Source organism: Dyadobacter frigoris, assembly GCF_005280585.1.
GTDB classification, from domain to species: domain Bacteria; phylum Bacteroidota; class Bacteroidia; order Cytophagales; family Spirosomataceae; genus Dyadobacter; species Dyadobacter frigoris.
In genome coordinates, this window is the sequence record NZ_SZVO01000017.1 from 115,343 (window position 1) to 173,013 (window position 57,671).

Annotated in this window: 53 protein-coding genes (2 of these 53 running past the window's edge); 26 read left to right on the top strand and 27 right to left on the bottom strand. The window is 41.8% G+C overall.

Annotation, left to right across the window (positions count from 1 at the left end):
- The 7 genes in view from FDK13_RS28320 to FDK13_RS28350 are tightly spaced (at most 47 nt apart) and all read left to right on the top strand, a layout consistent with a single transcriptional unit that may run on beyond the window.
- Positions 1-381: the 3' end of a SusC/RagA family TonB-linked outer membrane protein gene (locus FDK13_RS28320; RefSeq protein ID WP_137343394.1), read on the top strand. The gene continues 3,006 nt to the left of window position 1, outside the view; only the last 381 of its 3,387 coding nucleotides appear in the window; its start codon lies beyond the left edge, outside the window; the stop codon is at positions 379-381.
- Positions 382-1,962: a RagB/SusD family nutrient uptake outer membrane protein gene (locus tag FDK13_RS28325; RefSeq protein ID WP_137343395.1), complete on the top strand. Its 1,581-nt coding sequence runs from the start codon at positions 382-384 to the stop codon at positions 1,960-1,962.
- A gap of 30 nt (positions 1,963-1,992) precedes the next feature.
- The gene (locus FDK13_RS28330) at positions 1,993-2,934 is read left to right on the top strand and encodes a dihydrodipicolinate synthase family protein (RefSeq protein ID WP_137343396.1); all 942 of its coding nucleotides are present in this window, start codon (positions 1,993-1,995) and stop codon (positions 2,932-2,934) included.
- A gap of 47 nt (positions 2,935-2,981) precedes the next feature.
- A complete protein-coding gene (locus tag FDK13_RS28335) occupies positions 2,982-5,585 on the top strand; it encodes a sodium:solute symporter family protein (protein ID WP_229216247.1) in 2,604 nt (867 codons plus the stop codon).
- On the top strand, positions 5,585-7,078 hold the full coding sequence (locus FDK13_RS28340; protein ID WP_137343398.1) for a sialate O-acetylesterase: 1,494 nt from the start codon (positions 5,585-5,587) through the stop codon (positions 7,076-7,078). Before FDK13_RS28335 ends, FDK13_RS28340 begins: the two co-directional genes overlap by 1 nt.
- Positions 7,079-7,092: 14 nt before the next feature.
- Entirely contained in the window at positions 7,093-8,325 is a 1,233-nt protein-coding gene (locus FDK13_RS28345; protein WP_137343399.1) for an AGE family epimerase/isomerase, read from the top strand.
- Positions 8,322-9,485: a sialidase family protein gene (locus tag FDK13_RS28350; RefSeq protein ID WP_137343400.1), complete on the top strand. Its 1,164-nt coding sequence runs from the start codon at positions 8,322-8,324 to the stop codon at positions 9,483-9,485. Before FDK13_RS28345 ends, FDK13_RS28350 begins: the two co-directional genes overlap by 4 nt.
- A gap of 96 nt (positions 9,486-9,581) precedes the next feature.
- On the opposite strand, the gene FDK13_RS28355 is transcribed toward FDK13_RS28350, so the two are convergent.
- The 7 genes from FDK13_RS28355 to FDK13_RS28385 all read right to left on the bottom strand — a co-directional run bounded on the left by FDK13_RS28355 (position 9,582) and on the right by FDK13_RS28385 (position 18,868).
- Complete coding sequence (locus tag FDK13_RS28355; protein WP_137343401.1) at positions 9,582-10,028, bottom strand: chromate resistance protein ChrB domain-containing protein; 447 nt, start codon at positions 10,026-10,028, stop codon at positions 9,582-9,584.
- 4 nt (positions 10,029-10,032) lie between these two features.
- Positions 10,033-11,016: a DUF1259 domain-containing protein gene (locus FDK13_RS28360; protein ID WP_310588088.1), complete on the bottom strand. Its 984-nt coding sequence runs from the start codon at positions 11,014-11,016 to the stop codon at positions 10,033-10,035.
- A 208-nt stretch (positions 11,017-11,224) separates the two neighbouring features.
- Positions 11,225-12,364, bottom strand: coding sequence for an efflux RND transporter periplasmic adaptor subunit (locus FDK13_RS28365; protein ID WP_170982937.1), 1,140 nt, complete (start codon positions 12,362-12,364; stop codon positions 11,225-11,227).
- The gene (locus FDK13_RS28370) at positions 12,339-15,479 is read right to left on the bottom strand and encodes an efflux RND transporter permease subunit (protein WP_137343403.1); all 3,141 of its coding nucleotides are present in this window, start codon (positions 15,477-15,479) and stop codon (positions 12,339-12,341) included. The genes FDK13_RS28365 and FDK13_RS28370 overlap by 26 nt, the downstream gene beginning before the upstream one ends.
- 6 nt (positions 15,480-15,485) lie before the next feature.
- Positions 15,486-16,859: a TolC family protein gene (locus FDK13_RS28375; RefSeq protein WP_137343404.1), complete on the bottom strand. Its 1,374-nt coding sequence runs from the start codon at positions 16,857-16,859 to the stop codon at positions 15,486-15,488.
- A 72-nt stretch (positions 16,860-16,931) separates the two neighbouring features.
- Positions 16,932-18,197 carry a sensor histidine kinase gene (locus FDK13_RS28380; RefSeq protein ID WP_170982938.1) on the bottom strand — a complete coding sequence of 422 codons (1,266 nt, stop codon included), beginning with the start codon at positions 18,195-18,197 and terminating at the stop codon, positions 16,932-16,934.
- Positions 18,194-18,868 (bottom strand): response regulator transcription factor, encoded by a 675-nt coding sequence (locus FDK13_RS28385; protein WP_137343406.1) that lies wholly within the window; start codon positions 18,866-18,868, stop codon positions 18,194-18,196. The genes FDK13_RS28380 and FDK13_RS28385 overlap by 4 nt, the downstream gene beginning before the upstream one ends.
- Positions 18,869-19,502: 634 nt before the next feature.
- Between FDK13_RS28385 and FDK13_RS28390 the strand changes: the two genes are divergently transcribed.
- A complete protein-coding gene (locus FDK13_RS28390; protein WP_137343407.1) occupies positions 19,503-20,168 on the top strand; it encodes an NAD-dependent epimerase/dehydratase family protein in 666 nt (221 codons plus the stop codon).
- 96 nt (positions 20,169-20,264) lie between these two features.
- Here FDK13_RS28390 and FDK13_RS28395 read toward each other — a convergent pair whose 3' ends face one another.
- The 5 genes from FDK13_RS28395 to FDK13_RS28415 all read right to left on the bottom strand — a co-directional run bounded on the left by FDK13_RS28395 (position 20,265) and on the right by FDK13_RS28415 (position 25,231).
- A complete protein-coding gene (locus tag FDK13_RS28395) occupies positions 20,265-21,905 on the bottom strand; it encodes a M20/M25/M40 family metallo-hydrolase (protein ID WP_137343408.1) in 1,641 nt (546 codons plus the stop codon).
- 437 nt (positions 21,906-22,342) lie between these two features.
- Positions 22,343-22,909, bottom strand: a complete 567-nt coding sequence (locus tag FDK13_RS28400) for a cysteine hydrolase family protein (RefSeq protein ID WP_137343409.1) — start codon at positions 22,907-22,909, stop codon at positions 22,343-22,345.
- 23 nt (positions 22,910-22,932) lie between these two features.
- A complete protein-coding gene (locus tag FDK13_RS28405; RefSeq protein ID WP_137343410.1) occupies positions 22,933-23,241 on the bottom strand; it encodes a hypothetical protein in 309 nt (102 codons plus the stop codon).
- Between the two features lie 45 nt (positions 23,242-23,286).
- Positions 23,287-24,540: an MFS transporter gene (locus FDK13_RS28410; protein WP_137343411.1), complete on the bottom strand. Its 1,254-nt coding sequence runs from the start codon at positions 24,538-24,540 to the stop codon at positions 23,287-23,289.
- Between the two features lie 73 nt (positions 24,541-24,613).
- Positions 24,614-25,231 (bottom strand): TetR/AcrR family transcriptional regulator, encoded by a 618-nt coding sequence (locus tag FDK13_RS28415; RefSeq protein WP_137343412.1) that lies wholly within the window; start codon positions 25,229-25,231, stop codon positions 24,614-24,616.
- A gap of 336 nt (positions 25,232-25,567) precedes the next feature.
- Between FDK13_RS28415 and FDK13_RS28420 the strand changes: the two genes are divergently transcribed.
- Together FDK13_RS28420 and FDK13_RS28425 are read left to right on the top strand one after the other, a co-directional pair.
- On the top strand, positions 25,568-26,350 hold the full coding sequence (locus FDK13_RS28420) for an aminoglycoside 6-adenylyltransferase (RefSeq protein WP_137343413.1): 783 nt from the start codon (positions 25,568-25,570) through the stop codon (positions 26,348-26,350).
- A gap of 249 nt (positions 26,351-26,599) precedes the next feature.
- A complete protein-coding gene (locus FDK13_RS28425; protein WP_137343414.1) occupies positions 26,600-26,926 on the top strand; it encodes a nucleoside triphosphate pyrophosphohydrolase family protein in 327 nt (108 codons plus the stop codon).
- Positions 26,927-27,015: 89 nt separating this feature from the next.
- Here the strand turns inward: FDK13_RS28425 and FDK13_RS28430 are convergent, their stop codons facing one another.
- The 7 genes from FDK13_RS28430 to FDK13_RS28460 all read right to left on the bottom strand — a co-directional run bounded on the left by FDK13_RS28430 (position 27,016) and on the right by FDK13_RS28460 (position 33,966).
- Positions 27,016-28,134 (bottom strand): ABC transporter permease, encoded by a 1,119-nt coding sequence (locus FDK13_RS28430; protein WP_137343415.1) that lies wholly within the window; start codon positions 28,132-28,134, stop codon positions 27,016-27,018.
- Entirely contained in the window at positions 28,131-29,237 is a 1,107-nt protein-coding gene (locus FDK13_RS28435) for an ABC transporter permease (RefSeq protein ID WP_137343416.1), read from the bottom strand. The genes FDK13_RS28430 and FDK13_RS28435 overlap by 4 nt, the downstream gene beginning before the upstream one ends.
- 129 nt (positions 29,238-29,366) lie before the next feature.
- A complete protein-coding gene (locus FDK13_RS28440) occupies positions 29,367-30,113 on the bottom strand; it encodes an ABC transporter ATP-binding protein (protein WP_137343417.1) in 747 nt (248 codons plus the stop codon).
- 11 nt (positions 30,114-30,124) lie between these two features.
- Positions 30,125-31,063, bottom strand: a complete 939-nt coding sequence (locus FDK13_RS28445; protein ID WP_137343418.1) for an ABC transporter ATP-binding protein — start codon at positions 31,061-31,063, stop codon at positions 30,125-30,127.
- A 6-nt stretch (positions 31,064-31,069) separates the two neighbouring features.
- Positions 31,070-32,005: an HlyD family secretion protein gene (locus tag FDK13_RS28450; protein WP_137343419.1), complete on the bottom strand. Its 936-nt coding sequence runs from the start codon at positions 32,003-32,005 to the stop codon at positions 31,070-31,072.
- Positions 32,006-32,018: 13 nt separating this feature from the next.
- A complete protein-coding gene (locus FDK13_RS28455) occupies positions 32,019-33,308 on the bottom strand; it encodes a TolC family protein (RefSeq protein WP_137343420.1) in 1,290 nt (429 codons plus the stop codon).
- Positions 33,309-33,363: 55 nt separating this feature from the next.
- The gene (locus FDK13_RS28460) at positions 33,364-33,966 is read right to left on the bottom strand and encodes a TetR/AcrR family transcriptional regulator (protein WP_137343421.1); all 603 of its coding nucleotides are present in this window, start codon (positions 33,964-33,966) and stop codon (positions 33,364-33,366) included.
- A gap of 470 nt (positions 33,967-34,436) precedes the next feature.
- Between FDK13_RS28460 and FDK13_RS28465 the strand changes: the two genes are divergently transcribed.
- The 9 genes from FDK13_RS28465 to FDK13_RS28505 all read left to right on the top strand — a co-directional run bounded on the left by FDK13_RS28465 (position 34,437) and on the right by FDK13_RS28505 (position 44,565).
- A complete protein-coding gene (locus FDK13_RS28465) occupies positions 34,437-34,763 on the top strand; it encodes a hypothetical protein (RefSeq protein ID WP_137343422.1) in 327 nt (108 codons plus the stop codon).
- A gap of 251 nt (positions 34,764-35,014) precedes the next feature.
- Positions 35,015-35,437: a hypothetical protein gene (locus tag FDK13_RS28470; protein ID WP_137343423.1), complete on the top strand. Its 423-nt coding sequence runs from the start codon at positions 35,015-35,017 to the stop codon at positions 35,435-35,437.
- 108 nt (positions 35,438-35,545) lie between these two features.
- The gene (locus FDK13_RS28475) at positions 35,546-36,202 is read left to right on the top strand and encodes a hypothetical protein (protein WP_170982939.1); all 657 of its coding nucleotides are present in this window, start codon (positions 35,546-35,548) and stop codon (positions 36,200-36,202) included.
- Between the two features lie 130 nt (positions 36,203-36,332).
- Positions 36,333-36,575 (top strand): hypothetical protein, encoded by a 243-nt coding sequence (locus FDK13_RS28480; RefSeq protein ID WP_137343425.1) that lies wholly within the window; start codon positions 36,333-36,335, stop codon positions 36,573-36,575.
- Positions 36,576-37,110: 535 nt separating this feature from the next.
- A complete protein-coding gene (locus FDK13_RS28485; RefSeq protein ID WP_137343426.1) occupies positions 37,111-38,778 on the top strand; it encodes a tetratricopeptide repeat protein in 1,668 nt (555 codons plus the stop codon).
- A gap of 242 nt (positions 38,779-39,020) precedes the next feature.
- Positions 39,021-41,786: a TonB-dependent receptor gene (locus FDK13_RS28490; RefSeq protein WP_310588089.1), complete on the top strand. Its 2,766-nt coding sequence runs from the start codon at positions 39,021-39,023 to the stop codon at positions 41,784-41,786.
- Positions 41,787-41,823: 37 nt separating this feature from the next.
- Entirely contained in the window at positions 41,824-43,083 is a 1,260-nt protein-coding gene (locus FDK13_RS28495) for a right-handed parallel beta-helix repeat-containing protein (protein ID WP_137343427.1), read from the top strand.
- 54 nt (positions 43,084-43,137) lie between these two features.
- The gene (locus FDK13_RS28500) at positions 43,138-44,244 is read left to right on the top strand and encodes a phytase (RefSeq protein WP_374756115.1); all 1,107 of its coding nucleotides are present in this window, start codon (positions 43,138-43,140) and stop codon (positions 44,242-44,244) included.
- A 54-nt stretch (positions 44,245-44,298) separates the two neighbouring features.
- Positions 44,299-44,565, top strand: coding sequence for a hypothetical protein (locus FDK13_RS28505; RefSeq protein WP_137343428.1), 267 nt, complete (start codon positions 44,299-44,301; stop codon positions 44,563-44,565).
- A gap of 151 nt (positions 44,566-44,716) precedes the next feature.
- On the opposite strand, the gene FDK13_RS28510 is transcribed toward FDK13_RS28505, so the two are convergent.
- From FDK13_RS28510 to FDK13_RS28535, 7 genes are all read right to left on the bottom strand, one after another.
- Positions 44,717-45,052 (bottom strand): MoaF-related domain-containing protein, encoded by a 336-nt coding sequence (locus FDK13_RS28510; RefSeq protein WP_137343429.1) that lies wholly within the window; start codon positions 45,050-45,052, stop codon positions 44,717-44,719.
- 47 nt (positions 45,053-45,099) lie between these two features.
- Complete coding sequence (locus tag FDK13_RS35895; protein WP_220417443.1) at positions 45,100-45,261, bottom strand: SRPBCC family protein; 162 nt, start codon at positions 45,259-45,261, stop codon at positions 45,100-45,102.
- 3 nt (positions 45,262-45,264) lie between these two features.
- The gene (locus tag FDK13_RS35900) at positions 45,265-45,420 is read right to left on the bottom strand and encodes an SRPBCC family protein (protein ID WP_220417444.1); all 156 of its coding nucleotides are present in this window, start codon (positions 45,418-45,420) and stop codon (positions 45,265-45,267) included.
- A gap of 135 nt (positions 45,421-45,555) precedes the next feature.
- Complete coding sequence (locus FDK13_RS28520) at positions 45,556-47,307, bottom strand: ABC transporter ATP-binding protein (protein WP_137343430.1); 1,752 nt, start codon at positions 47,305-47,307, stop codon at positions 45,556-45,558.
- Between the two features lie 121 nt (positions 47,308-47,428).
- Positions 47,429-48,760, bottom strand: coding sequence for a ferredoxin reductase family protein (locus FDK13_RS28525; protein WP_137343431.1), 1,332 nt, complete (start codon positions 48,758-48,760; stop codon positions 47,429-47,431).
- Positions 48,761-48,856: 96 nt separating this feature from the next.
- The gene (locus FDK13_RS28530; protein WP_137343432.1) at positions 48,857-49,834 is read right to left on the bottom strand and encodes a quinone oxidoreductase family protein; all 978 of its coding nucleotides are present in this window, start codon (positions 49,832-49,834) and stop codon (positions 48,857-48,859) included.
- An 89-nt stretch (positions 49,835-49,923) separates the two neighbouring features.
- Positions 49,924-50,538, bottom strand: a complete 615-nt coding sequence (locus FDK13_RS28535) for a Crp/Fnr family transcriptional regulator (RefSeq protein ID WP_229216248.1) — start codon at positions 50,536-50,538, stop codon at positions 49,924-49,926.
- A gap of 249 nt (positions 50,539-50,787) precedes the next feature.
- Between FDK13_RS28535 and FDK13_RS28540 the strand changes: the two genes are divergently transcribed.
- The 4 genes from FDK13_RS28540 to FDK13_RS28555 all read left to right on the top strand — a co-directional run bounded on the left by FDK13_RS28540 (position 50,788) and on the right by FDK13_RS28555 (position 54,083).
- Positions 50,788-51,843, top strand: a complete 1,056-nt coding sequence (locus tag FDK13_RS28540) for an alpha/beta fold hydrolase (RefSeq protein ID WP_137343433.1) — start codon at positions 50,788-50,790, stop codon at positions 51,841-51,843.
- A 127-nt stretch (positions 51,844-51,970) separates the two neighbouring features.
- Positions 51,971-52,534: a Crp/Fnr family transcriptional regulator gene (locus FDK13_RS28545; protein ID WP_137343434.1), complete on the top strand. Its 564-nt coding sequence runs from the start codon at positions 51,971-51,973 to the stop codon at positions 52,532-52,534.
- Positions 52,535-52,658: 124 nt separating this feature from the next.
- Positions 52,659-53,048, top strand: coding sequence for a RidA family protein (locus FDK13_RS28550; RefSeq protein WP_137343435.1), 390 nt, complete (start codon positions 52,659-52,661; stop codon positions 53,046-53,048).
- Positions 53,049-53,213: 165 nt separating this feature from the next.
- Entirely contained in the window at positions 53,214-54,083 is an 870-nt protein-coding gene (locus FDK13_RS28555) for a sugar phosphate isomerase/epimerase family protein (RefSeq protein WP_137343436.1), read from the top strand.
- Between the two features lie 362 nt (positions 54,084-54,445).
- On the opposite strand, the gene FDK13_RS36730 is transcribed toward FDK13_RS28555, so the two are convergent.
- Positions 54,446-54,550, bottom strand: a complete 105-nt coding sequence (locus tag FDK13_RS36730) for a hypothetical protein (protein ID WP_374756117.1) — start codon at positions 54,548-54,550, stop codon at positions 54,446-54,448.
- On the opposite strand from FDK13_RS36730, the gene FDK13_RS36240 reads away from it, so the two are divergent.
- The 3 genes from FDK13_RS36240 to FDK13_RS28570 form a co-directional block, all read left to right on the top strand.
- Positions 54,504-56,048 carry a hypothetical protein gene (locus FDK13_RS36240; RefSeq protein ID WP_229216249.1) on the top strand — a complete coding sequence of 515 codons (1,545 nt, stop codon included), beginning with the start codon at positions 54,504-54,506 and terminating at the stop codon, positions 56,046-56,048. The two genes, FDK13_RS36730 and FDK13_RS36240, sit on opposite strands and share 47 nt — an antisense overlap.
- A complete protein-coding gene (locus tag FDK13_RS28565) occupies positions 56,024-57,427 on the top strand; it encodes a glycosyltransferase (protein ID WP_229216250.1) in 1,404 nt (467 codons plus the stop codon). The genes FDK13_RS36240 and FDK13_RS28565 overlap by 25 nt, the downstream gene beginning before the upstream one ends.
- Positions 57,428-57,557: 130 nt before the next feature.
- On the top strand, positions 57,558-57,671 hold the beginning of the coding sequence (locus FDK13_RS28570) for a sensor histidine kinase (protein WP_137343437.1). It continues 927 nt past the right edge of the window; only the first 114 of its 1,041 coding nucleotides appear in the window; it begins with the start codon at positions 57,558-57,560; its stop codon lies beyond the right edge, outside the window.

Here is a 57,671-nt window from a genome sequence, read left to right on the forward strand (position 1 = left end):
ATGTGGTCGCTGGGTAGTTTTCAGGGAGAATTTAATGCAACCCAGCTTGTTAAGGATACCTGGACACCGGAAAATCCCAATGCAAAATACCCGCGTTATACCTGGGCAGATCAGCTTAATACAAAGAATTTTGACCGGCCGAGCAGCATGTTCTGGGTGAATTCGTCTTACCTGGCTTTCCGTGAAGTCTCCCTGAGTTATACTGTTCCCTCTTCGCTGCTTCAAAAGGCGAAGATCGCCGGGCTGACTTTCACGGCTACCGCGCAAAACCTTGGTTACATTACCAATAAAATGCTGAGCCTTCCTGAGCGGACCGGCTCGCAAAACAGTGCCTATACTATTCCTACAACCCTTATTCTTGGAGCAAATTTTACTTTTTAAATGATGAAAAAGATCAGATTTTACCTCTGCTGGGCGCTGCTATCGGTGTTGGCGGCCAGCTGCCAGGACGCACTTGAACTAACTCCGCAGGATTATTTCGGAGACAGTAATTTCTGGCAAAACGAAGCGCAGGTCACTAATTTCATGGTAGGCCTTCACAAACAATTCCGTGACAACCAGTTTCAGTTCCTTCGTTTGGGAGAATTGCGCAGCGGAATTTACAGCAGCGTCGACAGGCAGGCAACCTCTCTGAACGAACTTCCAGTCATTGAGCAGCGTCTGGAAGAAACGTCTTCGGGTGTGAACAGCTGGGCAGGATTTTACGGTCCTATTTTACAGATCAATCTGTTTATCCAGAAAGTAGAGACAGTAAGTTTTCTTTCTGAAACCAGAAAAAGTTATATGCTGGGTCAGGCTTATGCGCTGCGGGCTTATTATTATTTCCATCTACTGCGTACATACGGCGGCGTTCCGCTCATTCTGGAAGCTGATGTTTTAAGTGGAACTACGGATGCGGTGCTTCTGCGTAAGGCGCGTACGGTGGAAGCCGAGGTTCTTGCAGCCATCAAAGCAGATGTAAATAAATCCATAACGCTGTTTGGTACGCAGGCTGCCGTGACCGATAAAAGTCAGTGGTCGCCCAATGCCTCACGGATGCTCAAAGGAGAGATTTTTCTTTGGTCGGCCAAAGTTTATAATACCACTGCTGATCTTGCAGAGGCTAAATCGGCACTCAATGCTGTTATCGGTACTTCATTGCTGCCCAATTTTGCCAATGTGTTTGCTTACAATCAGAAAAATAACAACGAGATCATTTTCGCGATCCGTTACCGGGTAGGAGAGGCCGAAATGACGGGTGTGGCGGCTTACACTTATTCTACATTTAACTTCAACGGACTGCATTATAAAGATTCTACGGCCAGCGCGGGCGTAGGGAATTTTTTGGTGGATCCACTGGTATTAGCCGCCAGCAATTCTCAGCAGGTCATTCAGCGGTATGGCTATACTTTTGAGCTTTTCCAGTCTTTTCATGTGGCCGACAGTCGAAGAAATGCTACTTTTTACGATTATTATAAGGTCAATACGGATGTAAAACCTTTCGTTGCAACCATTAAAAACACTGCGCTGGTTAAATTTCTTGGTACGATTGATGCCAACAAACGCTATTTCTCAGACGACTGGCCTGTATACCGTGAAGCGGACAGACTTTTAATGCTTGCCGAAATCGTGAATGCAGAAGGTGGTGATCCTGCTTCCTTTATTCAACCCGTACGTGACCGCGCCTTTGCACCAGGCAAGGATCCCAGACCCTTTGTCAGTGCAGGAAAAGATGCCAATGAACTGGCGATTTTTAATGAGCGTACCAAAGAATTCGTGCACGAAGGAAAACGCTGGTATGATCTTCGAAGAATGAAATATAGTGCTGAACCTCTTATATTTAAAAGTGCAAATCATCCTTATGGACTTTTAGATAAAACCACACAAGCCTACCGCATTTTGTGGCCGATCGAAGCTGCCATCTGGACTAATGATCCATTGGTGAAACAAACGCCAGGATACAATACCGCAAGACCAAATTAAGAATCAGATTTTAATAATAATAATACATTTATGAATTTACAATTAAAAGGCCTCATCGCCGCTCCGTTTACACCAATGAATCAAGGCGGTAGTCTTAACCTGGATTTGATACCGGAATACTATCAGTTTTTAAAACAAAATAACATCACTGGCGCATTCATATGTGGTTCTACGGGTGAAGGAGTTTCGCTCACGGTTTTCGAGAAAAAGCAGATTGGCGAAGCCTGGGCACAATGTGCAAAAAACGATAAAGAGTTCACCATAATGCCTTTGTTGGGCGGAACCTGCATTGCAGATAGTATTGAGCTGGCCAAACATGCCCAACAGATCGGATTACATGCGGTTTCATTTACGAGCCCGTTTTATTTCAAGCCCGCAAACGTTGAAATGCTGGCGGAATGTATTATTGCGATCGCGGAAACGGTGCCTGAAATGCCATTCTACTATTATCATATTCCGGTATTGACAGGCGTTGGTTTCGCCATGTTTGATCTTTTAAAAGCCATCGACGGAAGAATCCCGAATTTTGCAGGAATCAAGTATACCCACGAGGACTTTATGGATTTTCAAACCTGTCTTAATTACAAAAACGGAAAATATGATATGCTTTGGGGACGGGATGAAAACATGCTTTCAGCCCTGGCAGTTGGTGCAAAAGGTGCGGTCGGCAGTACATTCAATTATGCCGCACCACTTTATTATGATCTGATTGAAGCCTTTAACCAAAATGATATGGAAAGAGCTGGTAAGTTGCAGCAAAAATCCATTGATATGATCAGGCTTCTGGGTAAATATGGTGGCATTTCAGTTGGGAAAGCTTACATGAAACTCGTTGATTTAGATTGTGGCAAATTTCGTTTACCGGTAAAAAATATGAGCGAGACGCAGTTTGAAGCATTCCGGGCAGATGTCGCATCACTGGATTTTGATTCTTTTAAATCAGGGCACTACACAGCGAAAACCACATTGTAATGCAGCTCAAAATCCTTATTTTCTCTTTTCTATCTTGCTTACATTTTATGTGGTTACCAACTGCGCACGCTCAGGATCAAAAGGCTAATGAAATTGTGTGGACGGATCTGACCCACTTGCCTTCACCTGCGTCAGGGCAAAAACATCCTGGCGTGGCCGGGGCATTTACCGGCGTTCATAACGGTGTGATGATAGTGGCAGGTGGTGTTAATTTTCCAAAAGGAATGCCCTGGGAAGGTGGGAAGAAGGCGTATCAGGATGCTATTTATGTCTTAAAGAAAAATAGTGATTCTTATGAATGGATAGCTTCTAAAACAGCTCATTTGAAAGAAAAAACAGCCTATGGTGCCAGCGTTTCAGTAACGGACGGCATTGTTTGTCTGGGTGGAGAGCAGGAAGCAGGGATGAGCAAATGTGCATTTTTAATGCAATGGGATGCCGTAAAAAATGATGTTATTTTTAAGGCATTGCCCGATATGCCGGTTGCGCTTGCCAATGCAGGGGCAACCAGTATCGGCAATGTGGTTTATTTGGCCGGAGGAGAAAGTAACGGAAAAGCATCGAATGGTTTTTTTGCATTAAACCTGTCGGAAACTAGTCCCAAGTGGCAGATTTTACCATCACTTCAGGTTGCCATGTCCCATCCGGTGGTTGTAGCGCAAAATAATGGCAAGCATTTCAATATTTATGTGATTGGGGGCAGAAGCGCTACCGCAACCGGAATAAGTGATTTGCATAGCAGCAATTTTAGTTATGATCCGACAGAGAGGAAATGGCAGAAACTAAGTGATATCGGTGATGGGAAAACGGTTACTACCTGGTCCGCCGGAACGGGTGTTGCCAACGGTGCTTCTTACATTGTCCTGATCGGAGGCGACAAAGGCAATGTGTTCCATCAGATCGAAACCTATAATGCCCAAATTGCAAAGGCTGAAACAGTAGAATTAAAACAAAAACTGCAAGCTGAAAAAGTAAAGTTGCTGACTTCTCACCAGGGTTTTAACAAAGATGTTTATTTGTATAATACCATTACAGATGCCTGGGCGAAGATTGGCGAACTTGCCGGTCCTGCCCAGGTAACAACCACGGCGGTAAAATGGGGTAATGATATTTTTATTCCCAGTGGTGAAATCAGACCCGGTGTTCGCACACCAGTGATCACCAAAGGCAGCATTCAAAACAAACCGTTTTTCTCCTGGATTGATACCGCTGTTTTGGTGATTTGTTTTCTTTTAATGACGGCCGGCCGCTTTATTTTCACGGGTAAAACAAACAATACTGACGATTATTTTAAAGGTGGAGAAAGGATTCCGCAGTGGGCTGCCGGCATCAGTATATTCGGAGCCAAACTAAGCGCAATCACTTTCATGGGTATTCCGGCAAAAACCTATGGTACAGACTGGACGTATTTTTTTCTTCTCATGACGATTATCATGGTGATGCCGCTGGTCGCAAACTATTTCATTCCTTTTTACAGAAGGCTTCATGTGACATCCGCTTACGAATACCTGGGAAAACGTTTTAATTACGGCTCGCGCGTGATGGCTTCGGCTCTTTATGTATTGCTTCAAATTGGCCGGATGGGCATTGTGGTGTTGCTTCCAAGTATTGCGCTGACGCTGGTAACCGGCATTGATATTAATATTTGTATCATCATGATTGGTGCAATCAGTATTTTTTTTACTGTAAAAGGAGGAATCGAAGCGGTGATCTGGGTGGAGGTGATCCAGGTTTTAATCCTCGCATCCGGCGCATTGTTTTGTCTGTTTTACCTGCCTTTTCATATCAAAGACTGGAATTCTGGAATCACTGCGATAAATAATGCTGAAAAACTGAAAGTGTTTGACTTCCGTTTTGATTTTACCGAGCCAACTTTCTGGGTGGTGGTTATCGGTGGACTGGCCATTAACCTGCTCACGTACGGAACAGATCAGACGACCGTACAAAGGTACCTGACCACCAAGTCGGAAAAAGAATCGATTAAAAGTCTGAAACTTGGAGCCTGGCTGACGTTGCCTTCTACGCTCGTGTTTTTTTCGATCGGTACATTGCTGTTTTTATTTTTCCGGGAACATCCTCAGCAGGTGAATATGGCTTTGAATGATCAGGATAATATTTTTCCCTGGTACATTGTAAGTCAGCTCCCCGCCGGATTGTCGGGGCTATTGATTGCGGGAATTTTTGCCGCAGCCATGAGCAGTACCGAAGCCAGTATGAACTCGACTGCAACACTTCTAACAACGGATTTTTACCAGAAATTAAGACCGGAAGTAACGCCGAAGCAAACGTTGTTTTTCGCCAGAACGGCGACGCTTTTTCTGGGTATTTTCGTTACCTGCATTGCGCTCTATATGGCTCACAAGGGGGTTTCATCGCTTTGGGATAAGTTTAATACCATTCTTGGTTTGTTTACAGGGTGTATTGGAGGCGCATTTATTTTGGGAATTTTTACCAAGAAAGCGAGTGGAAATGGTGTCATGGCAGGTATGGCAATCAGCTGCGTGACACAGATAGTCATTCAGCAGTATACCGACATTCATTTGTTGATGTACGCTTTTACCGGACTTTTAAGCTGCGTTATTTTCGGCTACATTTTCAGCTTGTTCATGCCCGCAGAACGCGATCTCTCCGGGTTAACTATATATAAGTAATGGGAAAAGTCTTGCTTTATATCGCGATGTTCATTTTTTCTGCTGGTTTTGTCAGCGGACAAAATACAGGGAATAACGCGTTGAAACTAGGTTCTGTTTTCTCGGATCATATGGTTTTACAGCGTAACAAGCCCATCGTAATTTATGGGAAAGCCAACGCTGGCGGACAAGTTAAAGTGCGTTTTTTGAACAAAACATTGATAGTGAATGCAGGAGATTTGGGGCAATGGAAAGTTGTTTTTCCGGCTTTGAAACATGGCGGGCCTTATGAAATATTTGTTTGGGCAGAAGATCAGAAAATTGTTTTAAATGATGTTTTGATCGGTGATGTCTGGATTTGTTCGGGACAATCGAATATGGATTTTCAGCTGAAAGATTCACAAACCGGTCCGGAAGAATTGAAACAGGCAGATTTCAATTCTAACATTCGGTTGCTAAAAATGGGCGGTCTTGTTTCAACAGGTGACGTTTCCTGGGATTCGGCGACACTGACAAAAATTAATCGGTTTGAGTTTTTCTCGGGTAACTGGAAAACGCTGAATGCGGCTTCTGCGGCTACCTTTTCTGCTGTTGCTTATTATTTTGGTAAAAAGATCACAACGGAAGAAAATGTGCCGATTGGCCTTATTCAGGTCGCGTTGGGTGGCTCGCCGACCGAATCCTGGATCGATAGTAGCTTGCTCGAAGGTGATGATCAGTTTGCTGAAATGCTGAATAATTGGCAAAATTCACAGGAAGTAATGCAATGGTGCCGCGAGCGCGCCGCTGTGAATGTAGCTAAAGCAAAGTCAGTGGTACAAAAACATCCCTATCAGCCGGGTTACAACTTTCAGGCTGGCATCGCGCCGCTGATCGATTTCCCAATTGCTGGTGTGATCTGGTATCAGGGCGAAAGTAATGTGCACAATGTGTCTTTGCACGAACGCCTTTTTGAAATGCTGGTGAAAAACTGGCGAAAAAGATGGGGTTATGAATTTCCCTTCTATTATGTGCAACTGTCTGGTATTGACAGGCCTTCCTGGCCGGAATTCAGAGATTCTCAACGCCGCATGTTAGCGACAATTCCAAAGTCGGGTATGGCCGTAATTTATGATCTGGGAGATTCATTGAACGTGCACCCGATTCGCAAAAAGGAAGTAGGAGAGAGGCTTGCCGCTATTGCACTTCGGAACATTTACCATAAAAATATCGTAGCAAACGGGCCAATTCCAGAAATAGCATATCAGCAGATTAGTGAAATTATACTTGATTTTTCATCTGCCAAAAAGCTTTTAACGCCGCAAAATATGCCTTTGATCGGTTTTGAAATAATTAATCATGAAGGTAAGCGGCTTCCGGCGATGGCGGTAATTAACGGAAATAAGGTAAGCATTGGGATTCCGGTCAGCGAAAAGATCAAAACCGTTTTGTATGCCTGCCAGCCTTTTACACGGGCTAATCTTTACAATGAAGCAGGACTGCCGGCTTCTACTTTTTCAATTTCTGTACAATGAAAATTTCGAAATAAATGAGTTATACAAAAAATGATCTGGAAAAGCTGGGTGCTTTTTACAGTCAGCAGTTGCTGGAGGATACCGTTCCTTTTTGGTTCCCAAGGTCGTTGGATCCGGAGCATGGCGGGTATTTGTTGATGCGCGATCACGATGGGACGCTGCTCGATGATGATAAGGCCGTGTGGATCCAGGGCCGTGCCGCCTGGTTATTAGCAACTTTGTACAACACGGTTGAGCCTGGAAAAGAGTGGTTGGAAGGTGCCAAATCAGGTATCGACTTTCTGAACAAATATTGTTTCGATACAGACGGACGCATGTTTTTTCACGTTACAAGATTAGGGGAACCAATCCGTAAACGACGGTATTTTTTCTCGGAAACCTTTGCTGTGATCGCCAATGCAGCTTATGCAAAAGCAAGTGGTGATCAGGCAGCAGCTGAAAAAGCGCGTGAGCTGTTTGGGAAATGCATTGATTATGCGACCGTTCCGGGGTTGTTGGAACCCAAGTTTGCTTCAACGCGGCCAGCTAAGGGAATAGGCGTTCCGATGATCCTGATGAACACCGCTCAGCAGCTTCGCGAAACTATTGGCGATCCGCGTTGTGACGGGCTTATTGAACAGTTTATCCGGGAAATCGAAACTGATTTTGTTAAAGACGATATCCAATGTGTGATGGAGCAGGTAGCTCCAGACGGCAGCATTATTGATCATATTGATGGCCGCACGCTGAATCCAGGCCATGCCATTGAAGGTGCCTGGTTTATCTTGCATGAAGCAAAATACCGAAATAACGATCCGCATTTAATTGAGCTTGGGTGCAAAATGCTGGATTATATGTGGGAGCGTGGCTGGGACAAAGAGTTTGGCGGTATTTTCTATTTCAGAGATGTTTATGATAGGCCCGTGCAGGAATATTGGCAGGATATGAAATTCTGGTGGCCGCATAATGAAGTAATTATTGCTACCCTTCTGGCTTATACCCTTACCGGAAATGAAAAGTACGCGAAATGGCATCAAATGGTTCATGATTATGCCTATGACCATTTTCACGACAAAAAAAACGGAGAATGGTTCGGTTATCTGCATCGCGATGGCAGCGTAGCCCAAACTGCAAAAGGCAATTTATTTAAAGGTCCTTTTCATTTGCCAAGACAGGAGTGGTATTGCGCTCAGCTTATGAAAGAGGTTACCGGAACCGGTTTTGCCAGGGATATTTTTGAAATTGAAAACAAAAGCATTGAAATATGAAAATCAATAATTTAACTCTGATCACTTTTTTAATCTGCGGGGTAACACTTCATGCTCAGACGCCTGTTTTTATCTCCGGGACAGAAGGTTACAAATCGTTCCGTATACCTGCAATCGTTCGTGTGTCAAACGGAGATTTGCTGGCATTTGCAGAAGGAAGAGTAGCCGGGAGCGGTGACTTTGGAGACATTGATATTGTTATGAAGCGCAGCAAAGACAAGGGTAAATCATGGTCAGCTGCGAAAGTAGTAGCGGGCTATGACAATCTGCAGGCAGGTAACGCGGCACCCGTGATAGATCTGACAGATCCCGCATTTCCGAAAGGCAGGCTTTTTCTGTTTTTCAACACAGGAAACAACCACGAGGGAGAGGTCAGGAAGGGGAAAGGATTACGGGAAGTCTGGTATAAAACTTCGGTAGATGCAGGTATAAGCTGGTCTGATCCTGTAAACATTACAACCCAGGTCCACAAGCCTAAACAGTCAGAGGTCAACGCGGCTTATAATTATAGTGAAGACTGGCGGAGTTATGCAAACACGCCGGGGCACGGAATGCAACTGATGGAAGGCCCATACAAGGGCAGGATTTACATCGCTGCCAACCATTCTCAGGGAGAACCAAAACCCAAAGGGGCGGACTACCAGGCGCATGGGTTTTACAGTGATGATCATGGAAAGACATTTAAAATCAGTGAGACGATTTCCATTGAAGGTTCCAATGAATCCACAGCGGCGGAAATTTCGGGCGGGAGAATTATGTTCAATGCACGTAACCAAAAAGGTGATGTGAGAGCTAGAATTGTAGCTATTAGCAGCGACGGCGGAGTAAAATGGGATACTACTTACTTTGACCGTAATTTGCCGGATCCGGTTTGTGAGGGAAGCATCCTGACTATCGGAAAAAATAAAAAACAGAATATTCTCGCTTTTTCTAACGCTGCAGACACAAAAAGTCGTGATAATCTCACCTTGCGCATCAGTTTTGATGACGGCAAAACCTGGAAAAAACACTATGTAATCGATAAAAGCAGCAAAGGTGAAAAGGATTACACCGCTTATTCTGATATTGTCAAAACGGCTAAAAAAAGTGTCGGGATTTTATATGAATTTAATGATTACAAATCGATTGTTTTTAAGGAAATGACTTGGGGAAATAAATAAGTACTTATAAAAAAACTGTATCACTGCTTTCAAAAACCTCAAATAAAAAGTATTTTGTAAGATCTCTCAGACTGTATCTGCTTGTCGGGGTTTGCGTTACGGTTTCCATACGTGTTTTTCTTTTTGGAGGTATTTAGCCCGGGCATAAAGCGCATCGTAAACTTTAAGGCCAACTTCAAGCATTTGATGGTCATCTGATATGGTATGCGAAAGACCTGCTGAAATAGCCCACAGTCCGGCAGCCTGCGGGGCCATTTCAAAGCGGTCGGTGTCGGCCGCCCTGACAATTATTGCAAGTTGATGGATTGCCGGATCCGTGATCTTGTGCCTGGCAACGATGTAATCAAAACTGCACTGGTCACCATAATGGGAATACTCAGCGCCGTCTATATGATAGGGGATTGCATCCGGTTCTGATGCTTTATCAAAAACCTGGTCTTTGGGGACATAGTAAAATATCGCCTCCGGATCCACGAAATTCTTTACCAGCCAGGGGCAGGCGATCCTATCGATTTTCGGACGTTCGCGGGTGATGCATTTCATTTTGTCAGTGCGTTGAGTGTGTGCCTTTTCCTGATTTGCCAAGCACATCCAATGCTTCCCTGAAACCTTTGGCCAGTGTGGCGGCCGGTCCGCGCCCATAATAATGAAGGAAAATAATCCTTGGGTTTTCTCCGAACATGTGGTTATGGAGCGCTACCACTTCCAGATTATTGATGCGCAGTACTTTGATAACAGCGTTTACTTCTTCTTCCAGCATAGCGATATCGCCAGCCACATGCGCGCTATCTTTGTTGCCGGCAAAACTTGCCCAGGAGTTCAGACCTATGGCAGCCGTCATTTCTGCACCCATGGCCATTACCGTGAGGTCATCCCGTCCAACTGTATATTTATAGGTTGGTCCGTTCACCGTTCCAGTGTATTTGACAATGCCATCCAATGCGGGAATATCAAATAATTCTTTTCCGGTAGTGGTAGGTGGTGCGGAAGGTGCAGGCTGGTTTGCAGGTGAAATCTTGGCATCTTTAATGGTTGACGCAAATTTTTTGGCCAGCTCTTCCGGCGTGCCCATGCCATGCATGTGCATGTAGAATATGCGTGGCTGTTCATAGAAAAAGTGATTGTGGATAGCCCCTATTTCAAGGCCGTTGGCATGCGCCGCTGAAATCAAGGGATTCACTTCTTCTTCCAGCAAAACAGTATCACTCATCAAAACGGCTGATTTTCCATCCACTGTTTTTTTGATAGATGCCCATCCGCCAAAACCAAATGGGATTGGAACAGGTTCGCCTTTGATGGTAACCTTCAAATCGTTGCGCGGAAGTGGAGTGGTATGAACCGCCTGTCCTTCATTGTAGTTGCCTTTTTTACCCATGGCGGCTTCAATCGCTGCAATCTCTTCCTTGGTCAGTGCAGGTGTTTTGGCAATCGTCGAAGCTTTCACAGCTTTCATACTTGCCAATCCGGCAACGGTAAAATAGGTGCTGGTTTTAAGCCAGTTTCTTCGTGAAAAGGAGTTGCTGTTCATCATATGGTTATTAAAAGTGTGATTTAATTATTTTTTTGAAGCTAAAAAATGAGCTGATTGACTTTATCCACTATTTCTTTTCGGGCCAGACTATAATCCTTGGCGACAGATTAGATTCCAGTCCATGCCTGGGTTTGATGGAATTTTATGACTTCAAATCTCTAATTGAGAGAATAATTTCTTTCTTCGGACCATTTTGAAAATACTCCAACTAATTTTTGACAGGCTTTGCAATAACCGAAACATCTGCCTTTAATTCCTCATTGGCTTTTAGTACCAGCGTATCTCCGGGCATGATATTGCCAAATACTTCAATTTTGTCTCCCAGATTAAGTCCCTGGTTGATGTCAATCCACTCCGTCTTTCCCTGCTTTATTTTAATGGCAAACTTCTTTTCTAAAGTGGTTACAATAGCGGATGATGGTAAGGTAACGCCTGGTTGCGAACGCTGAACAACTAGCCTGGCATCAGCATACATGCCTGCTTTCAGTAATTTATCTGGGTTGAGTACTTCAAATTCCCAAATTTCACTCCGGGTGGCATTGTCAATATTTTCTGATTTACGGACCAGTTTGGCATCAAATACCTTTTCAGGCATCGCTTTGGTTGTGAATTTGATGCTTTGCTTTTTCAAGCTGGTGCCAGTATATACCTCCGGAACAGCTACCCGAAGTCTTAGCCGGGAATTATCTTCAATTTCCAAAAGTGGAAGCTCACCGGGGTTTCCCACAAAAGTACCCTCATGCGCATTGCGCCTGGTTACCACTCCGTTAAAAGGTGCTGTGATCGCCAGATAATTCCCCATTTGCTTGTAAGTAGCAGCAGTGAAGATAGCGGCTTTATAATCTGCACTGTCTGCCATAAAGAGATTTTTAACTTTATCCAGCTCACTGGCCGCAATGACACCGTCGGTTTGAGAAGCAGAATAAATACGCTCAAAATTGTCTTTACTGGCTAAATATTTAGCTTTGGCAGACTGGATTTTTTCGGTAACCTCGCTTAGACGCGAAGCAATTTCCGGTGCATCGATAAGAGCTAATAATTGCCCTTTACGCACCCTGCTTCCGATGTCAACGTTTATCTTTTTCAAATAGCCTTGAATCTTTGAACGGATTTCTACCCGTTCATAAGGCAGCAATTCACTAGGTAAAGTGATTTTTTTTTCGACCGAATCACTTTTTGCAATGTAAATCGCTACCGAATCTTTCCCGTCCGGTTTAGTGTCAGCGGTTTTGGCGCCTGATTCCTCTTTGCTATTGCAAGCATAGAAGAGCAACATGCAGACGGAACTGCAAAAGAAAATTCTAATCATATCATTCGTTGTTTTACTGGCCAAAGTTTTTGCTTTCATTGTCATCAGGATCAAGGGAAACGTCTACGTAATTTTTGTTGCCAATCCAGGCGTTATAGATCAGGGGCGTGATCAATAATGTACTTATCGTTGAAAAGATCAAGCCGCCGATAACAGCTACACCCAAAGGTGCCGTTTGCTGGCCGCCTTCACCGATGCCAATTGCCATCGGTATCATACCTGCTACCATGGCAATAGCGGTCATCAATATAGGACGAAGCCTGGTTTTTGCTGCCTGAATACCTATATTTTGTGAAGATAATTTCTCCTTTCGAATGGCTTCTGCATTGGTTACAAGCAGGATTGCGTTGGCTACAGAAACCCCGATGGCCATGATACAACCCATAAAAGACTGAATATTTAAACTATGTCCCGCCACAAAAAGTAGCAGCAACGAGCCGGTTACCACGGCAGGAATAACCGATAACACGATGAGCGGTATTCTTAGTGATTGAAAATAAGCCGATAACATCAGGAAAATTACCGTCACTGCCAGCAGCAGGCCAATGGACAGTTCGCTTAAAGTTTGGGTCAATAAATCAGACTGTCCACGCATATAGACTTTCATACCATGTGGCAGTTCACCAAGTTTGGTAATGGCCTGGTTCACCTGCTTTACAGCTGCGCCCAGATCCTGGTTGTAAATATTTGCTGTTACAGTGATAAACCGCTGTTGGTTCATCCGGTCGTACTCGCCCACTGAATTGGTTTTTTTCCAATCAGCAATATCACGTAGATACAGATTGTTTCCATTGGTACTACTGATAGGAATTTGTTCGATCTGCTCAGGGCTGTTCATCATATACTGCGGATATTCTACCTGCACCTGAAAAGAATTACCACCTGCCTTGTCAAGCCAGTAAACAGGCTGGGTATTACGGCTCGATGAAACGGCAGCAGTGACCGACTTTCCGGCCTGTTCGATCGAAAGACCCATTTGCCCCATTCGGACCCGGTCATAATTGATCTGAATGCTTGGATAATCCAGGGGGATGCCAATTTGTACGTCCCGTAAAAAACCAATTCTTTGCATTTCAGATTTTAGCCGTTCTGCGTAAATCCTCCCTTGGGTGAGATCCTTCCCCTGCACCAGTACTTCAACGGGCGTGTTAGATCCCTGGCTCATCACCTGGTCCACCAGATCGGCCGGTTCGAAAGAAATTGCAGCATTGGGGATCTCTTTGACTACCTTATCCCTGATCTGTTCTTTCAACGTTTCAATGTTTATGCCTGAACCTTTCATCAGGTTCACTTTTAGCAGGGCTTCATGGGGCCCGCTCGTCCAAAGAAAAATCGAATTGATCGCGTACGTAGATGGTTGCAGACCTACGAAGCAGGAAGTGATGGCAATATTCTCTTTTCCCGCCAGGCCGCTAATCAGTCCAAGCATTTTTTTTGTGGCATCCTCTGTTCTTTCGATCCGTGTCCCTGTCGGCATCCTTAAACGTAGCTGAAACTGGCCGCCATCGATTTTGGGAAAGATATCTCTGCCTGATACATTGTACAAAAGAACCGCAGCGCCAACGAAAAGGATGATAAACAACGGAGCGATGAATTTTATAACGCCAGAACGCATAACCGTTTTACCATATTTTTCACTAAACTGATCAAAGGAAGATTCTGATTTTGTTGTTATTTCATTCTTAAAAAGCCAGTTAGCTAAAATGGGGACCAATGTCTGCGACAACAGAAAGGATGCGATCATGGCAAATCCAACCGATAAGGACAAGGGGATAAACATCGCTTTGGGTACACCTGTCATAAACAAAGCGGGTAAAAACACAGCGAGTACACTAAGCAGGATCAGTAGTTTAGGCGCAGCAATTTCCAGGCATGCATCCAGGATCGCCCTTGATGTGGATTTGGACATTTGCTGATGCCGATGGATGTTTTCAATGGTTACGGTGGCTTCATCAACCAAAATTCCGACTGCCAGTGCCAGTCCACCCAGCGTCATCATATTGATGGTCTGCCCAGCCAGATAAAGTCCCACGACGGCTGCCAGCAATGCCAGCGGAATGGTGAGTACGACAATGAGCGCGCTTCTGGCATCACGTAGAAACAGCAGTACGACAAGTCCGGTTAGGATAGCCCCCAGACCACCTTCAAAAAGCAGACTTTTTAAGGAATTGATCACATACCCTGACTGGTCAAACTCGTAGGATACTTTGATGTCGTCGGGAACAGCAGCCTGCATTTGTGGAAGGTTTTCTTTAATATGCTGCACAACATCCCAGGTTGAAGCATCAGCCCGTTTGGTAACCGGAATATAAATGGAACGCTTACCGTTGATGAGCGCATAACCGGATGTAATGTCTGCCCCATTCTCTACAATGGCCACATCCCGAACAAAAACAGATGTCCCGTTTACCTCTTTTACGGCGATCTGTTCCAATTCCTTAAAATTATCAACCACACTGTTGGAGGGCGTGATCAGTGTTTGATCACCAATACGCACATTACCGGCGGGTAGGAGTACGTTGTTTTTGGCGATGGTTGCTACCAGTTCATCGGGTGAAATATTGTAGCTTCTTAGCCGCTCAGGGTTTGCTTTGATCAGGATCGTACGCTGATTTCCTCCCAAAGGTGGTGGTGCCGAAACACCTGGCAAGGCACCAAACATGGGCCGCACTTTGAACAATGCCAGATCCTGAATTTCATTCAGTGAACGGGTAGCACTGCTGAAAACCAGCTGGCCAACCGGAAGTGAGCCTGCATCGTAGCGCATTACAAAGGGCGGAAACGTCCCTGCGGGCATAAAGGAGCGCGCACGGTTAACATAGGAAATGGTTTCAGCCATGGCACCCGCCATATCGGTCCCTTCGTGAAATTGCAATTTAATGAGCGATACGCCCTGGACTGATTTGCTTTCAACGAATTTGATGCCGGTGATGTACAGGAAATGATACTCGTAATAGGAAGCAAGAAAACCTTCCATTTGTTGTGGCGATAATCCGCCATAGGTCTGTGCCACATAAATAGTGGGCGTTCCCATTTTTGGAAATATGTCAATGGGCAGTTTTCTGATGGCCAGAATGGAGAAGAATAACATTCCCACAATGGCAACCATGATAAGGACGGGTTTCCTTAATGCAAAACGTATGAGTTGAAGCATAACTTTCTATTTCAGTTCATTTAAGAATATGTTGATATCGCCCTGTGAGACAGCCTTGTTCAGCAGTGCTTTCCAGATATACCAATAAGACTGCCTGGAATCGGTTTCTGCTTTTAAAAGATTATACTGGGCTTGAATAAGGTCACTGAAATTCACCAGACCGGTATTATATCTGATTTGCATTGCTTTGAAAGCATACTGAGCAGATTGTAACTGTGTAGCTGTTTCGGTAGCGATCAGAAAGGCATTGTTGTAAGTCACCTGGCTGATCTGGTTTTTCTTGTCTAGAATAAGCAGGTTCTCTTCCAGTTTTTGATGAATGGACTGCGTCATCAGGCCCTGCTGCTGGATTTGCAGGTTTCTATCCGAAAATTTTAACAAGGGATAAACGATTTGGAAGCCCAGACCGTAATTGAAACGGCTAAAGCCCAGGCCGTCAACGGAATTCGCGGTACCATCATACTTAATTCCGGAACCACGGGCATAGGCAGTGCTCCATATGTTTATCTTAGGTAGATAGGAACGTTTGATTAACTTCTCTTTCGCCAGGCTGTAACCTTCCAGGCTTTTCGGATAGTTTATATAAGGGTGAATGCTAAAATCGGATGAGATTGTTGAACGCGTTTGTGGGAACTGTTCAAAGAATAGACTATCCTTTGTATCAACATCTTCAACTGTTGCCAAAAACTGAGAAAGTAATATTTTTTGGGTGTCAAATTTCTCCCTGGCATTCAGCAGGTCAATCCTGCTTTTGGAAAGCTCCGATTGAAACAATGCCGTATCAACACCCGGTCTGAGTCCTTTACTAGTTAGTGTGCGTGACTGGATCAAAGCAAATTCAACCCTTTTAATATTTTTTTGGTTTACGGCAATCAGCTGCTTTGCCAATGCAGCATCCAGATAAGTATTGGTCACATTGGCCAGATGTCTAAACAATTCCATTTTCAAGTCTGCTTCCTTTTGAGTGACCCCGGCGGCTGCATAGGCGGTTTGCGCTTCGCGCTGACCAAACGTGATGGCCTGCCAATTCATCGAAAACCCGGCAGCGCTGCCAAAAACGGGCTGATACTTATTCTCGGCGGAAGGTGGGCCGCTGATTGGAAAGATACCCGATGGATTAAGCATTCCCGTAATATTGTTATAAGTTGCCAGATTTGCCTGGTAGCTTAGATCCAGTGAAGGGATAATCGTATTTCTGCTGAGCGCAACGTCCTTTTTTGCCGCTTCTGTTTCATAATGCTTGGATTTAAGCAACGGATAATTCTTTTCAGCAAGCAGCAATGCTTCACGTAAGGTAACAATTGTATCTGCTTTTTGTCCATAGACTAAATAGGAAAATAACAACAAAATGAATGTGCTCGTTATTTTTAAGTATGGCATAAATGGTAAACTTTTTGTAAGACGAAGACGAAACTATTTATTGATTTTGGAGAAACTTTGTAGGCTTGGGTATTAATTGAAAAATACTGTGATGCGGTGTTCAGCTTTTTCATATTTATATTGAATTCTGAGCTGGTGTAACTGGGTAATTTGTTTGACCAATGCCAGCCCGAGTCCGGTGGTTTTAGATGCATCGTCACCTTTTTTGAATCTTTCAAAAAGTTGCTCAGGATCGCCTTTAACCTCATTTCCTGTGTTGGCAATCACCAGTTTTTGGGTATCCAACTCCACATGGATACTGCCGTTGGCAATATTATGGACCACCGCGTTAGCCACCAGGTTACTGAGCAGGATTTCAACCAGAGAAAGATTGGCAACGGTGGTGATCTGTGGCTGAATAGATTTTGTCAATGCCGGGAAATTCTCATAATGTTGCTGGTAATTTTCAAGTATTTTTTCCAGCACCAGTGAAATATTGACCTGTTCCACTTGTGGGAACTGATTGTTATCAATCTTGGCCAGTAACAGCAGGTTTTTATTTAACTGGCTCAATCTCTCATTCGCAGCTGTAATGTCGGCCAGTAAAGCTGCCGTTCTTTCGGTTAAAGCCGGATCATTGATAAGAAACTCAATTTTTGATCGGATAATGGCCACAGGTGTCTGCATCTCATGGGATGCATTTTCAACAAATTGTTTTTGATTCGTATACACTGTGTTCACTTTTTCGACCAGCTCATTCAGCTCATGGTTCAGTTGATTGAATTCGGTAATTCCGGTCCGGGAGTCCAGATGCATCGAAGGATTACGTACTACATCATACGCAGCTGCTTTTTCTAGTGTAAGAAAAAATGGCTTCCAAAGCCTTTGTGAGCTCCTTCGGTTGACAAGTACGATGGCCAGAAGTAGAAATAAAAGGATAACGATCTCCGCAAGGAAGACCTTAATAATTAAGTGTGAAACTTCTTTGGAAGAAACATAGGTGGTTAGCCCATAGGGTTTCCCCTTCCAATTCATTTGTCTTGTCAGTATTGCAAATTCAACGAATTGTTTTTTTTCGTGATCAAATAAACTGGTATCGCGCGGCTGATTAGGCAGATCGTTTCTAATACGCTTATCTGCATCGATATCATACTCGCCTGCAATATGCAGAACCATAGATTCAGGGTGTAGCGTGAAAGCTTTCCATATGTTGGCTTGTTTGAGGTCCAGCTGCTTTTCCTGCATATGGTGCGCATGGAAAACAAGCATAACGTAAAATAATATTGAGCCAACAAGCAGCACAAGAGGCAGCCATATCAAAAGATACCGGGTATTTTTTTGTTCCAGCGTTTTGGTCATATCGAAAGCTTGTAACCTAGTCCGTACACCGTTTGAATCAAATCGCCACATCCTTTTTCTTTCATTTTTTTCTTCAGGTTTTTTATATGTGAATACACAAAATCAAAGGAGGCGAGATTGTCGGTTTCTTCTCCGTATATATGTTCAGCAATGGCTTGTCGGCTGACTACGCGATTTTTATTGGTGAGCATAAAAAGCAGCAGGTCATATTCATTTTTGGTAAGAACCACTTGCTTTCCAGCCCATTCAACAGTTTTTAAAAGTAAATCCACTTTCATATGGTTGATTTCAAGTGTATCCGAACCGGACGCATATTTGCGCCTGATCAGTGATTTGACCCTGGCAAACAGTTCGGACAAATGAAAAGGTTTTGTGAGATAGTCATCAGCGCCCAGATCCAGGCCAGCAATTTTATCATCCAGTGAGCTTCGGGCAGAGATGATAATCACCCCTTCGCTTTTCTTATTTTTTCTCAAATATTTTAGGAGATCCAGCCCGCTACCGCCAGGAAGGTTAATGTCCAGAATAATACAATCGTATTGAAAGTCTTCCATCTTCTCAATTCCCTGCTGAAAAGAACCGGCTCCTTCACACAAAAAGTCTTCCAGCGTAAAGTATTCAACGATACTTTGCAGCAAGCTTTCTTCATCCTCAATAACCAGTAATTTCATCTCAAGAATTTTTGCTAAGGTACTGGACAATTTTGGAGAAATTTTGACGATATGAAGTTCTTGGTAATGTATGTCACTTACTTTTCAAAGTATTTATTTATTATTCTTCCTCTAATTTTGGATATATATCGTATCTATGATAACAACAGAATTTAGAGTTTTTCCTATAACCCGTAGTATTTTCGTATAATCCAAGCCAGGATTCACCTTCAATTCTATTTTTGAGTTGTAGCACAATCCAATGATTTTAAAGTACAGTTTAGTGCTACACAGAATCTAATTACAGAAAATTATAAAAATATATTTGTAGCTGTAATTGAGAATAATATCTGAACGCGTATTTTCCAGAAAAGTGGACTTAGCAAAACTCTAAACAAACCAATTTAATGGCATGTCAGAACATTTTTTGTATTTAACATTATAATTAGGGCAAGAGCTTAACCGGAATCTAACAAATAAATGCTTTTGAGCGCTTTAAAAGCACTTTTTATAAAGGATAAAAACAAAAAATGCCCCTCGCTCATTGGATTGGACACCTGTATTAAGAATAGGATTAGAGCACTTAAAATAAAACCTTACAACAAAGGTTCATGAGTTTTATTTGACGACTTTTGTACTGACAAATTGAGGGAAAATGAACGACAAAAGCTTAAAAATAATCCTGACGGGAGCAACTGGTTTTGTAGGAGAGGGTGTACTTCTTGAAACTTTAAACCATGCCAATGTTGAAGAAGTGTTGATGGTAAACCGAAGGCATTTTGACCTGCAACATCCCAAATTGAGGGAATTGATAGTGCCTGATTTTATGAATCCGGATGCGGTTGCAAAACATTTGTCGGGCTACGATGCCTGTTTTTTTTGCGCAGGAATTAGTTCTGCCGGCATGAATGAGCTCAAATATTCACATATCACATACGAGACGACTATGCAGTTTGCAAAGGTGCTGCTGGCATACAATCCGGATCTGGTTTTCAATTTTGTTTCCGGAAGCCATGCCGACAGTTCGGAAAAAGGAAAGGTAATGTGGGCGAGAGTGAAGGGGAAGACTGAGAATGGGTTAATGAAATTGCCGTTCAGAAAGGAATTCAATTACCGCCCGGGAGCCATGTTACCCTCGGAAGGTCAAAAGAATGTCAAACCTTTTTACGGTTTTATTGTCAGGACGATTGCTTTCTTATCACCAAAACGTGCGGTTACATTTAAAGAAATAGCATATTCTATGGTCAATGCTGTCGTAATTGGTTATTCTAAGCAGGTGTTGGAAATAGCGGATATAAAAGAATTGGCTAATATAAATTGAGCCAAACTGCTATTAGAAAACGGGCCAGATGACATGCTGCTAAAAGTGGATAAAGAACCCATGTTTCATTTTGTTAAGCTTGATTCGATGGATCTTTTACTCAACTACCGTTCCAAAAAAATCACCGGCATTCCATTTTGGTCTATTGGTTGTTTGCGCAATGGAGTAGCTGATCAGAAAATTGAGCTGCACATATTTTTTTGCGGCATTAAAATCAAAGCTGTTGGTGATTTCATCTGATGGCTTATGATAATTGGCGTCTCTCCATTGCTTCGTAAATTTTACAAGATCGAAAGACGGATCCATGGTTTTTGTGCCATACTTGATATGCAGTGCAGGTATACCTTCCAATACAAAGCTGTACTGGTCACTACGGACAAACCTGGCTTCTTCGGGCATAGGGTCTTTTTGTTTTTCAATACCCAGCTGAGCACATGCAAAATCTACACTTTTGTCCAGACCGGAATGCTCCGCACCTAATGGAGCAACCGATAAAAGCGGAGCAATGAGTGTAGGCATATCGGTATTTATGTCAGCAACGATTTGTGATTTCGGTACCGTAGGATATGCTGCAAAATACGCAGATCCCAGCAGTCCCATTTCCTCGGCGGTTGTCATTACAATCAAAATCGAGCGGCGGGGTTTCACACCCGTCTTTTTATAGGTTCTGGCAATTTCCAGCAGACAAGCCACACCGGATGCATTGTCGTGTGCCCCGTTATAAATGGAATCGCCCTTTATTGGCTGCGCAATACCTAAGTGGTCCAGATGTGCGGTGTGGATCACGTATTCGTTCTTTAGCTTTTTATCTGTTCCTTCAATTTTCGCAATGACATTATAGCTTTCCATATCTTTATACGCACTTGAATACTGTACAAGGATAGATAAGGGAAATTCAAAAGAGGATGATTTACCTTGCTCCAAAATTGCTAAAACCTGTTTAAGATTTTTTTTCGAATTCATAAAGATTCGTGCTAGTTCACTGTAAGGTACACGCGCGCTGAGTTGAAGTTTTCCTATCGAATTACGGCCTATTGCCGAAGTTCTGGCGGTATCCATTGCGAGCGTCACGCCGCTTCCCAAAGTGCTGGCCGGGCCGGGAGTATCTGTGCTCATGATGATACCAATTGCGCCTTTGGCTGCTGCGATGCGCATTTTGGCAGCAGGATTGCCGAAATGCGCCTGGATACTTGAAGGTAACTGCAGACTTTTAGGAGCACCAGACAAGACAACTACAATTTTTCCTTTTACATCTATTCCGTCATAATCCGAATATTTGCCCGGAACATCGATTCCATAGCCTGCAAATACCAGCGGGGCTTCTGCCAGCACTTTATTTTGCAGTGCATTTGGAAATAATGTAATTTCTTTGCCAATGACAAGTGTATCCTGATTGCCATTTTTGTCTTTGAGTATCGCTGATGATAGGCTGGTATTAACGGTCGCTTTGCGAAGAATCAGTTTTTGCAAAAAAGTCCCGTTGTCTCCTGATGGTATCAATCCTGTTTGTTTAAACTGCTCTACCACATAATCAACAGCCATTTGATAACCCTCTTTTCCGGGAAGTCTTCCTTTCAATTTATCATCTGACAGATATGTAATGTCTCTTTTTATTCTTGCCGTGTCCACTTTGCTTAAAGCGTATTTTGTGTTTTTATCCAGTTTGAGATCCTGAGACAAAGCCGGGATGAACGAAATGAAAAAAGCGGAAATCGAGAGAAAACAGGGGATTCGCATAGATTGTAGTCTGAGCTCAGTTTAAGAGTTTTAGTTCAGGTATTGTTGATAGTGCAAACCAAAAACCGAATGCTGTTAAAATTGGTAGTCGGCTTTTCATGCATTTGGTAATTATCTCAATATAGCGAATTTATAAATAAAGGAAATTTTTGGTAATGAGATCCTGCCAAAAGTAATTACACGTCCGGGGTTAGTGGTTGTTCATAATCATTTAATTTTAAACAGGTCTACGGCGTTATCATGCAGAATTCGCCTGGCTATATTAACCGACTCAGCTTCTGTTGTTCCTAACCGCTTGAATCATTGGACCAGTTTGCAGCCTCAAACGAGAAACAGAAATGGTATCAGAAATGATTAAGAATGTACGCCTGACCAGCTATACTGACTTTCAACCAGGCATTTCTGAGATCTCAAAGTTAACTTATTCCCAAATTGTTTTAAAACAGCCAGTTCCAGGCTTCAGCAGTAATTACTTCCGCCTGTCTTGGGAAAATTTTAGTTGTCAAAACGCGGTGGACTTCTTCGTCCGCGTCAGCACAGCAATCGGCGAGTACGGTCAGCCGATAGTCTTTATCAGTAGCTTCGCGAAGGGTGGACAATACAACTCCACTGGTAGAAATTCCGGTCAGTACAAGATGTTCGATCCGTTTTGCTCTTAAAACCACTTCCAGATCACTTCCTGTAAATGCGCTGATACGGCGTTTAGTGACGGTTATATCGCCTGGAAGAGGCGCCAAGTCCGGATAGACTTTCGTGAATTCTTCCATATTGACCTCTGATAACATCGGACTGGATGCAGTAAAGCCTTTGTTGTTCGTACTGATTTCAGGCAGTCCTGCTCTGAAACCCAGCGTTACGTAAATGACAGGAATTCCATGGCTGCGGGCGGTGGCAATAGCATCCGCCACATTGCCGATGAGTTTCTGCTTATCGGCCAGCATCGCCAGGATTCCTGTCTGTAAATCCATGACCAAAAGTGCAGTATTTTTTGTGTTTTGTTCCATTTTTATCATATAAATCTGAAAACTTAAACTTTGTCTTTACGGGTAAAATGTATTGAAGACCAAATGCTTATCAGTGCAAAGCCTGCGAAAAAAAGACCTGTTGAAAGATTGTCATCCGTTGAAACTTTCCCTAATTTGATAAGAAAACAGGCAGCGGTTAGATTAAAAAATGCCCAAAGAATATTGATCAACGGCGAAGATAAACCTTTTCCTGGCGGGTTTGAAAAAGGTGTTGGAAAAGTGTCTCCGGTTATTCCTTTGGTAAAATGAGGGACAAAATTTGCCAGGAACATACCGGCCCAAAAGCTGCTGAAATAGTGATACCATGCCATAAATAGGAGTGTTTTAGATGAAAGATGTGACTGGTTAGAATGGATTTATTTTTCTGCTTTTTTGTCATTCGGTCTGGTTTCGCCGAATTGTTTTAATATATATTTTGAAAAGATTGCAGCGATAATCAGGGCGAGTATTCCCTGGTAAAACATGGTTAGCGGAGCGGAGACTTTTTGAGAAACCATCCCGACAAGCAAACTCCCCAAAGGCAGCATTCCAAAATAAGCCATCGCGACATAACTCATCACGCGGCCGCGCATTTCGGGAGCAGACTGCATCTGTATTATCGTAATGCCGGCCGTCATCGGGGAAAGCGATCCAAATCCTATGACAATAGCAAAGGGTATCGCGGCCGGTAAATATTGAATGCGGGAAAAAAAGATCAATCCTGCCCCCAAAATGGCAACACTTACCAGCAGTACCAGTTTTAAGTGGCTTACCTCTTTAATGGATGCCATAAATAAACTGCCCATAATGGCACCCAAACCTATGAAACTGCTGATATAACCATAAGTAGCCGCGTCGCCTTTATAGATAATTTTGGCAAAAACGGGCATCATCGTATCATAAGGCAGGACAAAAAGGCTTAATAGGACGAGCATCAGCATGACCAGGCCAATCAGCGGTGTGTCTTTCAGGTAGGCAAATCCTTCGGCAAGCTCGGTGATGACTTTCTTTTTTATTAATGGCGGTTGAAATGCTGGTAGTTTCATCAGCAGAAGTGAGCCGATTACAGCAACAAAGCTTACCGCATTTACTGAAAAGCAGATGCCTGCTCCAAATTCATTTAGCACGATGCCTGATAATGCCGGGCCTACAAGCCTGGCAATATTGACCATGGCCGAATTGAGTGCCAGCGCATTAGGCAAATCTTCCTTGTTGTTGATCATGTCGTGCACCATGGGTTGTCTGGCCGGTACATCGAAGGCGTTGATGATACCAAGCACAACACTTAGCGTTAATATTTCCCAAATCACATAATGATTTTGAAGGATTAAAGTGGCCAGCATTACCGCCTGTATCATGGAGGCAGTTTGGGTAACGAGCAGTATTTTATAACGACTGTACCGATCGGAAACGATTCCGCCGAAAAGGGATAGCAAAAAGGAGGGGAACTGTTGGGCAAATACCGCCAGACCGAGCATAAAGACCGAGTGCGTCATCGAATATATGACCCAACTAACAGCAGTGCGCTGCATCCAGGTGCCAATCTGTGAAACCGATTGACCGCAAAAAAACAATGTATAATTGCGGTTTTCAAATGCGCGGAAGGTGCTTGTTATACGTTCTGTCCTCATGATTACCAAACATTATATATTTTTAAACTTTTCGACAAAATTTATCATTTTGTCGAAAAAAGAGCAAAATTTTTTATTTTTTTAATCCTTGTATCACCATTGTTATTAATACATCCATGGAAGAACCAATTCTACTAAAATCATTTTCAATGACCATCTCACGTTTAATTCCGTGGATCGTTGCCAGCAAAACAAATTGTATGGATTGCTGCTCGTTTTGGTCCATAACGCGCAGTTCCTGATTTTCAATTCCTTCCTTTAAAATCCGGCTGACCATATCATTTTCCTTATCCATGATCCGCTGGCGAATTGCTTGTTTGGCTTTGTTGTAATCCGAAAGTTCGGCAGCGTCCATGCCCTCATCGATCGTGCTGAAAAATGATCTTTTATTTTGCGCCGCAGTCAGTTTGGTCAGGCAAAATGCGCGCAATTTTTTTTCGGCAGTAGTTTCCCTTTCGACGGCCTGAGAAATGGTCATAAGCATATCGAGGATTTCGGCATCAACGACCGCTTCAAATATTTCTTCCTTGCTTTTGTAGTAATAATAAAGCGAACTTCTTCCTTTTCCGATAGCCTTGGCCACATCATCCATCGTAACCTTGCGCAGGCCATATTTCTGAAAAAGCTGCTTGGCCGCCAGAAGGATCTGCTGCTGAATGACTTCATCTTTGGCTGGACTACGGACGATCATTTGACGAGGAAATTAAATAGACAATTGTAAAATTAAAGAAAGTAAACATAATGTCAAATTTTGTCGAAATGTTTAATTAAATTTTAATTTCAAAAACTCACATATCATTACCACAGCTATTAAGCGCGTCCTAAGTTGCCGTACAGTCAAATCCGGAACGGCCTGTTTTTCTCTTTTTTAATGAGATCACGAGGTTCAGCATTATTTTTCAAACAAATTTATTGGGCGAAAGCTGTTATCTTTCACACCAATTTTCGATCTGTTTCTATGGACAACTTCGGAAGGAATAAGGTTTTAAAGGGGATTTTACTATAAATTTAAACTAACCCAATTTTTATGCGACCAGTGTATTTTCAGGAATTTGTCAATTCCTTTTCAGACATTCTTTCCTTTAACGAAGAATTCGTAGCACTTGCAGCGGGAGGCTCATGGATTGACGGGCGAATGGACCGGTATTCAGATATTGATCTGGTCATAGTGCATAAATCCGAAACACTTCCTTTGCCGCAAAAAAAGGCGCTGGCCGAATCAGCCGGTGAATTACTTGCATGTTTTACGGGAGAACATGTTGGCGAGCCGCGTTTATTGATTTGTCTGTTTAACAATCCTTTACTTCATGTCGATCTTAAATTTGTTCACCTCGGAGATATGGCTATGAGAGTTGAAGATCCGGTCGTGATTTGGGAGCGTAACAAGGTACTGACAACTTTACTTAGCAAATCCGATGCAGAATTTCCATATCCCGATTTACAATGGATCGAAGACCGGTTCTGGATCTGGATTCATTATGCGGCGACAAAGATTGGCCGTGGAGAATTTTTTGAGACTACGACATTTTTATCTTTTATCCAGCAAACTGTATTAGGACCTTTGGCTTTGATAAAAAATAAGGAACTTCCCAAAGGTGTAAGAAAACTTGAAACGCTTTTACCAGAACATGATTTGCAGTTCATGAGCAGTACCATGGCAGATCATAACCGGGAATCGTGTTTAACCGCTTTATATAACGCGGTTCACTATTATCGTATTTTAAGAGAATCGGTCAGTTCGTCATCACTTGAATGTAACAAGCCGGCTGAGAAGGCTGTGATGGACTATCTTTCCGAAATATCAGTCTGACTTATTTCTGGCAGTTTTAGTGCGGGTTTTATACTTATTGTGTTTTTCGAAATTTAAGGAAATAAGGCTCTGTCTGAAGATATTACAAGTTTATGAAATCCGCTTTGGCCATTTATTTTCCAAAAATGGGTTCGGCAAAAGCCGGGTATAAATATTCATTTTGTCGGGTTCTGGCGTGCGAATTGTATTACTTTTACACAGTTCAGTTTGTTTCTGCGCTGACAATAATTCAATATAAAAATAGCCATTATGAGTGAAGTGAATTTTAGTGAAGCCGTAATCAGGTCTGAAAAAATAAGGGAGCTATATCATCAGTTGGAAATGAAATACCACGGCAGTGAATGGAGCGTTCAGGAAGATGCCCTGGCTTTTCTTACCGATGCCGGACTTGTTGGCCGGTTGGCCATGGCCCGGCAAAACCGCTGGCCGAAAGGAGATAATACTGTCCCGGAATTAGAACATAAATTGGGAGAATGCATTTGGTGGCTAATTGTTTTGGCAGATCGAATGGATATAAATATTCACGATGCATTGGATGGCTTTCTGAGTAAAACGGAGAAGATGTTGGAGAAGTAGACGTTGAAATTGGAGATATTCAAATATTCCAATCGAAATATAAGAGAGCCCTTATTTTTTAATTTGATTAAAGAATGCTTGTGATCTTATTAATTGGTCTTCCTGTAATTCCATATCGCCCATCCATTCAGGACTGCCGCAAAGCCGACCAGATATAAAAACTCCATTTTTACATCGTCAAAACTGCTTCCTTTCAGAATGATCATCCGGTCTGTTTTGACAAAATGTGCCACGGGTGTCATATCGGAAATTACTTTTGCCCAACCCGGCATTCCGTCTGTCGATGTGAAAAAACCGCTCATTAAAATGAAGATCATTATGAAGAAAAAGGCGACAAACATCGCCTGAACCTGATTGTCGCTATAAGTCGAAATGAGAAGACCGAATCCCAGCAGCGCAATAAGATATACTGCTGCAAAGGCATAAAGGGTAAGAAAACTTCCACGCGGAACGATCCCGTAGACAAGCCAGCTGATGGTTAGCCCTAGTGTAAAAACAATCATCCCAATCACCCAAAAAGGAATCAGTTTGCCCAGGATGAATTCCCATTTTTTTATTGGTGTTACATTAATCTGCTCAATGGTTCCTACTTCTTTTTCCTTGACAATATTTAACGCTGTCACAAAGCCACCGATCATCGTCAGCAGTAAAACCAGAATCGCAGGAACGACATTGTATTTGTATTCGGCTCTTGGATTAAACCAGTTTGTATACCTAATATCGATCGCTCCCTGCTGCTCAGGTGCAATAGCTCCGCGAAGATTCATGTCAATATTGACATTAAAATCGGTGATAATCGAATTCAGATATTGTCCGCCGATTCCTGCTTTGGTGCCATTTATAGCGTCTACTGAAATTCCAATTTTCTGGACACCCTCACGTACCAGGTTCCGCTCGAAACCAGCCGGGATTTCCATTACAAGATCGGCTTGCCCTTTTTCAATATAGGCCAATGATTTTTTAAAGGAAGTTTCGGCGCTTACTACTTTGAAATAACCGGACGAGGCAATTTTTGAAATAAGTTTCTGGGAATAAGTACTGTGATCGTTATCGACAATTGAAATATTGATACTTTTTACATCAAAATCCATTGCAAGCGGAAAAATCACGAGCTGGATAATTGGGAGCATAAACATAATGCGCAGGATCGTCGTGTCGCGCCGGATCTGCCGGAATTCCTTCTGTAATATAAAACCAAGCACTTTCATTGTAATCTGATTTTAAAATTTTTCAAAGCAATACCCAGCAAAACGACAGTCATTCCGGTTAATATCAGCGTTTCTTTCCAGACGTATTTGAAACCAAGTCCTTTTAACATCACCGCTTTGACAATAATGAAATACCAACGAGCCGGAATGATGTGCGAAATAATCTGAAATGGCAGCGGCATGTTTTCAAGCGGAAAAAGAAAACCTGTAAATATCAGTGTCGGAAGCATCATTCCCATCATGGAAAGAAGCATTGCAGTTTGCTGGGAATTGGTAATATTGGAGATCATTAAACCCAGTGAAAGACAGGTAATAATAAAAAGTACGCTCTCAAAAAACAATAGAAAAACGTTGCCCTTGATCTGAACATCGAGTAAATAAACCGCCAGCAGCAAAATCATGATGACATTGATCATCGATAAAAGAAGGTAAGGGATGGCCTTGGCAATTAATACGAAAACAGGTTTGAATGGTGAAACAAGTAATACTTCCATGGTTCCCAATTCCTTTTCCTTCACCACTGCAACTGAGGTTAGGGTGGTACAAACGATCATCAAAACAAGCGCCATTACACCCGGAATGAAATTCAGCGAACCGTTTCCCTCTTCGTTGTAAAGCATTCTTGTTTCAGGAATAATCCGGTATGATAAAGCAGGGGAAGGAGCAATCAGTTGCTGATAGTCTACGATAATGGCTGTCAGATAATTGACGACGGTTTTTGCAATGTTTGGGTCAGAGCCATCTGCAATAATCTGGACCTGAGCCTTACCCAAATGCAGCAGATCATCACCGAAATGTGCCGGAAAGATAAGCGCACATTTGACGTTTCCTTTCTTAAAAGTCTTCTCTATATCGTTATAATTCAGAACCGATTCCTGGATCTGAAAGTAAGAGGAAGCCTTGATTTTATTGATAATCTGCCGGGAATTAATGTCTTTGGCATTATCCAAAATAATGATCTCAATGTTTTTCACCTCATTGGTCAAGGCAAAGCCGAAGAGGATTATTTGTACGACGGGCAGGCCGAACATGATTAATAGCGTTCTCCTGTCACGGAATACGTGAAAGAATTCTTTCCTTATAAAAACCAATAGCTGCTTCATAGTATCTTTTTTCAGGTTACACAGAGAACCACGGAGCGGAGGCCGCGCGGGTAAAAAGAGAGCCACGGAGTTGTCTGCAAATAAATCTCTGTGTCCCTCTTTTTTACTCTGTGAACCTCCGTGTAACCTTCATTCTCCGGAGCGTTTTGCCCCACGAGCCAGTTGATAAAAAACCTCATCCATCGAATTGACCCCAAACTCCTTTTTTAAATTTGCAGGAGAATCCAGTGCTTCTAACTTTCCGTCCACCATTACCGAAATCCGGTTACAGTATTCCGCTTCATCCATATAATGTGTGGTCACAAAAATGGTGATGCCCGAAGCGGCTGCCTGGTAAATCATATCCCAAAACTGCCGCCTTGTTACCGGATCCACTCCGCCGGTTGGTTCATCCAGAAAAACAATTTGCGGACGGTGAAAAATGGCTACTGAAAATGCGAGTTTTTGTTTCCAACCCAGCGGCAATTCTCCGACCAGTTTTTTCGCTTCGGACTGCAACCCCAGCGTCATGATTAATTCATCGCTTCGTTTTTTTATTTCTTTTCCGGGCACACCATACACACCGCCATAAAATTCAATGTTTTCAAGCACCGTCAGGTTTTCGTAAAGAGAAAACTTCTGGCTCATGTAGCCAATGTTTTTCTTGATACTTTCCTGCTGTTTGTAAACATCAAAACCAGCTACCGTCGCTGTTCCGGAAGTAGGGTAGGACAGTCCGCACAAAATCCTCATCGCTGTGGTTTTTCCAGCTCCATTGGCACCCAGAAATCCAAATATTTCCCCTTTTGCAACTTCAAATGAAATCTTATTGACAGCATAAAAATCGCCAAACTGCTTAGTTAGATCTTTGCAAATGATGGCTTTATTATCTTCCATAAGGTTAGAAATTAGTGCGTTGGCTTCTGTGTTTTCTCTTGCATCAGACGGATGAAACTGTCCTCAATTCCAGGTGTAATTTGCTGTATAAAAATATCGTTATGACCTTTTTGAGCAGCAAATTCTTTCAGATCTTCTATATCACTGCCGCCATTTTCTTTCAAAGTGATATGAAGAAATTCACCAAAAGCATAACAGCTATCCACCTTTGCGTCTGACCGGAAATCGTTCAGCAGTTTGTAAATGTTTTCCGATTTTGCAGCAAAAAGCGTAGTAGGGAATGACTTGATAATATTTTCTGGTGTGTCCACGCTCATGATTTCTCCATTCTGAATCAGGGCAATCCTTTCGCATAAATTCGCCTCGTCCATGTAAGGGGTTGACACCAGGATCGTGATTCCTTTCTCCTTCAAAGCTTTTAGCATAGCCCAGAATTCTTTACGTGAAACCACGTCAACGCCCGTTGTGGGTTCATCCAAAAGCAATACTTCCGGTTTGTGGATCAGCGCGCAGCAAAGTGCCAGTTTCTGTTTCATACCGCCGGAAAGTTTTCCGGCGCGACGGTCACTGAAAGGTTTGATCTGATCATATATATCCTTGATCAGCTCATAATTTTCATCAATGGTTGTGCCGAAAATGGCAGCGAAAAATTCAAGATTTTCCTTTATTGTTAAATCCTGATACAAAGAGAATTTTCCAGGCATATAACCAACCCGGTTACGGATCTGCTGATAATCTTTTACCACATCAAAACCGGCCACCGTTGCGCTGCCGCTATCAGCCAATAAAACAGTTGTCAGAATGCGGAACAGGGAGGTTTTTCCAGCTCCATCCGAACCAATCAATCCAAAAAGTTCTCCTTTTTTTACTTTAAAGGAAACTTCATGCACTGCCCGGAGCTTTCCCTTATCGTAGGTTTTGGAGATTTTATGAAGTTCTACTGCGTTCATTTTTAACTAAATAAAGATAACTTCCCCATACATACCAATTTTCAAAAAGCCATCATTCTTAACCCGGACCTTTATTGCATAAACCAGATTTGCTCTTTCGTTTTTGGTTTGAATTGTTTTTGGAGTGAATTCTGCCTTTGACGAGATCCAGTAAATCTGTCCGGCATAAGTTTTATAATCCTTTTCACCTTGGTCAATCCGAATTTTTACCGTTTGGCCGTTTTTAATCTGTGACAATTTATCGCCTGTGATGTATGCTTTTAAAGTCAGCGTATCAACGTTGGCTATTTTATAAAGCGGTTTGCCAATTGCCGTCATTTCGCCTTTCAGAGCATAACGGGTTAAAACTAATCCTGTTAACGGATTGATGATTTGTCCCCGGTTGATCTGCTCCTGATATTGTTTTGCAGTCACAGCCAGCGGTGATTGTTCACTTAAAATTCCACGATTCTGTGTAGCAGAATTGTAATTGTAAAGCTTGATTTGCTGACGTGTCACATTGATCTGCTTTTGCATCTGGTCAATAGCAGCGTCGATATCATCGAGTTGCTTTTGTGTTGCCGCGTCCGCTTTCACCAGGTTTTCCGTGCGTTTCCTTTCACGGATTTGCTGCGCCAGCTGTGATTCCTGCACGGCCAATTGTCTGGATGCGACTTTGGTCTGGTCTTTTGGGCTGCCGGTTTTTTGCTTTAAGGCGGCGATTGCAGCTTCAGCCTGCTGCTTTTGAAGTTCCGGGATTTTTACATCAATCTGTCCAATGTTTTCACCTTCTTTCAGCTGCGCTCCTTCCAGAACTGAAAATGAAAGCAACTGCCCCGTTTGCTGTGCAGAAACGACAACCTCATCCGCTTCAAAGTTTCCTGACGCGTCATAATCATCCTTGGTTTCACAAGCAGCCATCAGGAAAATGGAGGCGAGTCCGTATAAAATACTTTTTCTCATACTAAAATATTTTCTAGTTTTCATTTCCTGAAATGTGATTGTGTTTATATTCTGCCTGCAAAAGCTGGATGGTGTGCAGGATCATGCTTTGGCGGGAGGTATTTTCAGAATTAAGCTGCGAAATATATTCATGGACGGTAACCACGCCATTTTCCAACTGTGCCAACGATGATTTTTTTACAGATTCCCGAAGCTGAATCACCGCTTTATCCTGTTCAATTAAATTCCTGTATTTTTGAATGTCTCCGTTTTGCTGACTTAATGTTAGGTTGGTATTGTATAGAAAAATTTCTTTGTCAACATCGACACTTTGTCGGCTGATGTGAAGATTTTGCCTGTTGTTTTTAAGTGAATAAAGACTGCCAAGATTCCAGTTCAACCGCAGTCCGGTGACAAACCATGGGCCAAATTCATTTTTAATAATATTCAGTGTCGGGCGGCCATACGCTCCCTGGAAAAATGCACTGACTTTTGGTGTGAAAGCAGACTGCAATTTTCTTTCCTCCACATCGTAAAGGTGTTTTTGCAGATCATAAAATTTTATTTCCGGTCGGTTAATTTCGTTTGAAATAATTTTCTCGCCAGGCATTTGCAGTTTTGTTTCCGTATCAACTTTTTTATCGATAATAATAGACAACATTTCCAGATAAGCCGCCTTATTGGATCTGAATTCGATGCTGTTCATATCTACATTAATAAGTTCGGCTTTCAACTGATCCACATTGCTGCGAAAGGAGGTTCCGTTTGCAAGGGCGGCCTCGGTTTTGTTAAGCTGGCTTTGCAGTTCAGACTTTCTAATTTCGTTTTGTTTTAACTGTTCATCCATTAATATAACAGCGAAATAAATCTGGTTAACCCGGTCGTTTATTTCTCTGAGATTTACCTCAATATTTTGCTCTTGAACAGCCTGATTGGCTCTTATCGCAGCTTTTTGGTTATTGATATCACCCGCATCATAAATAATCTGGCTGATATCGGCCTGTATCTTGTACTGATCCTTGCTGAGTGATGGAAAATTTATACCCGGAATTGCCGGGATAACCTCAGAAAAATTAATCGTTTGGGATTGATAAGATGCCTGACCACTAACGGCCAGCTGGGGCAGGTATAATTTTGAAGCATTCTGCAATGAAAATCCGCTGCTCTTGCGGATCAGGTCATATTTTTTAATCAGCGGAAAATTTTCACGTGCCAGTGTATAACATTCTTCAATGCTCAGATTTGAAACCGGCTGTGCATGAAGCGCTGCTTGCAGAGAGAAAAAGCAAAGAAAAAATAGCCGTATTTTAGCCTTTTTAATCATCTTGTTTAGTCTTTTAATTTAATCGTTTGATTAATCGCTTTCAAAAAAAATGCCGTTAGTTTAGCATCGTTTTTATCCACATGGGTATCAGTTCTTTACGCTGTTTCATGAGCGTGTCATATTCTTCTTCATTTTTAATAAGTTTTGATAAAACAGGTCTCGCCACGAATGGAAAAACGGTGATTCCTAATAAATTGATCAGAATATGAAATGGACTGACGCTTAGTTTACGGCTCAGTAACTGTTTCATGAAAACGGATTTGGTAACACGTTCCTTTGCGTTAACAAGCTGGGCGAATTTTTCTGGCCTTCGGCGGATTTCACTCAAAACGAAAATCGGCAGATCCGGATTTACCAAAAGAAGATCGATATAAGATTCTGCAATCTTGTCCAGTTTTTCTTCCAGTTCGGTTGTTTCATCGCTTAAAATCGGGATGATCGTACCAAAAAGTTTGTTGACCTTTTCAAGCATTACAAGCTCAAAAAGCTTTTCCTTACTTCTGAAATAGTAATTTAACAAAGCAAGATTAATACCGGATTCTTCTGCTATATCTCTCGTACGGGCCGCTGCGTAACCTTTTTCGGTAAACACTTTACGAGCCGCTTCCATAATTTTCTCCTCAGTCGATAAATCCAGATCTTTCTTTCCCTTTGCCATACCTGTGTTTTAATGCAAGGCAAAGATTATTGATAAAATTATTAAATCAAAATATTTAATCAATTGATTAAATAAATATCACAATTCACACTTTACCTAACTCAATGTGCCTTTTTTATCCATGTTTTTAGGGTTGACTGAATTCAGATTTCAGCCATTTTAAATTCGGGAAAAATTCAGAATTGGCGGGTAGGTTTGCGTTTTTCACCCCAAAATATGAAAACGTTTACTGTACTTCGTTGATGTATGCCAACGAAGTAATTGGAAATATTCGGCAGTCTTATCCGGTGGAGGCCATTGTCACTGTACTGGCTACTATCGCAGTTGTTTTTCTTCTGAACCCGCTATCAGAAAAGCAGGCAGCTATGCAATCGTTAAATACAGATCACTTTGGATGCTTGGTTACTTGTTGATTATAGCGGCATTCTATTTTAGACAATCAAATAAAGCAGTTCTCAGACAATACCTATGTGAACGAGCTGGCTGGAAACGGTCTTCTTTTTATACTGGCTGCCAAAGAAATTGAAAAAACAGTGAAAATGGGGAAACCTATTTTTGCCCATATCATGATAACTTCCAACCACCGGCCGTTTACTTATCCAAACGGAAGGATCGATATACCTTCCCGGCGCGACAGTCTGGTGATTCTTAAACCCCAGCGTATTGTCAATACGTTTATTCCAGATTTCAAAGACGGTTCTGCAAAACCTGTTCAATCTGGTGAGATGTTAACCCAGGAAGCTATTTTCTGGCATCAGACAGCGAGTTATCAGTTTAAAAACAGGCTTATGAAGTGATTTGTTTCATTTTTTTTTGATAAAACGCTTCAGATATTTCTACCTGATATTCCATTTTAATCGGCTATCGCAAAATTGAAACTTTTCAATAAAAGCTAAAAGATTGAACGACGGTAAGTATCTGATTGCAACAAGAAACCACTCGTGCATATTATCATTTTGTTAACTGCTTCAAGCTGAGTTTTACATGTTTAACTTTGTGATGCTATTCAATAGAATAGTATAAATCGCTTAAAGTTTTACCGGTTTTGATGATGAAATGGATTAACAAAAAAGAGTGGTTTTATGTCGCTGCTACTTTGCTGCTGCTTTCAGGCGGACTCATTTATTTTCTTTTGCAGCCACAGTATGATGAACACTTTATTAATAAACTGGACAGACCAAAAAGTTTCAGGGTTTTATCGGAAAAAGAAAAAAAGGATTCCATTTTCATCCGTGTCGATGGTTTATCAACGGCAAATTATGGCCTGAGACTGGAACTGTACAGTCAGGATGAACACAGGAAAATTTACAGACGGTTTTATTCCGAACTTATCAAAATACCAGCAGGCGAGATTCATGCTGCTTTTAAAAGGAAGCTTTCGAGAGATTCTTCCGGCGCGCAGGTCACCTACATTCCGGAGCAAAGTAAAAATGCCGCAGGGCAGATTGTACTGAAAACGGGCTTTTTTTGATGCATTTACCTTTTAACTTAGACAAATATTTTTCATGTCACGTCTCTTTTACCTTACGCATTGATCTTATTTCCTGCTTTGGCTTTTTTACAAAGCGAAGTCCATCACATGGAAGGAAATCGGGATGGCTCAAAATCAAAAAAGTTTTATGTATATATTGCAGATATCACAACCGATATAAGCAGGACCCATTGCGCTTCGGTTGATAAAGGACATTTCAAATCAATATTATACATGCCAATAAAAATAGATAATACTTATCGCAAGCAGCAGTATGATAAGAAAGATTTATGGATACTATCAAATGAAAGGATACCAGGCTTCTTTTCATTTGATAGTAAAGTTCTCCCTTTTATTTTTGGTCTGATTTTAATTGGATTAATTAGTCCCATTCTTCCTCCAAGATATGGTTATAGTAATTGGGAACCGCCAGAATCTGGTTATCAATATTTGAGCAACATGAAAGAGGCGATAGTCATTGCTTTATTTTTGAGTTTTTACGTTTTCCTGAATTTTGTATTTAATAAAATTCGAAGCAAAATCGATCTTGATCTGGGTTTTAAACGCATTGGAAATTTTGAAATTTCGAGAGTTATTGTATTTCCTAAATTAAAAATTCTGATTTTAAGTAATCAAAGTTTATTTTTCCTGAAATCTAGAAATTTGCATTTCACTACGGTTAAGCGGAAACAAATTATAACACTAAATCGAACAGGAACTTATAAAGTTTTGGATTATAGCATTCATAATATCGAAAATTTATAAGCTTCTTTTACTGTAAATTGAATTTCGGATAATTGGCACATTTGGAAGATTAAGGGTCGAGGATTTAGCCTTGGAAGCTTTTAAAAATATTTAGTCAAATAGAAAATTTCTTAACTAACAAATTCCTGACATGAGCTTAGATAAACATTCTTTGGAAAGCGAAATTATTGAGGCGGTTGTATTGAAGCTCGGAGCTTCCCGTGAACTTTCGGAAAAAGCAAGGAACAGAATTGCTAAATCAGCTGGCAAACTCGCAGAAAAACTCATTATCATTTTCGAAAAGCAGCAACGGAAAGCTGAAAAGAAAGCGAATGAAGTGACAGAGGAGCAGCAAGATCCGAAAGAGGAAGATGACGAAAAGAATGAGGACTGAGATCAACTAAACCTGAAAGGAAAAGTCCGGAGGGAGTTTAGTGGCAAACAAAAAAAATGGCGACCGGTATATCGGCCGCCTGTAATCTGCAACAGGAACCGGGCGCTTATTAGCTGGTACGTTCCTGTGGTCGTGGACCAATCTATACAGGTAAACCTGTTATTTGCATAGCGCTCATTCTTTTAATTCATGGAAAACGGCAGTACTTTACGATCTGCGTGCTGGTCGGCCAGCGTTCCATCGAGATGGTTCCAATAAAAGAATGAAAGAGATTACAGCTGTAAGTTAGCATTAATTTGGATACAACGCAGCTCATAAATTGATTTAAAACTTCATTTATTGAGCTGTCCGTTTTTGTACAGGAAACGAAAACATAACAATAATTTAAAATTACAGTAACAATCAACAATTATCTTTGATAAACTTATTTGATGCTTTTTTTAATTTAGATAGCGATCTTGAATAAAGTCTCTTCTTAGGAAAACGAAGGTCCGGAGCTAACTTTCACCGAGATTCACTCAAGGCTGCTGCTAAAATGAACAATTTGAAAATCGAGAATAATATCCAAAAGTGCCTTTTGACCATTTTTCTATGCCTTCCTTTTTTTGTAGGTATTGCCTTCACGCAGACTCCCGAATTTTATGCTTCCATAGATTATAATGAGTCAAAGACAAGTTCAGGTTTAACAAGGCCTGATTCAATTCTTTTGGTACTTAAAGAAAATTATAATAAAGCAGTCGCAGCCAATAAAGAGCTTGAAGCCGCAGGTTATTTAAACCAAATGGGGAAACTGTTGTTCGTTTCCGGGCACTATCCGCAGGCTTTGGATTATCTCCTTCGTGCAGATAAAATCTACCGAAGCCATAAGAATTCCAAAAGACTGGCGGAAAATCTTGTTATTTTGGGCGAACTCTATTACAGGAGCAGACAGCCTGCCCTGGCCAGAAAACAGTTTAACGAAGCTTTACTTCATTACCAGCACTTGAATTTTGGATCAGGAAAAGGACTTGTATATGGCCATATCGGGCATTTGTATGAAAAGGAGCAGGATTATGACAGCGCATTTTATTTTCAGAATAAAGCATTGCTTGCTTATAAGACGGTCAAAGAGGAGCAAGGGATTGCGAAAATCTACGAAAATATTGGCAGTGTTTATGAAGATCAGGAAAAGTATGATTCTGCTTATGTCTATTTCAACAGGGCATATTTTATCAATAAACATAACGGGAACCAGAGCGCTCAGATTGAGATTCTGAACAACTTAGGAGATGTACTCCGCAAAACCGGCAAGTATCGCCAGGGTCTTGCGCTGAGTTTTCAGGCGCTTGATCTGGCGCGCAAAAAAGGGGAATATTATCAGCTTTCCGGAGCGAGTAATGATATAGCCAAAGCCTATAATTTCTTAAACAAAAACGACAGTGCTTTTTATTATCTCTCCCAAAGTCGTCAGTATCTGAACGATATCTATTCCCAGGAAAGCAACAAACAGCTGGCTTTGCTTCAAACATTATATGAAATTGAGAAAAAGGATAGCGAAATAGAAAGCCTGGTGCACGCACGGCAGACCGATCTGCTGGTCAATATATCAGCAGGTATTGTTGTTGTGCTGGTTCTTCTATTGACGGGTTTAATAATCAGCAGACAGCGTCTTAAAATTAAGAACGAACAGAAACTGCACGCCCGGAATAGCCAGGTTTTTCAAACCCAGGCTCAGCTGATGGAAGCGGAGCTTGAAAATAAAAGGCTTTTGCAGGAAAACCTTACCCAGCAGCTGGAAATAAAAACCAAGGAACTTACCAGTTATACCCTGCATGTAATCCGCAAAAACAAACTGCTGGAAGACTTGCAGTCGCAGTTGGAAACGATGGTAAAAGAAGAAAAAAGAGATCAGAAAAAACAAATCAAACAGCTGTCGCTTCAAATCAGCGAAGGGCTTAGCGATGATCAGCACTGGGAGGAATTCAGAGGGATTTTTGAGCAGGTGCATCAGTCCTTTTTTGACAGACTTCAACAGCAATGCGATTTGCTCACTTCAAACGATCTTCGGCTGATCGCTCTGATTAAAATGAATATGATGCCTTCGGATATTTCCACGTTACTGGGCGTTTCTCAGGATAGCCTAAGGGTGATGCGTCACCGTATTCGAAAGAAGCTCAATCTCACGCCAGGCGAAAATCTTTCTGCCTTTATTCAGACAATCTAGCTCCTTAACATTTGGTTAATAGTATCTTAACAGAAGCTTAATGGCTTTTTGTTACTTTGTAATCTGCTTTATATCAGTGTTTTAAATCAGTAAATCAATCTTTGTTTCTTTCTTGTAACGCTTCAAATCCGGCTGTTTCCTTTTTGTAACGCGCCGTATTTGCATCGCGGCTATTTGTTTGCCCAACTTCGTATCCGGATCGGAGAAAGCAGATAAATGCTTCGATTATTTAACGCTTGCGAATGGAAAACATGGTTTACAGATTTTATTTTTTAATGGTGGTTTTGCTGTTTCCGCTTTCGGTGTCCGCAGGATCTTTAAAAGGAAAACTGCTCGAAGCAGCTACCGGACAGCCTGCGCTTGGCGTCGTAGTTATGATTGAAGGGACAAACTTTCAGGATGTATCAGGACTGGACGGAAGTTTTGCTATTGAAAACATTGCCGGGGGGAATTACAAGCTTATTATACGACACATTTCCTATCAGACCATCACCAAAGATTTTGTAATCTCCCAGGCTCAGCAGATGCACCTGGATCTGTTTCTGGAACCGGCTGTGGATCTAATGCTTAATGAAGTGGCTGTTATCGGTAAAAAAGATAATACAACCGATCAGGCGGCACGATCGATGGAACGCAGCGCGAGTCAGGTTATGAATATTGTCTCAGCCAAAACGATTCAGATTTCACCGGATCTTACCGTGGCGAACGTCATTCAAAGAATGTCCGGGGTTTCTATTGAAAGAAACAGCAACGGAGACGGGCAATATGCGATTTTACGGGGTATGGATAAAAGGTATAATTACACGCTGGTAAACGGTGTGAAGATTCCAAGTCCCGACAATAAATACCGGTACGTTCCTTTGGATATTTTTCCTTCGGATTTGTTGGATCGCCTCGAAGTATACAAAGCCCTGACGCCGTCCATGGAGGCGGATGCTATTGGCGGAGCTGTAAATCTGGTTATGAAAGATGCTCCCGACCGTTTTATGTTATCGACCAATGTTTCAAGTGGTTACAATGAGCTTTTTATGCAGCGTGATTTCCAGCGTTATGACTACAAAAATATTCAATCCAAATCACCTTACGAAAAAAACGGAAGCCAATATAATGCGACTCCTTCGGATTTTTCCAAAGCACCGCTGCAATACAGCTCCAAGTCACCGCTGCCTAATTTGCTGGGAAGTCTGGCGATAGGAAACCGGTATTTTGACCGCAAACTGGGCGTGCTTCTGGCAGGAAGTTACCAAAATACCTACCGGGGGAGCAATAGTTTATTTTTTGATTCTGAAACGGTTGACACACTCAGAGGTGAGACACTTACCAAAAGAAATGAAAGACAATTTTCCGAGCAACAGACCCGGTATGGCCTTCATTCCAAGCTGGATTTTCGTATCAATGACCGCAATAAAATTCAGTTTTACAACGCTTTAATGAGCCTGACCAATGTTCAGATCAGGGATGTTAAGTCAACTCAGCTGACCATTGGAGGTTATGATCCGGTCCTTGGTAATGCGACTTTGGGCTATTCGACCCGTTCCCGCTTAACCCGTCAGAAAATTTTTAACAGCACGCTTCAGGGAAAACATCAACTCACCGGGCATTGGGGACTGGACTGGTCGGCTGTGTATTCGAAGGCAACAAATGAAGTTCCGGATAATGTAACAATTCCTCTTTTAGGAATAAGAAAGAATTTTGTTGATAAGCCTACGACGGTAGATGATGCGACTGTAAGATGGGAACATAATACAGATCGCGACCTGGCTGCTTACCTGAATATCAACTATAAACAAACTGTGGGAACAACAAATCTGGAATGGATGGCAGGAGGGCTTTTCAGAGATAAAAAGCGAACAAATTTTTATAATAATTATCAGTTAAGGCCTGCGAATCTGTTTGCTGAATACGGCGTTGATTTTACCGATTATGCTCAAATTGATTTTACGATTCAAAATCCGCGCGGCTCAGTTGCTACCGCACTGAATTATGATGCCACGGAACGGATTAAAGCAGGTTACTTACAATTGAAAGCAGAATCTGCCTTACTTGAGGTACTCGGCGGTGTGCGTGTGGAAGCAACTGATCAGGGTTATTCTATGCTGTTTCCAATCGGAGAGGAAAGACCTAAGGGCAGCCAGATTTATACAGATTTTTTGCCAAGTCTGCATTTGAAATATAAAACAGGCGGTAATGTGAATCTTCGCGCTTCCTATTTCCGCTCGTTGAACAGACCTGGTTTTTTTGAAATTGTCCCTTACCGGATTGTGAACGAAGAATATCAGGAACGAGGAAATGCTGATTTGAAAAGAGCAGTCGCTGATAATATTGACCTGCGGTACGAGCTTTTTTCCAAACCTTCCGAGCAGTTTATGGTGGGCCTTTTTTACAAACATATCAAAGACCCGATCGAATACACCTTGCAGAAAGACGCCATCCGAGGGCAGGATATATTTTATTCTCCGGGAAATTTCGGAAACGCCAATAACTACGGGCTTGAACTGGATTTTATCAAGTATTTCAAAATGTTTGGTGTCAAAGCAAATTATACCTACACACATTCAAAAATCACCACACCAAAATCCAAACGTATACGCAATGAAAGCGGTGATCTTGAAACGATCAGCGTGGAGCAGTCCAGGCCACTTTACGGACAATCAGCTCATGTGGCCAATCTTTCTTTTTTGTTTAAAAATGCCAAAAAAGGGATTGATGCCCAGTTGGCCGGTGGCTTTACAGGCGAGCGGATTAATACAGTCTCGCAGTTTTTGAATAATGATTTATGGCAAAAAGGCTTTGTACAGCTGGATGCATCTTTTGAAAAAACACTTAAAAATGGGCTTGGGCTTTTTGTGAAAGCTAATAACCTTCTTAATACGCCTATGGAGGTATTTATGAAAAATTTCAGTGCGGCCAATAAAGATATTCCCGATCAAAACAGTCAGAAAACCACCTTGATGCGGCGGGATTATTACCAGCGGTCTTACCTGATCGGAATACGTTACAAATTTTAAAACTTTTTATAAAATTAATTATCAATCTTCAATTCAAATGAAAAATCTATTTATCTATTGTACGCTGGCTATGTTGGCTTTGGCATCTTGCAAGGACGACAGTGATGATACTACGCCGATTGATGTTCCTGTTGTGCAGGAATCTGTGGCAGGTGAAGTTTCCGGTGTTTGGACCAAAGGCGGAACTTATAAAATCACAGGCCATATCCAGATCCCGAAAGGAAAATCGCTGACGATTGAAGAAGGAGTTACTGTTCTTTTTAGTGACTCGGTTATAAAGCCTGAGGTCGTTATTTTAGGGAGTTTGTATAGCTTGGGAACCGCTGCGGCTCCTGTGAAATTCACTGTGCCTGATAGCTGGAAAACGGCTAAAAATCTTTACGGAAACCTTTGGGGTGGTTTGATTGCGGGTCCTGAATCGGCAGAATTTGTTTTAAACAACACCATTCTTGAATACGGTGGCGCGGTGACAACCGAAGAATCACCGTCAGTGAAAGCTGGTTTGTACAAAGCAGTTGCGGGCGAGCATGTTCCTGTGCTTTATTATCCGAATGTTAAAGGCAAATTAGTGGTTACCGGCAGCACGATCCGTAATTTTAATGAAGATGGTTTTTATATTGAAGGTGGTCAGGTCATTATTGCCAACAATTATTTTTATACAACAGGTGTGTCTGGCGGTGATGCCATCAATATCAAATCGGGTGTACAGGCTGATGTCGCTTTCAATGTTGTGTACAGTCCTAATACGAATGCACTTAAACTTTCCAACACGGGTGACCGCACTCCGCAGGCTTATATCGTAGGATATAACAATACGATTATCAATGCAGGTTGGAGAAGACCAACGACCAAAGGCGGGTCGATCTGGCTTGAAAAAGCTGTTCGTGCAGATCTTTACAATAACCTTTTGGCTAATGACCGCTACGGCATTAAAAGAGATGCAGGAAATCCGGAAGATGTGAGATCGGTTATCAGCAATACTTTTTATTATGGTTATGACCAGACTACTGCAAATCAGTTCCAGCCTTCCACTGAAATTGTTAAAGGCGTAAATGACATTATTTCTGCCAAAGCGGGTGAAAATGATCCGAAATTTGTCGGCTATCCGCTAGTTACGTCTAATGCAAATGCTGCCTATGATAACACCTGGGATTTTCATTTGCAGACTGGCTCACCGGCACTTACAAAAGGAAAAACTGATTTTACCCGTCTTTTTGCCAATGGCATTATCGTAAACGGGATTACCTACAAATCTCCTGCTCCGGCTGATTACATCGGCGCGCTGGGTATCAAGTAATGTTTTGACTCCCGGGAGTGATACCATTTCCGGGAGCTTTTTAATGATTTATCAATGATTTCGGTGAAAAATCTGATCTGCCCGATTGCCATACTGACGCTGCTTGTTTGTGGCTGCCAGGAAAAAAAGCAGATGTCTGAGGCGACTCTTTCCGAAGAGAAGCTGGTATCTGTTATTGAACCTTTGTTTGAATCCGACACAGTCGCCCATGATTCGGATGATCCGGCAGTCTGGATTAATCCGCAAGATCCGGCCCAAAGCCTGATCCTTGGGACGGATAAAGATCAAAATGGAGGATTGTACGTTTTTGATCTGGAAGGAAAGGTCAAAAAGGATAAAGTTGTCCGGGGACTTCAACGTCCCAACAATGTTGATGTTGAATATGGGCTGATGCTGGGCGGTAAATTAACCGATATCGCCGTTGTCACGGAACGTTTTACACACAAACTCAGAATATTTTCCCTGCCAGATATGAAGCCTCTGGACGGGGGAGGTATTGATGTTTTTGTAGGTGAAACAAAAGAGGGAGAACGTGATTTGATGGGCATTGGTCTTTATAAAAACGAAGCTGGAAAAATCTATGCCATTGTGGGAAGAAAAACAGGTCCGACCAGCGGGAGCTACCTTTGGCAATATCTTTTGGATGACAACGGAAGCGGAATCGTTAAAGCGAGTTTGGTTCGTAAATTTGGATCTTACAGCGGTTTGAAAGAAATTGAATCCATTGCCGTGGACGATCAGCTTGGTTTTGTATATTATTCTGACGAAGGAAAAGGCGTCCGTAAATACTTTGCTGATCCCGAAAAAGGAAATAAAGAACTAGCTCTTTTTGCCACTACTGGTTTTACCGAAGACCATGAAGGAATATCGATTTATAAGCTGACCGACTCAACAGGATATATTCTGGTATCAGATCAGGGAGCGAATCAATTTAAAATTTTTGACCGCCTACCGGATCATGATAGTTCAGGAATGCAAAGGTTGTTAAAAACTGTGAAGGTAAAGGCAAACCATAGCGACGGTTCTGAGATGGTATCTATTTCTTTAAACCAAAATTTTAAAAGCGGACTTTTTGTGGCGATGAGTGATAACAAAACGTTTCACCTATACCGTTGGGAAGATATTGCGGGGAAAGAATTGTTGAAAATCAGGAGTAAATAAAGCCTGATCCCATGCGGAATTGGAACTTCCGGTTATCAGATACAGGTTGATGAAGTGAGCGACAAGCCCGTTACTGAATATGGAATCGTATACACGGCTTATGTCCGTGGGCAGGGAGATCATAATTTCCAGCCTACTATTGCGGATCATAAGATAGTATTTACTGACTCGATTGCAGCTGGTTTAAATACATTTATCGGAACGGTACCAAACAACGGACAAACATTTTATTATTACCGTGCTTATGGCATCGTAGATGGTATTCCTGTTTACGGTACTTATTTAGCTTATACTGTCGAAATTCCTTTATTAAATAAGTAGCTTAACAATCTCCAACACAAAATCTTAGGATGTCTGTGCTGGAGTTTTTTACGCTGGATATAAACTGAAATATCAAGATGGAACTGCCGGCTCCAAGCGCTTTTTTGACACCCACTTCTTTAATACGTCGAAATATTAGCTACTTTAAAATTTAATTAACCGGTTTAATCGTTCCTTTGGCATGGATAAAATCACCATTAGGCAATGTCCAGTTCATATAAACGATCTGGTTTTTGTGATCCTGAATCTGGGTTACCGTATTACCACTGATTTCTTTCCAGGTGAGTATAAAAAGTTTGGATCGGATTTGGGTAATAATAATTTCAACCGTTTCAGATTCATCAACTTTGATGCCGTTTTTTTCGGTGATATGAAAAGTTAACGCCGTTTGACTTTCAATGTCGAGCACAGCTTTGGCTCCAAAATCCACTTCAAACTTTTTTCCAATGATTTCCATATTTTGATATTCAAAATTAGTTTTCAACATAATCTGCTAACTTTTCGAGCGAAGAAAGTGTGCCCTTTTCATTATTTTCAGGTTTGATTCCGGCCGGAATATTTTTGGTCGGTTTCAAATTTTATCGCTTCGATGGTATGATGCGGCGGGCCAGGCTTTATAAATCTCGACGTAAAACGGTCTTCTGAGCCGGAAGTTTTTCCGTTTTTGTTTTCATTTTCAGGGTAGAAAAGTGTCATGCTCTAACCGCCGTTTTCTCTAAGATCGTAGTCACGTACTTTTCCAGTCATATCGCCCGGGACCCGCCATGTTTCAATTCCTTTCGGATCTGTCAGGGCTTTAAATATTTTCGCTGGCGATGCTTTGATTATTTTAGAATTTCGTGTTGTTTGTGCCATAATAATTAGTAGGAATGTCAGTCGGCAATAGTCATAAACAAAAGTAGAAAACGTTTCAGAAAATAATAATGTGCAACCCGGACAAACAGGAGGGTGTTTTAAGCCAAAAGATTTTACAACCTTCTTTCCTGGTCATTACTGGCCCGAGCGTCTTTCTCCGATCTGCTGTCTCCACATGGCGTAGTATAATCCTTTCTGTTCCAGCAAATTCTGATGCGAACCGGTTTCAACGATTTTTCCTTTTTCCAACACATAAATCACATCAGCATGAAGAATTGTCGACAGTCGGTGGGCAATTAAAATAGTCATCTGCTGTTTGTTAGTAGAAATATCCCGGATCGTTTTGGTAATATCCTGCTCCGTCAAAGAGTCCAGAGCGGAGGTCGCTTCGTCAAAGATCAGTAGCCGGGGTTTTCTTAAAAGTGCCCTTGCAATCGAAATTCTTTGTTTTTCACCGCCCGAAAGTTTCATGCCGTTTTCCCCAAGCATAGTTTGGACGCCATTTGAGGCCTTGGCAATTAGTGCGGATGCGGACGCTTTTTCAAGAGCCAGCGTAATTTCAGAATCCGTGGCTGAGGGTTTGGCATAAAGCAGATTCTCTCGTATCGTTCCCGCAAATAACTGAGTATCCTGCGTTACAAACCCGATTTGTCTTCTTAATGGATTGTAACGAATGGTTGACGAATCATCTTCATTAAAATAAATATGCCCTTCAACAGGCAAGTAAAGTCCGATCAGAAGTTTCACGAGCGTGGATTTTCCAGAACCCGAAGGCCCGACAAAGGCAATAGTCTGGCCAGATTTTACACTGAAAGAAATATTATCAATGGCATTGTAGCCTGCCGACTGATGCCGGAATATAACCTGATCAAATTTAAGACTTGTCAAAGGGCCAACCTCCACGGAATTTTCGGGTCTCTGCTCAATGGATTTATTCATCAGCTGATCAAAAACCTTCACCGAAGCGTCTACTTCCCTGAATTGTAATATCAAATTACCCAGATCCTGCAAGGGGCTGAATATCGCGGTAGAAATGAATTGCATAGCAATCAGCTCGCCCGTGGTAAGAATCTTCCTGAAAATCAGCCACAACAATATAAACAGGATCGATTGCTTTAAAAGATTCAGTGTTACACCTTGCAGAAAAGTAAGTATCCCGACTTTCCGCGCCTTAAACATCTCTAACTGAAAAATTTCCAGTGTTTGCTTGTTGAGTCTTCTGATTTCAGAAAAGGTCAGTCCCAGACTTTTTACAAGTTCAATATTGCGCAGACTTTCTGTAATGATACCCGCCTGGGCATTGGTTTGTTTATTGATATTTCGCTGGATACTTTTTATTTTCTTTGATAATAAACCTGTAAGTGAGCCCAATACAAGTACACCGATCAAAAAAACAGGGATGAGCAGCCAGTTCTTGTTGAAGCTGTACCAAAGCAAAAATCCTATGGAAATCAGTGAAGAAAATAGAATATTGATAAACGAATTGGTAAAACGTTCTGTGTCCGTTTTTACTTTTTGCAAAACCGATAAGGTCGTCCCGCTTCTGTTTTCTTCAAATTCCTGAAAAGAAAGACGGAGTGTTTGCTTCAATCCGTCATTAAAGATGTTCATGCCAAAATGAGCGACTGCTTTTCTGGTAAGATATTCCTGATACGATTTTGAAAGTTTGGCAGCGACCGCAATACCAACTGCTATCCCGAGCCAATACAAAACGCTGTTAATGAGTTCTTTTTCACTAAGGTTTTTAGGGTTGCCTGCATAATCATCAACAATCCTTCCAAAAATTAAAGGGTCTAACAGTGTTAACAATTGGGCAAGACCAGCCAGGAAAAGTGACAAAATAATAAGCCGCTTCTGTGGCCGCAGATATTTCCATAGAGTTTTCATATGAGATGTAACTGGACTTTTGCTGTTTTTAAGGCCTGTACAAGTTAATCACAAAATTCTAAGTTAGTCGAAGATTCTTTAAACGGTTTGTAACCTTCTAAAAAGTGAAGTTGCTCCGGATTTAACGCATAGCAAAGTCATCGTAATGAAAGTCGCGCTTATCGAAATCATAAGCAGAAAGTCCTGTGAGAAGGCAATCGGCAAAATCGGCAGGCCCGCAAAACCAGACGCTCACATGCTGAAAACTGCCGACGACTTCATGAAGCATCTGCGCGGTCAGGTATTGTTTTTGAGAGGAATTTAAATGATAAAGAGTAACACCGCTTTGCTGACATAAATCTTCCAGTGAATCAGGAAACATCGTTTGCTTGTCTGTGCGTGTTGAATACCAAAAATCAATGGGCTGTCGAGTTTCTTTCTGATTGGCCAGTTGTTCCAGTCTTGCTAAAAACGGCGTGATACCGATGCCACCGGCAATCCAGATTTGCCGCTTTGAAGAAGATTGAAAGACAAATTCTCCATAAGGCCCTTCGACCTGAACCTGTTGTCCTGCCTGTATTCGGTCTGTCAACGCGGCGGTGAAATCTCCAAGTGACTTAATGGCAAAACGAAGCGTATACGGATCATCGCCCGACGAGGCGATTGTGAAAGGGTGCAGCTCGTTGTCATGCTCAAATCGCAGGAATGCATACTGGCCTGGCCGATGAAAAAACGGCTTTTGGCCGGTTGATAGCCGTAAGTCCAGAATCCCATCTTGCGGATTTCCCAGTTGGCTTATAATTGCATTAATTTTACGGGAAGCACCGATCCTTTGAAAGAGAGAAATAAAGGCGGCGGCAACACCGATTGCGACTAATAAAAGTAATAAGTAGCCGCCGGGTGTGGTTAACCAATGTTCTTTCAACTGGGCTGTGGCGCCGTGATAAGCGGCCAGAAGAAATACTGCCGGAAAAATCTTGTGGGTTTTGCGGAAAATCCGGTACGGGATTTTCTTAAACAAGGCAATGATTACCAGGATAAGCACAACGTAAAATATCCATTCGACCAGAATCACTCCGCTTTGAAAAAGCCCGATTTCCATATCTGAGAAACTGCTCGAATCTGTTAATTCACCAGGATCCGCAATGAGCCCGGATTCAACCAGCCAGTGTGGCACTTTTTCGCCCAGCCAGTGAAAAACCATTAGGATGGTTGTGAAAATTCCTGTCCATTTGTGCACGACATAGGCTTTATCAAGACCCTTCATTTGATGGTTTACCCACGGAATTCGAACAGAAATAATCATGGATAAAACCATCAGAGACAAAGCGGATACGCCGGTCAGAAAAACAAATTGCTCCCGTAATTCCCAAGCGCCGGGATTATCAATAAGATGCCCGGGGCCAGGAGAAAGGGCAAATATTATCCCTGCGATCACCAGCGCGCCGGTGATCCATTTAATTGTGGATTTCATGAAATTATTGGATTGATTGGAGTCGTTCAGGTAGTTGAGGACCTTACCGAAACATAGTCCCCAACTGAATTTGTCAAAAATGTAACAATAAGAAGGTCAATTCATTTCAATAACCAGCCGTTTACCGCCGGGTATAACCATATCATATACGGATTCAATCTGATCCAGCGGGACATTGACTGTCTCAATGCTGAGCTGACCATCTGCCGCCAGCTTAAACATTTCCGGAAGAATTTCACTGAATAGTTTGCCTATATCCTGGCGGGTCAGGCTTCCAAGTCCCGAGCCTGTTAAATGCAGATCAACGCTTCGTAAAGTTGAAGCGGATAATTGCAGGATATCGCCCGCTATGCTTCCTACGGAAACAAACCTGGTTTTTGGAGTAAATGAACCTTGCTTTTTTAAGGAAGAGAGAGTCAGTTCCGCGGAATGTCCCCATAAATAATCCATGATAACATCGAAAGGAGTCTGGTTATGAATGGTTTGAAGTTGCTCTACAAAGGAATCATCCGATTGTTGCAGTGAAATTACTTTGTCCGCTCCCAATTCCAAAAGGGCTCTTAATGATTCAGGATTGCGTCCGGTAGCAATGATTTTTTTTGCTCCGTAATGCCGTGCAATCTGTACAGCTATGCGGCCTGTAAAACCTGTTGCTCCATTGATCAGCACCGTTTCGCCCGGTTGCAGATCTGCTTTAAAACGTAAGCCCATCGCAGCGCCGATCACCGCATTGGGCAGGGCGGCCGCAGTGACAAAGTCCAAATTATCAGGTATAATGACCATTCGGTTTTTCTCGATCACAGCCTGCTCGGCGACCATGCCATTCATACTGATCGCATAAACACGGGTGCCATCAACCAGCACGCCCGCGCCATCGCTTCCTATTATTCTGGCCTTTGGCACATGGCCGGTTTCACTTGAATAATGGCTTCCGCTGGCTATACTGCGGTCAACATTTTTAATCGCCGCGGCTTTAACCTGCATCAGTAATTCGTCCTGTCCGGTAGCGGCAGGTTCAGGCCATTCTGTATATTGTAATATTCGATCTTGCGGATTCATGACGGCTGCTTTCATCTTATTATTGTTTAAATGTTTGATGAAGCAAAAGTAGCAGGCGATCATGCCCTTAAACGATAACATTTGTTACCAAATTTCGAGTTTTGTCATTTTCCCCGGGCCAGCTTGTTTTTAATCCGGCTCAAATGCACACGGCTGATTCCCAGATATGAAGCGATGTAATGCTGGGGAATGCGCTGAACAATATAAGGCTGTTGATTCAGCAGGTTTTCATACCGTTCCTGCGGAGTATCGCGGACAAAAGACAGAAAATGCTTCATGTAGTGCAGGGTTCGCTCAAAAAGTGTGTTCATAATTTGATTTCGCATGGAAGCAATTTCACTGACTTCTTCCAGCATACTGTCAACATCGGTTTTATCAATCCACCACAAAGTGCAGGGTTCGATGGTTTCGAGTGAAAACAGGCTGGGAGTGCCTTTTTTAAAACTCTCAATAGAAGAAACTGTGCTGTTTTCAAAAAAGAATTGAAACGTCACTTCATCGCCTTTGTTGTCAAACCATACCCGCAGACAGCCTTTTTCGATCAGGTAAGCTTTTTTTGAAATCTCACCCTCGCGCAGTAAAATGGTCTTGGCAGGAACCTGTATGCGTTTAAAACGGCTTGTATAACCCTCCCATTTCTCAGGTGGGACCGGAAATTTATCCCTGAATTTTTCAAGTATTGTTGAAAGGCTAACTGAGAAAGCAGGTTTGGCAGACATATGAAAGGATAAAATACGGTGGGGTTTCGAGGTTAGATTTCAAACCGATAATACCTAAAAGTAAGTAACAAAGATAAAGTTAACAATTGTCTGCTCTTAGTTTTAATTGCTGTTATGTTACCTGAAAAATTCAATCTAATGCAAGGTTGAAAGCCAGCCTTTCATTTAAGAAATATTTGTTAGATAAACCCTGATATTTGTAATGAAATGCAGATGTAGCAAATTTCGACTTAAACCTCTGATAAATAAATGAAGATTATTTTTATTTCAATCCTTTTTTATCCCTTCCTTTTATGTGCCCAGACTCCAACCGTATCGGATGCAGACATCCATAAACGTTTTCTGGAAGCAAAAACAAAGTTTTCTTCTTTTGAAAAAGTCCACGGACATTTTATTGATACAAAAAATGTAAGGCTCCATTATCTTTCCTGGGGCAGCCCGTCGGATACACCACTAATTTGGTTACATGGAAGTTTTAGTACCGCATATGAATTTTTGCCCTTTGCTGATCAGCTGGTAAAAGCGGGTTATTATGTCATTGCCATAGATTATTATGGTCACGGGCAGACTAACATTCCCGATCAGGAAGTATCACTGTATCACTTAGCAGATGATGTTAAATTTTTAATGGATTATTTAAAGATTGATAAGTCTGTGATAGGAGGGTGGTCCAGAGGCGGCTTTGTCGCCACTGCTTTTTATGATGCTTATCCTGAAAAGGTACTTGGTTTAATTTTGGAGGATGGAGGATCGGTATCAACCAATACATATTATCATAAAATGGATTCTACGGCACTGCTGACCAGGCTCAAAGAATATGCTGAACAGGTCGTTGCGGATACGTCCTATGCATCAGAATTTGAAGCTTATAAAGCTTTTTTTGATAAAACTCAAAATGAAGACCAGTTTGAATTATTGAATTGGACAAAACAGGATAAATATGGGAAATGGCTATTTGGGCAGGGTTTGTGGAAGTTATTCAATATGAGCACTTTCCAGGAATCTATGGATAATATTTTCCGGCCAACACGTGCCCCGCTTTTTGCAGAATCCATGTCTGTCATTGAACCCAGAATTGTCTACCGGAATCTGCAAATTCCGATGATCATACTTGATCCGGTTGGTAAAGACGATTTGTTCCCTTTTGAAAAGGAAAACGAAGCCTTGAAAAGACAACATCCTGATTTGATCAGCCATGAAATATTTGAAGATACCGGCCATAATATCCATTATCAGCGTCCGGAAAAGTTCACTGAAAAAGTCGTCGGTTTTCTTCAAAGCATAAAATCAATGCACAAAAAATAAACATTTACCATACTGTTTTCTTTATCAGGATTAACTTTTTTATTAACTGATTTTGCCGGAAAATTAAATTAAAAGAAGATTATTCATTGAGACTTTGTCTTCAACAGCGTTTTGTAGAAATTAAAATATGCACGAAAAACTTAGAGTACATATAGAAAAAATAATACCGCTTAGTGATGAAGAGTTTGCATTTGTGCTGACTCATTTTATCTCTAAAAAGTTTAAGAAACATCAATTCCTTATTCAGGAAGGTGAGGCAGTAAAGTATCATTACTTTGTAGTGTCCGGACTTTTAAAGCTTGCTTATACCGATGATACCGAAAAGCAGCATATCGTTTCTTTTGCAATGGAAGACTGGTGGGAAAGTGATTTCTATGCTTTTTACACTCAAACCGAAGCGACCATGTCGCTGGAATGCCTGGAAGATACCCAGGTTTTATGCCTTTCGCTTGAAGACTATAAAAAGCTTTGCGATGGTCTGCAAAAGATGGAACGTTTCTTTCTGGAAAAGGCAAATTTTGGTTTTCTTGGATCACAGCGACGTATCATATCCTGGCTAACATCTAACGCAAAAGAGCGTTATGAACAGCTTCTTAAACAATACCCCTCACTTATTCAGCGTGTACCCAAAAGTCTGATTGCTGCCTATCTGGGTGTTTCCCGCGAAGCCCTAAGCAGATTATCTCCCTAGTGTGACAAACCTCACTTTATATTTGTGAGTTTTGTCAAGACTCCGTTCCGGGTGTTATTTAGAACTTTGCATTGTAAATTTTAAACACTGTGCCTGAATAGGCACACACGCAAAGCTCAATAAAATGGAAAAAACAATCATTAATCCCTGGCAATGGCAGGATAAGCGCAGTTATGTGCAAGCAGTTGAAGTAAAACATGTTGAAAGTACGCTCTATATTTCCGGGCAAACGGCTATAAATCCGGATGGAATATCAAGTAATGAAGACATGAAATCCCAATTAATTCAGGCGCTGCAAAATCTGGAACAGGTGATCAGCGAGGCTGGCTACGAATGCAAAGATATTGTGCGGTTAAATATCTACACAACTTCGACAGCAGAACTTTGGCCTCATTTTGATATTTTTCAGGATTGGATCGCTAAACATGACATTAAGCAATCGCTCACACTGCTGGAAGTGAAAAGTCTTTTTGAAACATTAAAAGTCGAACTAGAGGCCACCGTGGTGAAATAATCAGGTAAAAGAACTGTAATTGTTAACCTCAAATTTGTGATGGACTGAATATATCCATTGCCGGGTTTTATTATATTTATTTTCAGATACTATTGGAATTTAGAGAGTAGTGACCTGCCGGATTTGCCTTTTACTGTGCAATCATCCATATTTAATATAGACCTTATGCTTATCGATAGAAAAACATTTTTAAAAGAAGTTTCTTTGTTAGCCGGCGCGTCTATGATTTCCGCAGATGTTTTGGCAAACTTAGGTCAGCCAATAAAAAGTGATATTAAATTGGGATTTGTCACCTATCTGTGGGGCAAGGACTGGGATGTTGCTGCTCTTATCAAAAACTGCTCGCAAGCCAATATTCACGGGGCAGAACTGCGGGTTGACCATGCCCATAAAGTGATGCCGGAACTTAACGCTGCGCAGAGATCTGAGGTTAAAAAACAGTTTTCCGACAGTCCCGTACAAATTGTTGGACTTGGTACCAATCAGCAATATGACTATCCTGACCAGGCCCAGTTGAAAGCATCTATTGAGCGTACCAAAGCGTTTATCCGGTTAAGCGCGGATGTTGGTGGTTCGGGTGTCAAAGTAAAACCAAACGGGCTGCACAAAAAAGTCCCGGTTGAAAAAACACTGGCTCAGATCGGAGCATCACTCCATGAGCTGGCCAAATACGCGGCAGATCTCGGGCAGCAGTTAAGGCTGGAAGTGCATGGGGAAGAAACCCAGGAGCTTCCCAATATCAAAAAGATCATGGAATACGCAGATCACGGCAATGCGAAAATCTGCTGGAATTGTAATCCACAGGATTTAAACGGGAAAGGATTTCAGTACAATTTTGATCTTGTAAAACAGTATTTCGGAGACACTTGCCACGTCCGTGAATTGGACAGAACTGATTATCCCTACAAAGACCTTCTGGCCAATCTGAATAAAATGAGCTACAAAGGCTGGGTTCTTTTAGAATGTCACACCAATCCGGATGATAAATTAAAATCGATGATCGAACAGCGCAAAGTTTTTGATCGAATGATTTAGATGATCGTGAAAGTTTTTTTTTACCGATGAATAGCGGAAGAGATTTTTTGATGTGAGGCTCCATGAATTCTTTGCTACGGTATGGCACCTTACTTCATTAAATTTAATGTCTACCCATCTTTCTGCACTACCGCATAAAATCCTCTTTTTTGCATGAATAAAAAAATACAATGAGAAGCTTTTGTTGTATTTTTTATAGAATTATGTATTTTTTAATTAAGGCTACCTAGATTGGGCATTTTTAAAATGACTAATAAAATATCCGTAAAGTAAGTTTCTATTTTTTATAAAGGTAGAAACGGTTCTCTTTGTCATACTTTTTTATTTGCCTATATCTTTGATGGTCAGATTGCTGCCGGTAATTAAAAAGCAGTTGTAGCGCCATGGCTTTTTCCAAGTGCAGGCAGACTCCTAACAAATATGAATCCAGCACCTATGAGCGATAGTAACAAGCGAAGACTTAAAATACTGTTTTTGCTATTACTGCCTGTGCTGGGTAGTTTGTTCTGGTATGTTGTTAAGGTATTTCAGTTTCAGAGCAATCAGGAGGAATTTAGTGACGGTATGCTCGCTTTACAGCTTAGCAGAGGGTGGCTTGATGGCCGGCCGGTTTTGCATGATAATTTTTATGGAGACCATGCGCAGCAGCACAATTATTACTTCATTCTTTTTACTGGTTTATTTACCAAATTCACGGGTATTTATGGACTTTTCCTTGCTTATCTGACCCTTTTTTTAGTTTTTTTTTGGCAATGGTTTGGTGGTTTCAAGCGGTTTGACCGCTCACTGTGGACAACGAACTGGCTGGCTGTCGTCTTTTTTGTGTTCGGCCCGATGGCCTATTTTATTTACCTTGATTATTTTGGCTGGCATACTGAGCATTATTTTCTTCCGCTAATGGCGCTGCTTTCGCTAAGTCTGGCCAAGCGGAAATATGTTATGGCTGCGGTTTGGCTGGTGCTCACTTTTCTTGTAAAAGAAACTTCCAGTATTCTGATTTGTAGTCTGTTACTTTTTTGTTCCGTAGTTGATTTAGTGCTTGCTGATGCTTTTAAACCGTGGCTAAGTTATTTTATCAATAAAAGAAATCTGCTTATTATAGCGGTTTGCCTGGTACTTTTTTGTCTTAGCATGTGGTGGCTTTCGCACTTAAACGGACCGCATCCCAGCCGGTTGAGTACCGCACTTTCGCGCATCGGACAAAGCGCAACGCCGGACAAATTGGTTTTATATTCCTTGCTATACCTGGGCATTGGTGCAATCACGCTGCTTATGGGATTATTCCCCTTTAGTATCTGGCTGAAATCATCGCCAGGAATAGGGGTGCTTCTCTGGACACTGGCAGGTTGTTACAGTCTGTTATTTGTGGTGTACCTTTTCGAAACGCTCTATTACTTTCCAACCATTTATCTGAGTGTGTCTTACCCGGCAAGGATAGGTGGATTATGGGCGTTTCTTTTAAGTTCATATATATATTTAAGTTACCGGTTCACTCAGGCAGGTATGGTGGCTTCCGTCCATGCAAGGAGCCGGATTCTTACAGGCCTGATTCTTCAATTTATTTTGAGCTCTTTTATTGTTTCACATCGTTTCAAGATCGACTCGGATTCCCGTAGCCTGGGTATTGCTGCTGCGGATTTTATAAAAACCAAATTGGGGTTAAACCCTTATACCAGCGGTATAGCGCATGAGCTTTATGAGCTGGCAAAGAAGCTTCCGGAAGGTTCTGAGGTCATCGTTCCCAATCAATATATTTCCTATTTCCAAAACATTTATCCGGGCTCCTGGAATTATGATGAGAAGACTGCAAAGCTTTTGGGGAGACCTTTGCTTTATGTTTATGAGAAAAATCTGATTGGTAAAGTCAGCTACTACAAATTTCCACGCGAGGGATATCTTGTTATTCCAAATGATCAACTTCTAATTCTTGCAGATTCAAAATGGTACAATCAACGTTTCAAATGAATGGAGAGCAAAGGGAAAAATGGATCCAAAAAAATGATTATTACTATAAATGTCTGACCCGTTATTTGAAATTTATTGTTCCGGAAGGATCCTCGGTACTGGAAATAGGTTGCGGCACCGGCTTTCTTTTAGAAAAGCTTAAACCTTCCCGGGGCGTTGGAATCGATGTGTCGCCAGAAATGATCAGTTATGCAGCAACCCATCGTGGAGAATATACATTTCATCTCATGGATGCTGAGAACATTTCGCTGGATGAAACCTTTGATTACGTTATTATCAGCGATACGGTCGGCAGCTTTATCGACGTACAAAATGTCTTTGAACAGGTACAAAAGGTATGCAACGCACAGACGCGTCTGATTGTTACCTCTACCAATTTTATTTGGCGACCGGTGCTAAATCTGGCAGAAAATTTTGGTCTGAAAATGCCGCAGAAAAGACAGAACTGGCTGGATATCGGCGATACTACAAATCTTCTTGAGCTGGCAGGTTTTGATGTGATTGACAACTACAAAAAGACTATTTTTCCGAAATACATTCCTTTGGTTTCTACATTCCTGAATAAATATGTCGGCAATTTACCTTTGTTTAATGCCTTGGGACTCATTACCTGCCTGGTCGCCAGAAGCAAAAAGCACCAGCCAAAGCCGGCATTGGAGATCAGTGTCAGTGTTGTAATTCCTGCCCGTAACGAAAAGGGTAACATCGAAGCACTTATCCGAAGAACGCCTCAAATGGGAAAACACACTGAAATTATTTTTGTAGAAGGAAATTCAACCGATGACACCTGGGCCGAAATTCAGCGTTTGGGCACTTATTATAAGGAATTTTATGATATCAAATGGATTCAGCAGGATGGTAAGGGGAAAGGAGATGCGGTTAGAAAGGGATATAGCATTGCTACCGGCGATATTTTAATGATTCTGGATGCGGACATGACTGTGGCTCCCGAAGAGTTGCCCAAGTTTTTTAACGCAATTGCCTCTGGAAAAGGAGAGTACATCAATGGGACGCGGCTTGTATATCCGATGGAAGATCAGGCGATGCAGTTTTTAAATTTACTGGGAAATAAGTTTTTTAGTATAGCTTTTTCATGGCTGTTGGGTCAGGATTTGAAAGACACACTTTGCGGGACCAAGGTTATGAGCCGGGAAAATTACCTGAAGCTGGCCGCAAACCGCTCTTATTTTGGCGAATTTGATCCTTTCGGGGACTTTGACCTTATTTTTGGATCAGCAAAGCTCAATCTTAAATTTATTGAAGTCCCCATCAGGTATAAGGCCCGTACGTATGGTGAAACCAATATTTCACGCTTCAAACATGGCTGGTTGCTTTTGAAAATGACTTTTTTTGCGCTCAATAAAATCAAGTTTATTTGATCGGTTGTTGAAATCTGATAGAAAAAACTTAAACTGCCAAAACTAACGACATTATATTTCACCGTTACATTTGTCCGTTTCAATCAAAAAGCGTTGCCGATAATAGCTTTTGGTTTACTAATTTTAAAATATGAGACCATCGCTTCCAATTCAAAACCTTCACCGGCTGACGCTTTTGATGACTACTTTCATCAATTTATTTGTGTTTGTTATTTTGTTGATCAGTCATGTTGAAACGATTACT

Bases quoted from the DNA above. Each gene is read 5' to 3' on its own strand.
- FDK13_RS28325 (WP_137343395.1), top strand. From the start codon at position 382: ATGATGAAAAAGATCAGATTTTACCTCTGCTGGGCGCTGCTATCGGTG.
- FDK13_RS28330 (WP_137343396.1), top strand. From the start codon at position 1,993: ATGAATTTACAATTAAAAGGCCTCATCGCCGCTCCGTTTACACCAATG.
- FDK13_RS28335 (WP_229216247.1), top strand. From the start codon at position 2,982: ATGTGGTTACCAACTGCGCACGCTCAGGATCAAAAGGCTAATGAAATT.
- FDK13_RS28340 (WP_137343398.1), top strand. From the start codon at position 5,585: ATGGGAAAAGTCTTGCTTTATATCGCGATGTTCATTTTTTCTGCTGGT.
- FDK13_RS28345 (WP_137343399.1), top strand. From the start codon at position 7,093: ATGAGTTATACAAAAAATGATCTGGAAAAGCTGGGTGCTTTTTACAGT.
- FDK13_RS28350 (WP_137343400.1), top strand. From the start codon at position 8,322: ATGAAAATCAATAATTTAACTCTGATCACTTTTTTAATCTGCGGGGTA.
- FDK13_RS28355 (WP_137343401.1), bottom strand. From the start codon at position 10,028: ATGAAATGCATCACCCGCGAACGTCCGAAAATCGATAGGATCGCCTGC.
- FDK13_RS28360 (WP_310588088.1), bottom strand. From the start codon at position 11,016: ATGATGAACAGCAACTCCTTTTCACGAAGAAACTGGCTTAAAACCAGC.
- FDK13_RS28365 (WP_170982937.1), bottom strand. From the start codon at position 12,364: ATGAAAGCAAAAACTTTGGCCAGTAAAACAACGAATGATATGATTAGA.
- FDK13_RS28370 (WP_137343403.1), bottom strand. From the start codon at position 15,479: ATGCTTCAACTCATACGTTTTGCATTAAGGAAACCCGTCCTTATCATG.
- FDK13_RS28375 (WP_137343404.1), bottom strand. From the start codon at position 16,859: ATGCCATACTTAAAAATAACGAGCACATTCATTTTGTTGTTATTTTCC.
- FDK13_RS28380 (WP_170982938.1), bottom strand. From the start codon at position 18,197: ATGACCAAAACGCTGGAACAAAAAAATACCCGGTATCTTTTGATATGG.
- FDK13_RS28385 (WP_137343406.1), bottom strand. From the start codon at position 18,868: ATGAAATTACTGGTTATTGAGGATGAAGAAAGCTTGCTGCAAAGTATC.
- FDK13_RS28390 (WP_137343407.1), top strand. From the start codon at position 19,503: ATGAACGACAAAAGCTTAAAAATAATCCTGACGGGAGCAACTGGTTTT.
- FDK13_RS28395 (WP_137343408.1), bottom strand. From the start codon at position 21,905: ATGCGAATCCCCTGTTTTCTCTCGATTTCCGCTTTTTTCATTTCGTTC.
- FDK13_RS28400 (WP_137343409.1), bottom strand. From the start codon at position 22,909: ATGGAACAAAACACAAAAAATACTGCACTTTTGGTCATGGATTTACAG.
- FDK13_RS28405 (WP_137343410.1), bottom strand. From the start codon at position 23,241: ATGGCATGGTATCACTATTTCAGCAGCTTTTGGGCCGGTATGTTCCTG.
- FDK13_RS28410 (WP_137343411.1), bottom strand. From the start codon at position 24,540: ATGAGGACAGAACGTATAACAAGCACCTTCCGCGCATTTGAAAACCGC.
- FDK13_RS28415 (WP_137343412.1), bottom strand. From the start codon at position 25,231: ATGATCGTCCGTAGTCCAGCCAAAGATGAAGTCATTCAGCAGCAGATC.
- FDK13_RS28420 (WP_137343413.1), top strand. From the start codon at position 25,568: ATGCGACCAGTGTATTTTCAGGAATTTGTCAATTCCTTTTCAGACATT.
- FDK13_RS28425 (WP_137343414.1), top strand. From the start codon at position 26,600: ATGAGTGAAGTGAATTTTAGTGAAGCCGTAATCAGGTCTGAAAAAATA.
- FDK13_RS28430 (WP_137343415.1), bottom strand. From the start codon at position 28,134: ATGAAAGTGCTTGGTTTTATATTACAGAAGGAATTCCGGCAGATCCGG.
- FDK13_RS28435 (WP_137343416.1), bottom strand. From the start codon at position 29,237: ATGAAGCAGCTATTGGTTTTTATAAGGAAAGAATTCTTTCACGTATTC.
- FDK13_RS28440 (WP_137343417.1), bottom strand. From the start codon at position 30,113: ATGGAAGATAATAAAGCCATCATTTGCAAAGATCTAACTAAGCAGTTT.
- FDK13_RS28445 (WP_137343418.1), bottom strand. From the start codon at position 31,063: ATGAACGCAGTAGAACTTCATAAAATCTCCAAAACCTACGATAAGGGA.
- FDK13_RS28450 (WP_137343419.1), bottom strand. From the start codon at position 32,005: ATGAGAAAAAGTATTTTATACGGACTCGCCTCCATTTTCCTGATGGCT.
- FDK13_RS28455 (WP_137343420.1), bottom strand. From the start codon at position 33,308: ATGATTAAAAAGGCTAAAATACGGCTATTTTTTCTTTGCTTTTTCTCT.
- FDK13_RS28460 (WP_137343421.1), bottom strand. From the start codon at position 33,966: ATGGCAAAGGGAAAGAAAGATCTGGATTTATCGACTGAGGAGAAAATT.
- FDK13_RS28470 (WP_137343423.1), top strand. From the start codon at position 35,015: ATGATGAAATGGATTAACAAAAAAGAGTGGTTTTATGTCGCTGCTACT.
- FDK13_RS28475 (WP_170982939.1), top strand. From the start codon at position 35,546: ATGGAAGGAAATCGGGATGGCTCAAAATCAAAAAAGTTTTATGTATAT.
- FDK13_RS28480 (WP_137343425.1), top strand. From the start codon at position 36,333: ATGAGCTTAGATAAACATTCTTTGGAAAGCGAAATTATTGAGGCGGTT.
- FDK13_RS28485 (WP_137343426.1), top strand. From the start codon at position 37,111: ATGAACAATTTGAAAATCGAGAATAATATCCAAAAGTGCCTTTTGACC.
- FDK13_RS28490 (WP_310588089.1), top strand. From the start codon at position 39,021: ATGGAAAACATGGTTTACAGATTTTATTTTTTAATGGTGGTTTTGCTG.
- FDK13_RS28495 (WP_137343427.1), top strand. From the start codon at position 41,824: ATGAAAAATCTATTTATCTATTGTACGCTGGCTATGTTGGCTTTGGCA.
- FDK13_RS28500 (WP_374756115.1), top strand. From the start codon at position 43,138: ATGATTTCGGTGAAAAATCTGATCTGCCCGATTGCCATACTGACGCTG.
- FDK13_RS28510 (WP_137343429.1), bottom strand. From the start codon at position 45,052: ATGTTGAAAACTAATTTTGAATATCAAAATATGGAAATCATTGGAAAA.
- FDK13_RS35895 (WP_220417443.1), bottom strand. From the start codon at position 45,261: ATGACACTTTTCTACCCTGAAAATGAAAACAAAAACGGAAAAACTTCC.
- FDK13_RS35900 (WP_220417444.1), bottom strand. From the start codon at position 45,420: ATGGCACAAACAACACGAAATTCTAAAATAATCAAAGCATCGCCAGCG.
- FDK13_RS28520 (WP_137343430.1), bottom strand. From the start codon at position 47,307: ATGAAAACTCTATGGAAATATCTGCGGCCACAGAAGCGGCTTATTATT.
- FDK13_RS28525 (WP_137343431.1), bottom strand. From the start codon at position 48,760: ATGAAATCCACAATTAAATGGATCACCGGCGCGCTGGTGATCGCAGGG.
- FDK13_RS28530 (WP_137343432.1), bottom strand. From the start codon at position 49,834: ATGAAAGCAGCCGTCATGAATCCGCAAGATCGAATATTACAATATACA.
- FDK13_RS28535 (WP_229216248.1), bottom strand. From the start codon at position 50,538: ATGTCTGCCAAACCTGCTTTCTCAGTTAGCCTTTCAACAATACTTGAA.
- FDK13_RS28540 (WP_137343433.1), top strand. From the start codon at position 50,788: ATGAAGATTATTTTTATTTCAATCCTTTTTTATCCCTTCCTTTTATGT.
- FDK13_RS28545 (WP_137343434.1), top strand. From the start codon at position 51,971: ATGCACGAAAAACTTAGAGTACATATAGAAAAAATAATACCGCTTAGT.
- FDK13_RS28550 (WP_137343435.1), top strand. From the start codon at position 52,659: ATGGAAAAAACAATCATTAATCCCTGGCAATGGCAGGATAAGCGCAGT.
- FDK13_RS28555 (WP_137343436.1), top strand. From the start codon at position 53,214: ATGCTTATCGATAGAAAAACATTTTTAAAAGAAGTTTCTTTGTTAGCC.
- FDK13_RS36240 (WP_229216249.1), top strand. From the start codon at position 54,504: ATGAATCCAGCACCTATGAGCGATAGTAACAAGCGAAGACTTAAAATA.
- FDK13_RS28565 (WP_229216250.1), top strand. From the start codon at position 56,024: ATGGTACAATCAACGTTTCAAATGAATGGAGAGCAAAGGGAAAAATGG.